Raw genomic sequence first — 55,069 nt, forward strand, 5'->3', positions numbered from 1 at the left:
CGTTTTGTGTTCCTGGCCTTTGTGCTGGCCCTGGCGGTCAGCGGGCTGGTGCGTTCACTCTGGCTGGACGTTTACTACATTCCGTCCGAATCCATGGAACCGCTTCTGCAGGGCGGGGACCGCATCCTCGTCTCGCGCACTGACTTCAACGCCCAACCCATCCGGCGCGGGGACATCGTGGTCTTTGACGGCCGGGGCACCTTCGCGCCGCTCAACAGCGGCAAGGGCGCACTGGTGGATACTGCCGGCGCCATCACCCAGTGGCTTGGCCTCACGGGCAGCGACACCACCTACGTCAAGCGCGTCGTCGGACTCCCGGGGGACACCGTGGTCTGCTGCGACGCCGGCGGGAAAATCACCGTCAACGGCCAGCCGCTGGACGAGCCCTACATCTTTCCCGGCGATCTCCCGAGTACCCAAAAGTTCAGCGCGGAGGTGCCGGAGGGGCGGTTGTGGCTGCTGGGCGACCACCGGTCCGTGTCCGCTGACTCCCGGAGCCTGCTGGGTGCCCCCGGCGGCGGGATGGTGCCGCTGGACAGGGTGACGGGAAGGCCGGTCCAGATCGTCTGGCCGCTTGATAGATTTGCTGCAGTACCTCGGCCGGCAGCGGCAGGGCCAATTACAGAGAACGGACAGTAGATGCCCGAGAACCACCCGCGGACCCCCGAGCCGCGTCCAGACGGCGCCCCGGATTCCCCGGCCAGTGCTGCACCGGAAGCAGCTGCGGGTTCCGAAGCAGCTTCTCCTGCGGCAGGCAGCCGTGCCGAAGCCAAGGCCGCCGAGGAACAGACCGGTGGAAGCCAGGTGCTCGCCTGGTTGAAGGAAATTGCCACCGTTGTGGTCATCGCCGTGGTGCTCTCCTTCCTGATCAAAACCTTCCTGTTCCGGGCCTTCTTCATTCCTTCCGAATCCATGGTCAACACCCTGGACGTTGACGACCGGATTTTTGTTAATCTCCTGGTTCCCGAGCCCTTCTCACTGACCCGTGGGGACGTTGTGGTCTTCCGCGACACGAAGGGCTGGCTGCCGCCTGTGCAGGAAAAATCCGATGGACCGTTCACCTGGGTGCAGGACGGCCTGACCTTTGTTGGCCTCCTGCCGGACAACTCCGAGCAACACCTGGTCAAGAGGGTCATCGGGCTGCCCGGGGACCATGTGGTCTGCTGTGAGGACGGCGGTAAACTGACCATTAACGGGACCGCCATCGACGAAAAGTACATCAACTCCGCTGAGGTCCCGCAGGTCCGCAACTTCGATATCACTGTCCCCGAAGGCAAGGTGTGGGTGATGGGCGACAACCGGAACCACTCCGCCGACTCGCGCGCCCACATGGATGCTGACGGCGGCTTCATCGACATCGCCGACCTCGAAGGCAAGGCCGCCGTCATCGCCTGGCCCCTGAGCCGGATCACCGCCCTGGACAACTACCCGGACGTGTTCCGGAACGTTCCGGCGGCACCCTGAGCATGCCCCCGGTAGTCAAAGCCGGCCCGGCAAAGGCCGGCGCGGCGAAGGCCCGGGCGGGCTCCACGAAGGTGGCCCGTCCCGTGAAGGCGCCCACCCTGCGGCACGAGCGGACGTTCAAGGCACAGGGCGTGCGCCTCGTCGCCGGCGTGGACGAGGTGGGCCGCGGCGCCCTGGCCGGTCCCGTCAGCGTCGGCATCGCCGTGGTGGATGTGGAGCGCCAGCGGCCGCTGGCCGGTGTGCGGGACAGCAAACTCCTCAGCCCCGCTGAACGGGAACGGCTTGACCCGCTGGTCCGCCGGTGGAGTGTTGCATCTGCCGTGGGGCACGCCTCGGCGCAGGAGATTGATTCCCTGGGCATCATAGCGGCGCTGCGCCTGGCCGGAACCCGTGCGTGGCAGGAGATCCTCGCTGCCGGCGTGACCCCGGACATGGTGCTCCTGGATGGCAGCCACAACTGGTTGTCCCCGGCCGAACAGCTGTCCCTCTTCGATGAGCCCGTGCTGGAAGCCGTTTGCGACGCCCCCGTGCACACCAAAATCAAAGCGGATATGCAGTGCCTCAGTGTCGCTGCGGCGAGCGTGATCGCCAAGGTGGAGCGGGACCGGATGATGCGGGAGCTGCACACCGAGTACCCGGACTTCGGCTGGGACATCAACAAGGGCTACGCCACCGTTTCGCACCGGGACGTACTCCGTGCGGCAGGCCCAACCCCGTACCACCGGGTGAGCTGGCGGCTCCTGGGCGGCGAGTTGCTGGAGGGCGTGCAGGACGACGGCGAGGGACCCGGAGTCGAAGACTGAGCACCACGGCGGAGGCCCGGTCATGGCTTGAAAGGCTGCCTCCCATCCAAAGCACGGGCGGCAGCGGCGCCGGACATGGTGCAAGATGGAACCATGAGTGCTGAGGATCTTGAAAACTATGAGACCGACATGGAGCTGCAGCTCTACCGTGAATACCGGGACGTCGTCGGACTGTTCAGCTACGTTGTCGAGACCGAACGGCGCTTCTACCTGGCCAACCATGTGGACCTCCAGGCCCGCAGCGCCGACGGCGAAGTCTACTTCGACCTGACCCTCCAGGACGCCTGGGTGTGGGACGTGTACCGCTCCGCGCGGTTCGTTAAGAGTGTTCGGGTCCTCACGTTCAAGGACGTCAACGTGGAAGAACTTCCGCGCAATGAGGAACTCGCGCTGCCCAAGGACGTTGATATGGGCCAGTAGTGCCCGACGGGGTGCCGGGCACTTATCCTGCACAGCCTCCCCGGGCAGTTGATTTGTACACATACGGGACAAGCTCCCTTACCTCCGCAACCGCGCCGCCGCAGGCTGGTTGCGGAGGTAGAAATGAAATCAAAAGACCTGTTGGGCCGCCGGGGCGAGGACCTCGCCGCCGGCTATCTGGAATCCCTCGGCATGCTGGTGGTGGAGCGCAACTGGCGCTGCACCGAAGGCGAAATCGACATCGTGGCCCTGGACGGCGACGCCCTGGTCATCGCCGAAGTGAAGACCCGCCGATCCCTCGATTACGGCCACCCCTTTGAAGCGGTGGGCCCCGAGAAGCTCGCCCGCCTGCACCGGCTCGGCTCCGCGTGGTGCCGGGACCGGGAGCTGCGGATGCCGCTGCGCCGCGTGGACGTCATCGCTGTCCTGGACGACGGCGGCGGCGAACCATTGGTGGAGCACCTCAAGGGGGTGGGGTGAATGTCCCTGGGCAGAACCTACTCCATCGCCCTGGTGGGGTTGAACGGCTACATCGTGGAGGTCGAGGCCGACATCGGCCAAACCCTGCCGGCTTTTATCCTTCTTGGGTTGCCGGATGCCTCGTTGAATGAAGCCAAGGAGCGGATCCGCTCGGCGGCCAAGAATTCCGGCATTCCCCTGAGCCGCCGGAAGATCACGGCCAACCTCATTCCCGCCTCCCTGCCGAAACGGGGCTCAGGGTTCGATCTGGCAGTGACCATGGCAGTGCTGCGGGCAGCAAACGACATCAAGCCAACGGGGAAAACAGTCTTTATCGCGGAGCTGGGGCTTGACGGCAGGCTGCGCCCGGTCCGCGGCATCCTGCCCGCCGTGATGGCGTCGGTACAGGCGGGCTATCCGGACATCGTGGTGGCCCAGGCCAATCTGGCTGAGGCTGCCCTGGTTCCCGGGGCCCGTGTCAGTGGCTACCGCACCCTCGCCCGGCTGGCCCTCAATTTCGGTGCGGACCCGCAGGAGCTTGCCCTGGATTTTGAACCTGACGATCCGGAGCTTCCAGCCGATGAACAGGAGGAGTACGGAAGTTGCCCGGACATGGCTGATGTTTCGGGGCAGGGCGACGCCAGGCGGGCCCTCGAAGTGGCAGCAGCCGGCGCCCACCACCTTCTCCTGATGGGGCCGCCGGGTGCGGGCAAAACCATGCTCGCGGAGCGCCTTCCAGGACTGTTGCCGGACCTCGCTGACCACGAGGCCATGGAAGTCACCGCCATCCATTCGCTCTGCGGCCTGCCGTCTTCCTCGGCCCAGCTGCTGCGCCGGCCGCCGTTCGAAAGCCCGCACCACTCGGCTACCGCCGCCGCGATCATCGGCGGCGGCTCAGGCCTGCCTCGGCCCGGCGCCGCCTCCCGTGCCCACCGGGGCGTTCTCTTCCTTGATGAGGCCCCCGAGTATGAACGCCGCGTCCTGGACGCGTTGCGCCAGCCTTTGGAGAGCGGTGAGCTGGTGATTCACCGCTCCGCCGGCACCGCTGCCTATCCTGCCCGGTTTCAGCTGGTCCTTGCCGCCAACCCCTGTCCGTGCGGCAAGGCGTCCGGGAAAGGACTGGACTGTACCTGTACGCCCGTGATGCGGCGGCGGTATCTGGCCAGGATGTCCGGGCCGCTCCTGGACCGGGTGGATATCCAGCTCCAGGTGGACAGGGTCTCCCTCGCGGAGTTCGGCCAGGGAGGCGCCGAGGAAGACACGGCGTCTGTTGCCGCCCGGGTCCGCGACGCGCGCGTGCGGCAGCTGGAACGGCTACAGCCCTTCGGACTGGAAACCAATGCCCAGGTACCCGGCCGTGTACTGCGCGGAGAACTCCGGCTTCCACCGGCTTCCACCCGCATCCTTGACCATTCGCTTGAGCGCGGCGTCCTCACCGCCCGCGGCTACGACCGGGTTCTCCGGCTGGCCTGGACCATGGCCGATCTTGGATACCGGGAACGGCCGGACGCGAACGATATCGGGCAGGCCCTGGGGTTGCGCCAGGCCGCGGCGGTGGCCGCGTGAACGCGGCTGGAGCGGATCCGGAAAGGCTGGCCCGTGCCGCCCTTGCCCGGCTGATGGAACCCCAGGATTCTGCGGGTCTGGCACTGGTGCAGATCTGCGGCGCACCGGATGCCTTGCGGATTGCCACCGGGCAGGCTGCTGCCGGAGCCGGACTGGAGCGCGAGATCACCTCACTCCTCACGGACAGCGGGTCCGCAACCAGTTGGTCCGGGATGGCCGCCGCCCTGAAACGCTGGCAGCCACGAATCCCGGATCTGGCCCCGGAGCGTGACCTCGCCACTATGGCCCGCCTCGGCGGCCGGTTGATCATCCCCTCGGACGATTTGTGGCCTCCCCAGCTCGCCGACCTGGGGATCCAGGAACCCATCTGCCTGTGGTGGCGGGGACAAGAGCAACCCCTACCCGAAGCGGAGAAGTGCATCGCGCTGGTCGGGTCGCGGGACAGCACCAGCTACGGTGCATCGGTAACAGGGGATATGGCCTACTCTTTGGCGCAGCGGGGTTTCACCATCGTGTCCGGCGGTGCCTATGGCATTGATGCGCACGCCCACCGCGCCGCGCTTGCCGGTGCTTCGGCAGCGGTACCCACCATCGCCGTGATGGCTGGCGGTGTTGACCGCTTCTACCCGTCGGGCAACGAAGACCTCCTCCGCGCCGTCTGCAACCAGGGCGCCGTCATTGCGGAGGTCCCCCCGGGCTCGGCGCCCACCCGTTACCGTTTCCTGCAACGGAACAGGCTTATCGCCGCCATGTCCGCGGTGACGGTGGTTGTCGAAGCGCGGTGGCGGTCAGGAGCCCTGAACACCGCCCACCACGCCGAGACGCTGGGGCGTGCAGTGGGCGCGGTCCCGGGGTCTGTGCACAGCGCCAACTCGGCCGGCTGCCACCGGCTCCTTCGCGACGGCGGCGCCGTGTGTGTCACTGACGCTGCCGAAATCACCGAGCTGGCATCGCCCAGCGGATCCGGTCTTCCGGAACAACGCCACGGCGGAACTGAAGTCCAGGACGGGCTCACCCTGGAAGACCTGATCCTCCTGGATGCGCTGCCACTGCGGTCCACAACGTCTGTGGAGAAGCTCTGTTCCGTGGCCGGGCTCGGGCCGGAATCGGTGCGGGCCGGGCTCGGCCGGCTGGGGCTGCTCGGGCTGGCCGTGTCGGAACGGGGCGGCTGGAAGCGCGGCACGGCATCCGGCTGAGCGGGGATCGTGTCCGGGCACCCTGTCGGCAGCAACACCTGAGACAGTAGGAGGGTGGAGAACCAGGAATTGCCGCGGGAGCTAAGCCAGGCGCTCAGCGCCTTCGTGAGGTACCTGACGGGGGAGCGGGCCCTGTCACAGCACACGTTGCGCGCGTATGAGGGCGATCTGCGCAGCCTGCTTTCCCATGCGGCCTCCGAGGGTGCGGCCCAGCCGGCGGACCTTGAACTGGGAACTCTGCGCCGGTGGTTGGGAGTTCAGAGCCAGGCGGGCGTTGCGCGCTCAACCCTGGCACGCCGGGCCGCTACTGCACGGGCTTTCACGGCGTGGGCCCTGAGGGAAGAACACATCCCGGCTGACCCTGCCCTCCGGCTCAAGGCACCCAAACGGGAGCACTCCCTGCCCGGCGTTCTGCAGTCCCAGCAACTGTCCCGGCTGCTGGCCAGGCTGGAGGAAGCTGCCGCGGAGGGTAAACCCCTGCCCCTGCGCGACAGGGCGATCGTCGAACTGCTCTATGCTACGGGCGTCCGCGTCGGGGAGCTCACGGGCCTCGACGTCGACGACCTCGACCCGGACCGGCGCACGCTGCGAGTCATCGGCAAAGGCAACAAGGAACGCACCGTCCCCTACGGCGTCCCCGCAGCGCTGGCCCTGGATGACTGGCTTCGGCGGGGCCGCCCGAAGCTCGTCCGCGCTAACAGCGGCCCCGCTCTTTTCCTGGGTGCCCGCGGTGGCCGGATGGACCAGCGGCAGGTCCGGTCGCTGGTAAATGCGCTTTTTGAGGCGCTGGGTGACACGTCAGCTTCGGGCCCGCACGCCCTCCGGCACTCAGCAGCCACACACCTGCTGGACGGAGGCGCGGACCTGCGGGCCGTGCAGGAGATTCTGGGCCACAGCAGCCTTGCCACCACCCAGATCTACACCCACGTCTCCGTAGACCGGCTGCGCAAAAGCTACCAGCAGGCACATCCCAGGGCGTAACCCCGGACTGCGTCGAACAGGCGGGGAATCGCACTGGCGTAATTAGGCAGCGTACGGCACAATAAGAGTCACGTCCGGCAACTTTCAAGTCCCGCTTGAAGCTCCATTGCTTCCAGTGGACCCGCAAGTGGCGGACACTGCTTAATCTGAACAATTGAATATCGAGGCAGGGAACACGGGCCGCAGTGCAGGGCACGGCAGTTCCATCCAGGCAGAGGTCGTTGGGGAAGACGTACCTAGAGCTATGGAGGATGGAATGTCTGTTGCAATGACCCGCGGTGTGCTGTTTGTTCACTCAGCCCCTACTGCTTTGTGCCCTCACGTCGAGTGGGCCATCGGCTCCGTCGTGGACAAGCGGACGGACCTTGAGTGGACCCCTCAGCCTGCTGCGCCCGGAATGTTCCGGGCTGAGCTGTCCTGGACCGGTGCCCCCGGGACAGGATCGAAGCTTGCCTCGTCCCTCCGGGGCTGGGCACACCTCCGCTATGAGGTCACCGAAGAACCGAGCCAGGGTGTGGATGGCGGCCGGTGGTCGCACACCCCCGAGCTCGGCATCTTCCATGCGGTCACCGACGTCCATGGCAACATCATGGTTTCCGAAGACCGGATCCGCTACGCCTACGAATCCGGCGCGGGCGATCCTGCAGCTGTCTACCACGAGCTTTCACTGGCCCTCGGCGAGGCCTGGGATGAGGAACTCGAACCCTTCCGGCACGCCGCCGAAGGCGCGCCCGTCCGCTGGCTCCACCAGGTGGGCTGACCGCCGCGGCCATGCGGCGCGGCCAGGTGCCGCCGTCGTTAAACCTGCAAAACACCCACCAATTTCCATAGCAAAACAGGAGGCCCCGCCAGCTGGCGGGGCCTCCTGTTGGTGCCGGGAGTAAACCCCGGATTGACGCTAGATGCTGCGGACGGCAACCACGGCGTTGTGTCCGCCGAAGCCGAACGAGTTGCTCAGTGCCACGATGTTGCCGGCGGGCAGATCCCTGGCCGAGGTGACCACGTCGAGCGGGATCTCCGGGTCCTGGTTTTCGAGGTTGATTGTCACAGGCGCCTTGCGCTCGTAAACAGCGAGCACCGTGAGTACAGCCTCGACTGCACCGGATGCACCCAAGAGATGGCCCATCTGGGACTTGGTGGCCGATACCGCGACGTTGTCCACGTGGTTGCCCAGGGCGGCACGAAGTGCAGTGTATTCGGGCTTGTCGCCCACGGGGGTGGAGGTGGCATGCGCGTTGACGTGCACCACGTCCTCGGCCTGGATCCTGCCATCGAACATCGCAGCCTTCAGCGCGCGGGTTGCACCAAGGCCTTGGGGATCCGGGGCCGTGATGTGGTAGGCGTCCGCCGTGACGGACGTACCGGCGAGCTCACCGTAGATCCGGGCTCCACGGGCCAGGGCGTGTTCCTCCGCCTCCAGGACCAGGGCGCCGGCGCCCTCGCCCATCACAAAGCCGTCGCGGGCCGTGTCGTACGGGCGTGAGGCGCCCTGGGGGTCGTCATTGCGGCGGGAGAGGGCCTGCATGGAGGCGAAGGCGGCCAGGGGCATCGGGTGGATGGCCGCTTCGGCGCCGCCGCACATTACTACATCTGCCTTGCCGGAGCGGATCAGGTCAAGGCCCAAGTGCAGGGCTTCGGTGCCTGAGGCGCAGGCGGAAACGGGGGTGTGGGCACCGGCGCGGGCGCCAAGGTCCAGGCTGACCGCCGCGGCAACGCCGTTGGGCATCAGCATCGGAACGGTCATAGGGAGAACACGGCGCGGGCCCTTTTCCTTCAGGGTGTCCCAGGCGTCCAGCAGGGTCCAGACCCCGCCGATGCCGGTGGCGAAGGCCACAGCCAGCCGGTCCTTGTCGAATTCGGTGATGCCGGAATCGGCCCAGGCCTCGCGGGCCGCGATAACGCCGAACTGCGTGGAGGGGTCCATCCGCTTTGCCTCAACACGGCTCAGCACGTCCAGGGCAGGGGTGCTGCAGCGGGCTGCGAAGTGGACGGGCAGTTCGTACTTGGCTACCCAGTCGTCTTCCAGGGTGCGGGCACCGGAGACCCCCTTGAGCGCGTTGTTCCACATCGTGGGTACATCGCCGCCGATGGGTGTGGTGGCACCCAGACCGGTAATGACTACTTTGCGTGTCATGGGATCACTCTTTCGTCGGTGGGAATCCGTCTGCCGGAGGGTCCCGCGTTTTGATGGTCGGCACACTTGCACACGCAAGGGGCCGGAAAATGCGGCGGGCTGCCGGTCCGGTCATCCGGACCGGCAGCCCCGCCAAGCCGTAGGACGGCGAAAGCCTGGAATTAGGCCTGTGCTCCAGCGATGAAGCTGACGGCGTCGCCGACGGTCTTGAGGTTCTTGACCTCTTCGTCCGGGATGCGCACTCCGAACTTCTCTTCAGCGTTGACCACGATGGTCATCATGGAGATGGAGTCGATGTCCAGGTCCTCGGTGAAGGACTTGTCCAGCTCCACAGCCTCGGGGGCCAGGCCGGTTTCTTCGTTCACGATTTCAGCCAGGCCGGCCAGGATCTCTTCGTTGCTAGCCATGTGATGGCTCCTTTTCTTGTATTGCCGGCAAGTACTGCCGGAAATGGCTCAGGACGCGGGTTGCGGCCTGTTGGGGGCGCTTCTAGGGAAGGACAATTACCTGGGCTCCGAAGACCAGCCCGGCGCCGAAACCGATCTGCAGGGCCAGCCCGCCGCTCAGTTCAGGCTTCTCCGCCAGGAGGCGGTGGGTAGCCAGCGGAATGGACGCCGCAGAGGTGTTCCCTGCATCGGCAATGTCCCGTGCCACTGTAACGGTCTCCGGCAGCTTCAGCTTCTTCACCATCTCGTCAATGATGCGCATGTTGGCCTGGTGGGGGATAAAAGCCACCAGGTCCTCGGCAGCCACCCCGGCCGCCTCAAGGGCCTGCTGGGCCACCTTCGCCATCTCCCAGACAGCCCAGCGGAACACCGTCTGACCATCCTGGCGCAGCGTGGGGTAAAGCTCCTGGGCCTCTTCAAGCAGGGCGAGGTCGCCGGTGGAGTCCGACTGCCGGGCAGCCATGCCGAGGTCGCGTACGTCCAGCATGGAGCGGGTCATGCCGATGGCGTCCCACTTGCTGCCGTCCGAGCCCCACACGGAGGGCGCGATGCCAGGAGTGTCGGAGGGGCCAATAACGACGGCGCCTGCACCGTCCCCGAGCAGGAACGAGATGGTGCGTTCCCGGTTGTCAATCACGTCGGAAAGCTTTTCGGCACCGACCACGAGCACGTACTTGGCCGTTCCGGAGCGCACCAGCGCGTCACCCTGGGCGATGCCGTAGCAGTAGCCGGCGCAGGCGGCCGAGATGTCGAAGGCGGGGGCAGGGGTGGCGCCCAAGCGGTCCGCCAGGCTGGCAGCAGCCGACGGCGTCGCATACGGGTGGGTGACCGTGGAGACGATGACCGCGCCCAAGTCAGAGCCCGTGATCCCGGCTTTCTCCATCGCCTCGCGGGCAGCGCCCTCGGCCATGTCGATGACGCTGACGTCCGCGGGGGCGCGGTGACGGGTGATGATGCCGGTGCGCTGGCGGATCCATTCGTCCGAGGAGTCGATCCACTGGCAGACGTCTTCGTTGGTGACGATCACGTCAGGGCGGTAGGCGCCGAGGCCCAGGATCCGGGTGTGCTCCTGAAGGGGAGCCTGCTTCAGCGTAGGAACGCTCATGCGTTGCCCTCCAGTTCTGCGAAAAGCGCCAGGGCGGCGGAAAGGTCGTCGGGTGTCTTGACCGCAACGGTTTTGACGCCCGGCATGCCGCGCTTGGCGAGGCCGGCAAGGGTGCCGGCGGGCGCCAGCTCGATGACGCCGGTGACGCCGCGCTGGACAAGGGCGTCCATGCAGAGGTCCCAGCGGACGGGGCGGGACACCTGGGCGATCAGGCTTTCGACGGCGGCGCCTCCGTCGGTGACCTCTCCGCCGTCGTAATTCGACAGAAGGGGTACCTTCGGTGCCTGCGGCTTCAGCTGCGGCTCCAGGGCCTTGAGGGTGCTGACGGCCGGTGACATGTGGCTGGTGTGGAAAGCGCCGGCCACCTTCAGCGGAATGACGCGCGCCTTGGCCGGCGGGTTGTCCGCGAGGGCCTTGAGCTGCTCGAAGGTTCCGGCCGCTACGGTCTGGCCCGCGCCGTTGACGTTTGCGGGGGTGGCGCCTGCTGCTTCGATGGCGGCCAGGACCTCTGCCGGGTCCCCGCCCACCACGGCGCTCATGCCGGTGGGAGTGACGGACGCGGCGGCGGCCATGCTGTTGGCACGCTCGCGGACGAAGGTCATGGCTTCCTGCTCGGTGAGGACTCCGGCAAGGGCCGATGCCGTGATTTCACCAACGGAGTGTCCGGCCAGGATGACCGGCAGGGAGTTCAGTTCGACGTCGAAGAGGGACGCGGCGGCGACGAGGCCGGCGGCAACAATCAGGGGCTGCGCCACGGCAGTGTCCTTGATGGTTTCCTCATCCGAGGTGGTCCCGTGCGCGATCAGGTCAATGCCTGCGATGTCGCTCAGGGCGGCCAGCTGGCCTGCCACCGGAGGCAGTTCCAGCCAGGGGGCCAGAAAACCCGGGGTTTGCGAGCCCTGTCCAGGGCAGACTATTGCAAGCACGTAACCAGCTTTCCAAATTACTGTGTGATTGAGCGGTGTTTGTCCGCACCAAGCTCAGAGGGTCAGGTTGTAGGAAGTCTACAACGCCTCAGGGCTGGTTCCGGGACGGATGGCGCTCCGCGGCTGCTTTGGGCGGGGCGGAAAGACGGCCCACCACAAGGGCCGCCTGGAGGACAAACGCCTCGCGCGGCAGGAGCGGATCCCAGCCGGTGACGTCACAAACCCGCTTCAGCCGGTACCTGACCGTATTGGCGTGGACGAAGAGTTCCCGGGCCGTTGCCTCCAGGGAATGGCCCAGTTCCAGGTAGGTTCCGAGGGTTTCCACCAGCCCGTTGGACGCTGCCAAAAGCGGCCGGTAAATGTTTTTGACCAGTGAGCGGCGGGCAGCGTCGTCACCGGAAATGACCCGCTCGGGAAGGAGGTCATCGGCGGCAACGGGCCGCGGGGCGGCCGGCCAGGCACGGGCAGCCGTGAGTCCAGCGAACGCGGACTGGGCTGAACCGCTGGCCTCCAGCAGGGAACCGGCTTCCGGGCCGTACACCACCGGTCCGGGAGCGAACATGTCGCTGAGCTTCACGTAGGCGGTTTCCCGGTCCTGCACCCCGCCGAGGATGAGTATCAGCCGGTCGCCCTGGATACCTACCAGCGCGTCCTCCGCGTACCGGCCTGCCATCCGGCGCAGTTCGCTGACGTAACTGGCGCTTGGCTCTGAGGGGGAATTGCCTACCATCACGGTGAAGCGTTCCTGGGCTTTCCAGCCCAGCGCGGCGATCCTGGAGCGCAGGGCGTCAGTGTTTTCGCCGCGCAGTATGGCGTCCACGATCAGGGCTTCCAGCCGGGTGTCCCAGGAACCGCGGGATTCAGCCGCCCGCGCATAGACGTCAGCGGCGGCGAAGGCCACCTCGCGGGAGTAGCGGAGCACCGCCTCGCGCAGGGACGGCTGGTCAGCCTCGGGGGCGATCACGGGGACCTGGTCTTCGACGACTTCCACCACGATCCGGATCAGCTGCAGTGCTTTCTGCAGGCTGATGGACCGGGTCAATTCTGTGGGCGCGGTGCCAAAGACGTCGGTGAGGATCCACGAGGGTGAACTCGGGCGCTCATACCAGGTCACAAATGCTGCAATTCCGTTCTGCGCGACCATGCCGAGGGCGGAGCGCTCGTCTGAGCTGAGCCGGCTGTACCAGGGAAGCGATTTTTCCAGCTCCCGCATGGTGGTGGTGGACAGCTGGCCCACGTTTGCGCGCAGTTTCTTCAGGGTTTCGGACTTCTCCGGAGTGACCCCGGGCAGGGACGGTTTGCGCTTCGCGGACGGTGTGGCAGGTGCTGGCATTCTTTGAGCATACGGCCACTGCCCTGCAAGCTCCATTTGTGCGAAGGCTACAATTCGGATAGTTGCGCGCCACAGCACGTTCCCCGCAGAACAGACGACGGCGGCCCCCGCCTTCTGGTGGGAGCCGCCGTCGTTCTATGCTTGCCTGAACGTTTTTGGACAGTTCCGGGGCTATAAGTCCCCGTATCTGTCCAAAAACCCGGCAGTAAGGCTAGGCCTCGCCGCCGGCATTGCCGGTGGTACCGGCGTTTACGTTGTGCAGCCGGTACTTGTCGATCGCCTTGGCCGGAGCCTGGGGATCAACTTCACCGCGGCGCGCCAGCATCTCCAGCGACCGCACCACGATGGAGTGGATGTCGATCTTGAAAAAGCGGCGGGCGGCGGCGCGGGTGTCGGAGAAGCCGAAGCCGTCGGCGCCGAGGGTCGCGAATTCGTTGGGCACGAACTGGCGGATCTGGTCCGGGACGGCCTTCATGTAGTCGGACACTGCGACGACCGGGCCGGTGGCGCCTTCGAGCTGTTTGGTGACGAAGGGGACGCGGGCGGGCTGGCCGGGGTTGAGGAAGGCTTCCTCTTCGGCGGCGAGGCCGTCGCGGCGCAGTTCGTTCCAGGAGGTTACGGACCACACGTCCGCGGAAACGCCCCAGTCGTCGGCCAGGAGCTGCTGTGCCTCCAAAGCCCACGGCACCGACACACCCGAGGCCAGGATCTGGGTCCGGGGACCGTCGATCTTTGCCGGGGCGAGCAGGTAGATGCCCTTGATGACGCCTTCGACGTCCAGCTCTTCGGGTTCGGCGGGCTGGGTGATGGGCTCGTTGTACACCGTGAGGTAGTACATCACGTTGTTATCCGGCACTGTTGCGGTTCCTTTGCCGCTTGCGGCGGGCCCGTACATGCGTTCGAGGCCGTCGCGGATGATGTGGCCCATTTCGTAGCCGTAGGCGGGGTCGTAGGTGACTACCGCGGGGTTGGTGGAGGCCAGGAGCGGGGAGTGGCCGTCGGCGTGCTGGAGGCCTTCGCCGGTGAGGGTGGTCCGTCCTGCGGTGGCGCCGATGATGAAGCCGCGGGCCATTTGGTCTGCTGCTGCCCAGAAGGCGTCGCCGGTGCGCTGGAAGCCGAACATGGAGTAGAACACGTAGACCGGGACCAGGGGGACGCCGTGGGTGGCGTAGGCGGTGCCGGCGGCGGTGAAGGCTGCCACGGCACCGGCTTCGTTGATGCCGGGGTGGATCAGCTGGCCCTGGGCGGATTCCTTGTAGGCCAGGACCAGGTCCCGGTCCACGGACAGATAGTTCTGCCCCTTGGGGTTGTAGATCTTCGCCGTCGGGAAGAAGGCGTCCATGCCGAAGGTGCGTGCCTCATCCGGGATGATCGGGGCAATGTGCTTGCCGAACTCCTTGTCCCGCATCAGGTCCTTGAGGAGCCGGACGAAGGCCATGGTGGTGGCGGCCTGCTGCTTGCCGGAGCCGCGTTTGGCGACCTCGTAGGACTTGGCTTCCGGCAGGGTGATCTGGGCGTGCTTGCTGCGGCGCTCGGGGACCGATCCGCCCAGCGCGGCGCGGCGTTCCAGCATGTACTGGATTTCCGGAGCGTCCGTACCGGGGTGGTAGTACGGCGGCTGGTACGGGTCTTTTTCAAGCTGCTCATCCGTGACGGGGATCCGCAGGTGGTCGCGGAACTTCTTGAGGTCGTCGAGGGTGAGTTTTTTCATCTGGTGGGTCGCGTTGCGGCCCTCGAAGTGGGGTCCGAGTCCGTAGCCCTTGACGGTTTTGGCCAGGATGACGGTGGGTTTGCCCTTGAATTCGGTGGCGGCCTTGTAGGCGGCGTAGACCTTGCGGTAGTCGTGGCCGCCGCGTTTAAGGTTCCAGATCTGGTCATCGGTGAGGTCCGCGACGAGGTCTTTGGTGCGGGGGTCCTTGCCGAAGAAGTGTTCGCGGACGAACCCGCCGGACTCGGCCTTGTAGGTCTGGTAGTCCCCGTCGGGGGTTTCGTTCATGATCTTCACCAGTGACCCGTCGGTGTCGCGGGCCAGCAGGTCATCCCATTCCCGGCCCCAGACGACCTTGATGACGTTCCAGCCCGCGCCGCGGAAGAACGCTTCGAGTTCCTGCATGATCTTGCCGTTGCCGCGTACCGGCCCGTCCAGGCGCTGGAGGTTGCAGTTGATCACGAAGTTCAGGTTGTCCAGGTTCTCGTTCGCAGCGAGCTGGAGCAGGCCGCGGGATTCGGGCTCGTCCATTTCGCCGTCGCCCAGGAACGCCCAGACCTGCTGGTCCGAGGTGTCTTTCAGGCCCCGGTTGTGCAGGTACCGGTTGGACTGGGCCTGGTAGATCGCGTTCATCGGCCCGATGCCCATGGACACGGTGGGGAATTCCCAGAACTGCGGCATCAGGCGCGGGTGCGGGTAGGAGGACAGTGCGTGGCCGGCGCGGGATTTTTCCTGCCGGAACCCGTCCAGGTCCTCCTCGGAAAGCCGGCCTTCCATAAACGCCCTCGCGTACATGCCGGGGGAGGCGTGGCCCTGGAAGAAGACCTGGTCCCCGCCGCCGGGGTGGTCCTTGCCGCGGAAGAAGTGGTTGAAGCCCACCTCGTACAGGGTCGCGGCACCGGCGTAGGTGGAGATGTGCCCGCCCACCCCGATGTTGGGCCGCTGGGACCGGTGGACCATCACCGCGGCGTTCCACCGCATGTACGCCCGGTACCGGCGCTCGTATTCCTCGTTGCCCGGGAACTGCGCTTCCTGGTCCGCCGGGATCGTGTTCACGTAATCGGTGGTGGTCACCATCGGCACGCCCACGCTCTGCGCACCCGCGCGCTGCAGCAGGCTCCGCATGATGTATTGGGCACGCTCGGTGCCCTGTTCCCTGATCAACGAATCCAGGGACTCAACCCACTCGGCGGTCTCTTCCGGATCACGATCAGGCAGCTGGTTAGTCAACCCGCTGAGGATATGGGAGGTATCTTCTCCTGCAGCCACGTCCAACCTCTCTTTGCGCGCATTGAGGCGCACTCAGGCCGGGCAGGGTGACCGCCCGGCGTACATACGCCGTGTGCGACGTAACGGTTACAACAGCCCGGTCATGTGTGCCGGGCAGGGTCCTAGCTTCCTACGTCTGCAATGGAGTTACAGGGTTGTTGCCCCGCAGGCATAGTTGTCACCTGCCACTCTAACTCTCACCTCAGCGCGATGCGTAGCCGCGGCTTGGGCGGCTCTGTTGTATTTCGCCGTCATACTGGTTGTGTGACGAAAAGCCGCTGCGACGTGTGCTGCCCGTCCCGGTGTGACGCAGAATATGCCGAGCTCAGGGGGCTGCAGCTTGAAGCGCAGGCACAAAGGGTGTTGGCTTGGGAGTAATGGAAATCACTATGCGCACAGCATGCATGAGGCATTGGAGGAACACGTGAGCGAGGCCGACGCCGCCACTTCGGTAAATGTGGCGGAAAAATTGGGTTTCAAGAACGGGGATCTGATTCAGGAGTTCGGTTACGACGACGACGTCGATCTCGACTTGCGTGACGATATTGAGGACCTCACAGGTTCCGAGTTGCTGGATGAAGACGATCACGAAGTGGCGGACGCCGTCATCTTCTGGTGGCGCGACGGTGACGGGGACCTGGTGGACAGCCTGATGGATTCGCTGACCACCCTGGGTGAAAACGGTGTGGTCTGGGTCCTCACCCCGAAGTCCGGACGGGACGGGTATGTCTCGCCGGCAGACATCCAGGAAGCTGCCCCGACAGCCGGCCTGCACGTCACAACCTCGGCAGGCGTTTCAAAGGACTGGAGCGCCGTCCGCCTGGTCAGCAGGAAAAACAAGTGACGGCAGCGCTTGGCGCTGCCCCAGTAGCTGTGCCCGCCCTTGGCGGGCAGGCGCCCGACTTCGAGCTCGCCAACCAATACGGTGAGCCCGTCCGGCTGTCATCCTTCCGCGGCGGGAACGTGGTCCTGGTTTTCTATCCGTTTGCGTTTTCGGGCATCTGCACCGGCGAACTCTGCGAGCTACGGGACAACCTGGCGCTGTTCGAGGCCACGGACGCCACGGTCCTGGCTGTCTCCGTTGACAGCAAGTTCAGCCTGCGTGCTTATGCCGCCCAGGAGGGCTACACCTTCGACCTGCTGGCGGATTTCTGGCCCCACGGCGGGGTGGCACGCGCCTACGGAGTCTTTGACGCGGACAGCGGCATGGCCCAACGAGGAACGTTCATCATCGATGCGGCCGGAGTGATCCGCTATTCGGTAGTGAACCCGCGCGGCCAGGCGCGGGACCTCCAGGAATACCGTGCCGCGCTGGCAGGCCTGGGGCGGGATTGAGCTTCCATGGCGCAGCATCGGGCGGGGGTAGGGCTGACAGGCTTTGCCAGTATGCCGCCGGTGGCTGCAGCCAGTCCCTCTGACGGGGAGCGCGAGATCCTGCTCCGGATCCGGGACGTCCTGGCCGGCAGGCAGTTTGTGCTGCTCACCGGGGCGGGATTGAGCACGGACTCGGGAATCCCGGACTACCGGGGGGCGGGGTCGCCGCCCCGTACTCCCATGACCTACCAGGAGTTCGTCAAGGACGCGGCCAACCGCCGGCGCTACTGGGCCCGGAACCACATCGGCTGGTCCCATCTGCGCCATGCCGATCCGAACCAGGGCCACTATGCTGCTGCCGAACTCGAGCGGCGCGGCTACCTCACCGGGCTGATTACCCAGAACGTTGACCGGCTGCACGAGGACGCGGGCAGCGTGAACGTGGTGGACCTGCATGGCAGGTATGACCAAGTGGTATGCCTGGCGTGCCGCCGCACCTACTCCAGGCGCCTCCTGGCAGGAGTGCTGGAGGAGCTCAACCCGGATTTCCTGTCCCGCGCGGAGGAGACAGGCCTGGTGGAGATGGCCCCGGACGCGGATGCCACCGTCGAAGACCAGGAACTGATCAGCAGCTTTGTTGTTGCGGTCTGCCCTGCCTGCGGCGGAACCCTCAAACCCGACTTTGTCTACTTTGGCGAGAACGTACCCAAGGACCGGGTTGAACGGTCATACCGGATGGTCGACGAAGCGGACGCCCTGGTAGCCGCAGGTTCGTCGCTGACGGTGATGAGCGGGCTGCGTTTCGTCCGGCACGCCGCCAAGGATGGAAAGCCCGTCATCATCATCAACCGTGGGGACACCCGGGGTGACGACAAGGCCACCATCAAACTGGATGCGGGCGTCAGCGAGTCCCTGGCCTGGCTTGCAGCCGGGCTTCCGCCCCTCTAGGGCGGGACCGGAGCGCCCGAATGCAGTGCCGATTCGCGTTTGGAGGCATGGGTCGGGTAGAGTCTATGTTCGTTGGTTGCGGCGCTGAAGCGCCGGATTCAACAGTTTCGGGTCTTTAGCTCAGCTGGTAGAGCGCCACGTTTACACCGTGGATGTCATCGGTTCGATCCCGGTAGGACCCACTTGGAAACCCTGTTGTTTCCGCCCCCGCGGCGGAAGCAGCAGGGTTTTTTCGTTCCCGCTGACCCGCCGGAAAATGTCGGTGCCCGGACATAGCTTTCAGGTATGGAACATGTGATGGTGCGGACGGAAAACAACGGCATGCCGACGGCGGTCATCTGCAACGGGAGGGAATGGGCCGTGGGTGCCGAACCAGTGCGCTGGTTCGAGCGCGTTAACTGGTGGGAAGTCAACCGGAGGATGCCCAAAGGCCTAAGCCGCGTGGACGTGGAGGTCTTACAGGTCCAGGTAAGGCTCGGAGGCAACAGCGGCTCTGACCTGACAACCATGCTGCTGGAGCGTGACGGCCTCGGCGGCGGATGGCGGCTGCGGGAGTCCGTCGCGGACGCCGCTTGAGGGCGGTACTGGCCCTCCGGCCTGCGGCTGCAAGTGCCGGCGGGCAGGCTCCTGCCGGGCCCGGGTATTGGAAAACCCTCCACCGCGACTATTGGGGGATGCCGCGGTGGAGGGTCTGAGATGAATATACCGTGAACTGCCGGAAACACGAAGCTGTCCGGAAAGTGTGTCGAAGCATCGCAGAGAGGCGGCGGGAGGGCCGCGGCTTGCTGGGACATGCACCATTATGATGGTTAGTGTTCAGTCGAATGAACAGCCCGCGCAGGCGCCTATATAAGGAGAATCATGGCCGATTCCCGCAACTCCCGATCCTCTGACGGCCTGGGAAGCGCCTCACCGGCGCCCGCCGTCACCCGTGCAGCCGCCGTGCTGGACGCCCTGGCCGCATCGGCAAGCGGGAGGCTGACCCTCAGTGATCTCGCCCGCGAGCTGGGGATCCCCAAATCCTCCACGTCCAACCTCCTGCTGGCGCTCGAAGAAGCCCGCCTCATCAGCAGGCAGGGTGCCGAGTTCACCCTGGGCCGCAAGCTCGTGGAACTCGGTGCGGCCTACCTGAGCCGGCTGGATGAGGTGCAGGAGTTCTACCGGTACTGCGAACAGGCTCCCACCCTGTCCAGGGAAACCGTCCGGATCGCCATGCTGGATGGGACGAACGTCATTTACCTTGCCCGCTACGAGGGCCACCCCGCTGTGAGGCTCACTTCCAACATCGGGGACAAGATGCCGGTCTCGCTGTGCGCAGTGGGCAAGGCCTTGATCGCCCGGCTGCGTGACCACGACATCGACACCATGTTCCCTGACGACGCCGAGCTGCCTGTTATGACGCCGAAGTCCCTTCGGACCGGGGCGGAACTCAAGTCCCAGCTGCGGACCATCCGCGAGCAGGGCTACGCCTTCGAGGATGAGGAATCCACCACGGGTGTGGTGTGCCTTGCGGTGTCGGTGCCCACCAGGGGTGCCCACGGTCCCAGCCTGGGCCTTTCCGTAACAGCGTTGAAGGCAACTTACACGGAAGAGCAGGGGTCCCAGATGGTCAAGGAACTCCGGGAGCTGGCGCGGTCCCTCGGCAATCCCATGGGCTGAGTGCCGGGGGGCCTGCACAAAAGAATAATCTGCCCGCTGCATTTGCCCGTTGTTCAACTTACTGTACTCTGTTCAACATAGTGACCGACACAACATGTGCCGTCGCTGACCCACCAGGCCAACGGGGGCCTGGAGTGTGATGAGGGAGTTCTTGTGACAACTCGTACTAAAGCACCGCAGGCCGCGGACGGCGCCGTCGTCGAACCGGACCAGCTTCGTAGGGCAACTCTTGCCAGTTCCGTCGGTTCCGCGCTGGAGTACTACGACTTCTACATTTACGGCCTGGCCTCCGCGCTGATCTTCGGGCCGCTGTTTTTTGCCCCGCTGGGCGAGAGCGGGGCGGTTATCGCCTCCTTTGCCACCTATGGTGTGGGCTTCGCCGCCCGGCCGTTTGGCGGCGTGGTCTTCGGTTACATCGGTGACAGGTTCGGACGGAAGATGGTCCTGATCCTCACGATTGGCCTCATGGGCATGGCCAGTTTCGCCATCGGGCTGCTGCCCACCTTTGAGCAGGCGGGCATGCTGGGCGCCGTCCTCCTGGTGACCTTGCGCATCATCCAGGGCCTCGGGGCCGGCGCGGAGCAGGCCGGTGCCACCACGCTGATCTCCGAAGTCGCCCCGCGCCGGCGCCGCGGGTTCTTCGCTTCCCTGCCGTTCGTCGGCATCCAGCTGGGCACGCTCCTGGGGGCCGGCACCTTTGCCCTGATGGCCCTGGCGGACAAGTCCGTCCTGCAGGGCTGGCTGTGGCGGGTGCCCTTCCTGGCGAGCTTCATCCTGATTGTGATCGCCGTCTTTATCCGCCTCCGCCTCAAGGAGACGCCGGTCTTCCAGGAGCTGGAGAAGCATAAGGCCGTGGTGAAGAACCCGGTGGGCCAGATCTGGAAGCACTCCAAAAAGAACGTCCTGGTGGGCATTGGCCTGCGGATGGGCGAGAACGGTAACTCCTCCATCTACTCCGCCCTCCTGGTCTCGTTCATCAGCATGCCTGCCGGCGTCTTCGCAGGCGACAAGTTCATCGGCCCCACCGGCCTGCTGATCGCTGCCGCTTTTGCCGCGGTTATGGTGGTGACGTTCGGCGCCCTCTCAGACCGTTTTGGCCGCGTCCCCGTTTACAGGTACGGCGCCCTGTTCCAGGCCGTTATCGCCCTTCCTGCGTTCTACCTGGTGACGTTGGGCAACGTCACCCTCGTCTGGGTGGTGATGGTGGTGGGCATTGCCCTGGGCGTGCAGTCAATGCTCGGCCCCCAGTGCGCCCTGCTGCCGGAACTGTTCGGCTCCCAGCACCGGTTCACCGGCGTTGCGCTGAGCCGGGAACTCTCCGCCGTGCTGGCCGGAGGTTTTGCCCCCATGATCGGTGTGGCGCTGCTGGCCGCCACCAACCACTCATGGCTGGTTCCCGCCATCTATTCCCTGGTGCTGGCGTCGATCTCCTTTGTGGCCACATTCTTCACTCCCGAAACCGTGGGCCGCGACCTGGTGCTGGTGGAGGACGCCAGCTAGTCAAGGCTTTCCACGAAACAGGGCGGCTTCCCGGGTGGGGAAGCCGCCCTGTTTCGTGCGTCCGGCCAGCTTTAGTAGAAGTGCACCGTGTCCACGAGGTGGGGCAGTTCGGCACCCTCGAGGAAGAGGCGGAGGTTGCCGCGGAAGCGTTCGGTGATCAGGCGGTTTTCCGCTGCGCTGAGGGCGGATGTGTGCGGCGAGACCAGCACGTTGGGGTGGCTCCAGAGCGGGCTGTCCTGGGGGAGCGGCTCCACTGCGAAGACGTCCAGGCAGGCGTAGGAGACCTGGCCGTTGTCCAGTGCTTCGAGCAGGGCTTCCTCGTCCACCACGGTTCCCCGGCCCACGTTGACGAAAACGGTGCCAGGCTTCATGGCGGCGAACATGCCGCGGTCAAAGAGTTTTTCCGTGTAGGGCGTCCCCGGCAGCGTGTTGACCACGGCATCTGCCGTGGCCAGGAGGGCCGGGAGGCTGTCATTGGTGGCAACCTCGGCGATGCCCTCCAGCGGTTCCACCGTGCGTTTGGTGCCGCTGACTTTCATGCCGAGGGCCCGGGCAAGGCGGGCCGTTTCCATGCCGATCTCGCCGAGGCCGGCGACTACAAGCGTGGAGCCACTCACCAGCCGGGTGGGGGTGCGCAGGTCAGGCCAGAGTTTGGCTCCCTGGTCGCGGACCAGCTCCGCCGTGCGCTTGAAGCCGTTGAGGATTCCCATGGTGGCGAATTCGGCCAGCGGAAGGGCATGGACTCCGGCGGAGGTGGTCACCTTGAACTTTTGGAGCGTTTCCTGATCGAGGCCGGAGGCCTTGACTGCCCCGCCGGCTCCCGCCGCCATGGCGTGCACCCACTGGAGGTGCGGGTTTTCGCGTGCAACGCGGGCAAGGCCCGCGGGGCTTTCGTTGGGCATGCCGTACAGGACCTGTGCCTGGTTGACCATGGCCCAATAGCGTTCCTCCTGCTCCGGCGACCGCTGGAAAGCAGGATCGCCGGCGTGGTCGGCGGGGTACCGCTCCGGCGGCAGCAGATCGGGCTCGTACAGCACGGTAACGGATGGGTCGACGGCGCGGATGCGGTCCACCAGCTCAGCTTCGAGCGGGACGGCAATGGCCACAGTAAGGGGAGAGGTCATCTGTTCATCATACTGAATAGAGGCAAGGATAGTGGACAACTTTGAACCCAATCCCGTCCCGCAGTGTCAGCGCCGCACGGGGATAAAAACCCGCGGCTGCTCCGTCCACGTATCCGACATCTGGGACATGGTCCGGCGCATGATCCGGTCGGAGGCGTCCCGTGCCGCCGCACTGTCCCCCCGTGAAATAGCTTCTGCCACATCCACATGCCACTGCAGGGCAGCCTCGTGCGGGTGGTCGGGCATGAGGCCATGGACGGTGCGCCCCGTCAGCGTCTCGGCCACCTGGCCCATCAGGTTGGCGAACATTTCATTGCCGGAGCCGGAGAGCAGCAGGGAATGGAACTGGATGTCCAGCTCCAGGAAGCGTGGCACCTCACCGTTGTGCCCGGCGTCGCGCATTGCGTAGGCAACGTCCACCAGCTCGAGCCGCAACGGCGCCGGCGCGTTCTGGGCGGCGAGCTCTGCGGCAGCGGGTTCGACGGCGGCGCGCAGCTCCGCCAGTGAACGCAGCTGGGCCCCGCGGGCGTCACTGGCCAAACGCCATCGGATGACCTGCGGGTCAAAAGGATTCCAGCGGCTGGGCGGCAAGACCCTGATGCCTACCCGCTTGGTGGTTTCCACCAGGCCCAGGGACTGCAGGACGCGCACCGCCTCACGGATAACCGACCGCGAAACCTTCAGTTCAACCTCGAGCTGCTCGGCCAGCATCACATGTCCGGCGGGCAGGTTGCCCGAGACAATACGGGTGCCAAGATTCTCGATGGCACGGTGGTGCAGGCTGGTGGTCATGGAATCAAGACTAGTGGGACTGCCCACCCGGACTGCTTTTACGATGGACGGCCGAAGACACAAAGGGTTCCAATAGGTGGGCGTTACTTTTTTGTGACCGCGCGAATATATATGCTTTATTCAGACCCCCGGTCTGCAACTGTGCTTCCGCCAAGGGAGCCCCTGCACATCCATCGCACAGTATGAATTGGAGTTTTGATGTCTGCACACATCGGTGTCACCGGCCTTGCGGTCATGGGTGCCAACCTGGCCCGCAACCTCGCACGGAACGGCTTCACGGTCGCACTGCACAACCGGTCCGTGGAGAAAACAGACGCCCTGCTCGAACGGTACGGCTCCGAGGGCGACTTCGTCCGGACCGAAAGCCTGCAGGAGCTCGTGGACTCGCTGGAGAAGCCCCGCCGTGTGCTGATCATGGTCAAGGCCGGCAAGCCCGTTGACTCCGTCATCGAACAGCTGGAGCCGCTGCTGGAAGCCGGTGACATCATCATCGACGCCGGCAACTCCCACTACGAGGACACCCGCCGCCGCGAAGCCGCGCTGGCCAAGAAGGACCTGCACTTCGTAGGCGTCGGCGTATCCGGCGGCGAGGAAGGCGCCCTGAACGGCCCGTCGATCATGCCCGGCGGTTCCAAGGAGTCCTACAAGGCCCTCGGCCCGCTGCTGGAAAAGATCTCCGCCAAAGTGGACGGCGAACCGTGCTGCGCCTGGGTGGGAACCGACGGCGCCGGCCACTTCGTCAAGATGGTGCACAACGGCATCGAATACGCCGACATGCAGGTCATCGGCGAAGCCTTCGACCTGCTGCGCTCCGGTGCAGGCATCGAGCCGGCTGAGCAGTCCAAGATCTTCTCCGAGTGGAACAAGGGCGAACTGTCCTCCTTCCTGATAGAAATCTCCGCCGAGGTCCTGGGCCACGTTGACGCCAAGACCGGCAAGCCCTTCGTCGACGTCGTGGTGGACGCCGCGGGCCAGAAGGGAACCGGCCGGTGGACGGTCATCTCCGCACTGGAACTGGGCTCTCCTGTCTCCGGCATCGCCGAATCCGTGTTCGCCCGCGCCCTGTCTTCCCAGGCGGGCCAGCGCAAGCTCGGCCAGGAACTGCTGGCCGGCAACGAAGCATCCGTGGAAATCCCGGAGACCTTCGTGGAAGACGTCCGGCAGGCACTGTACGCCTCCAAGCTGGTCTCCTACGCCCAGGGCCTGGACATGCTCACCTCCGCCGCAAAGGAATACGGCTGGGACCTGAAGCTGGACGAGATCGCTTCCCTGTGGCGCGCCGGCTGCATCATCCGCGCCGAACTGCTCAAGGACATCACCAAGGCCTACGCTGCTGACGAGAAGCCCGCGAACCTGCTGTTCGCCCCGGCCTTCACCAAGGCCATCGCCGACGCACTGCCCGCCTGGCGCCGTGTTGTTGCCACCGCCGTCCAGCTGGGCATTCCCGTTCCGGTGTTCTCCTCGTCGCTGGCCTACTACGACGGCCTGCGCCGCAAGCGCGTTGCCGCCGCCCTGATCCAGGGCCAGCGCGACCTGTTCGGCGCCCACACCTACGGCCGCGTTGACGCCGAGGGCACGTTCCACACCCTTTGGGGCGAGGACAAGTCCGAAATCGAAGCAGTGGACACACACTAACGTCCAGCCGCATCAGCGAACGGCCGGCAGTTCCCGGGATTCTTTCGGGAACTGCCGGCCGTTTTCTCTGCGCGTGTACGCAAAAGGCCCGGGACCGCTGCCGCATTGGCAGCAGTCCCGGGCCTTTTACCGGGTAGACCGGGTTAGGCCTAGATGCGGTACTCGATGTCGTACTCCGCCGGGTCCACCGCGGGCTTGGTTTCCCGCTGTGCGTCCCGGTGGCGCCACTTGGCAGGGATACCGGTCACGATCGATTCGGGCGGCGCGTCCTTGACCACCACGGCGTTGGCGCCCACTGCACTGTCGCGGCCGATCGTGATCGGGCCCAGGATCTTGGCACCGGCACCGATGGTCACCCGGTCCTCGATGGTGGGGTGCCGTTTGATCTTGGCCAGCGAACGGCCTCCCAGCGTGACGCCGTGGTAGATCATCACGTCCTCGCCGATCTCCGCAGTCTCACCGATCACCACACCCATGCCGTGGTCGATAAAGAACCTGCGGCCGATGGTGGCACCTGGATGGATCTCAATACCGGTCCAGGAGCGGCCCAGCTGGGACAGGAGGCGGGCCGGGAACCGGAGGGACGGATTCTGCCACAGGCGGTGCGTCAGCCGGTGGATCCAGATGGCATGGAGGCCGGAATAAGCGAAAAAGTTCTCAAAAGAACCTCGCGCCGCCGGGTCGTGGGACCGGGCGGCGTCGAGGTCTTCCTTCAGTCTTGCGAAAAAGCCCACGAAGTTCTTTCTACAGGAAACGGGCGGTGGGCGGCTCTAATCAGCCGCGGATGTCGTCATACAGCACCGTGGAGATGTAACGCTCGCCAAAGTCGCAGACCACTGCAACGATCAGCTTGCCGGCGTTCTCGGGGCGCTTGGCCAGTTCCAGGGCGCCCCAGACGATGGCGCCGGAGGAGATGCCGCCCAGGATGCCTTCCTTGACGCCGAGCTCGCGGGCGACGCGGACCGAGTCCTCGAGGGTGGCGTCCAGGACTTCGTCGTAGACGTTGGTGTCCAGGATTTCGGGCACAAAGTTGGCGCCGATGCCCTGGATCTTGTGCGGGCCGGGAGCGCCGCCGTTGAGGATGGCGGAGTCCTTGGGTTCGATCGCAACGATCTGCACGCCGGGCTTGCGTTCCTTCAGGACCTGGCCGACGCCGGTGACGGTTCCGCCGGTGCCGATGCCCGCGACGAAGATGTCCACCTGGCCTTCGGTGTCGGCCCAGATTTCCTCGGCCGTGGTGGTGCGGTGGATTTCCGGGTTGGCCTCGTTGGCGAACTGCTGGGCCCAGATGGAGTTCTCGGTGTTGGCCACAATTTCCTGGGCCTTATCGACGGCGCCGCGCATGCCCTCGGAACCCGGGGTCAGCACAATCTCTGCACCAAAGGCACGCAGCATGACACGGCGCTCTGTGGACATGGTCTCCGGCATGGTGAGGATGACCTTGTAGCCGCGGGCAGCGCCAACCATGGCCAGGGCGATGCCCGTGTTTCCGGAGGTGCCTTCCACGATGGTGCCGCCGGGCTTCAGGGCGCCGGACTTCTCCGCCGCGTCCACGATGGCCACACCGATGCGGTCCTTCACGCTGTTAGCCGGGTTGTAGAACTCGAGCTTGACGGCAACGGTGGCATCCAGCCCTTCGCTGAGCCGGTTGAGCTTGACCAGCGGGGTGCCGCCGACGAGCTGCGTCACGTCGTCATAAATCCGTGCCATGTAGATACGCCTATCTGGTTAGGGGTGAATACTGAGGTCAGCCTAACGAGGCCGCGTAACACCCGCTAAGCGTTAAGCCATGCAGAGTAATATTTCCTTGCCTTCGCCAGCTTGGGGTTGATGATCACCTGGCAGTATCCCTGCTCAGGATGTTTGGCGTAGTAGTTCTGGTGGAACTCCTCGGCAACGTAAAACCGGGAGAGCCGGCTGACCTCAGTGACGATGGGATTCGCCCACAAAGCCTGATTCCGGTCGATGGCTTCCTCGAACAGGATCTTCTCTTCCGTGGTTTCGTAGAACATGGACGAACGGTACTGCGTCCCCACGTCGTACCCCTGGCGGTTGAGGGTGGTGGGGTCATGCAGGGCGAAGAACATGTCCAGGATCACCTCCGCTGGAATGATGTCCTCGTCGAACGTCACTGCCACCACTTCGGCATGTCCGGTGGTGCCGTTGCAGACCGAGTAGTAGTCCGGGTTCGGATCGTGGCCCCCCGTGTAGCCGGATACGACGGAGCTGACGCCCCTGGTCTTCTGGTAGACGGCGTCAAGGCACCAGAAGCAGCCTCCGCCTAGAACAAAAGTTTTCATGACCTCTTCAATGGTTGGCGGCACCGGATGATTCCCCGGCCATCCCGCAGGTATGCGTCAAAGGCGGAGCCCGGACGGTGTGATGGGGTAAAACTAAGACTATGGAACCTGTGGACACTGACGTTACCGGCCAGGAGAAACGCGACGGCGAAAAGCACGACGGCGGCGCCCCTTCCGGCGGGGAGGCAGTGGTTGAGCAGCCCCAGGCTCCCACCTTGGCTGAACTGCTCCTGGCAGTGGAGGAATTGTGGCCGGAGTCCCTGGCGGAAAACTGGGACGAGGTGGGCCTGGTGGCAGGGCACCCCGCCGCGCCGGTCACGCGCGTCATGTTTGCCGTGGATCCCACCCTGGAAGTCATCGACGAGGCCGTGGCATGGGGTGCAGAGCTCCTGATCACCCACCATCCGCTGCTGCTGAAGGGTGTCACCACGGTGGCCGCCACCACCCCCAAAGGCCGCGCCGTCCACCGGCTCATCGAGTCCGGCACCGCACTGCTGACCATCCACACCAACGGTGATTCCGCCGTCGGGGGTGTTTCCGATGTCCTCGCCGACGCCTTGGGCCTGCAGAACGTGGCCCCGCTCACCGTTGCCGCCAACGGCCTGCCGGAGGAAGGGATCGGCCGTGTGGGGGACCTGGCGGATGCCATGACCCTGGGTGATTTCGCGGCCCGGGTCTTTGGGATCCTGCCCTCGGTGGCCGGGGGAGTGCGCGTTTCAGGTGACAAGGACGGCCTGGTGCGGCGGATTGCCGTGTGCGGCGGTGCCGGGGATTCATTGTTCAACGAGGTGCGCGCCAGCAATGCGGACGTTTACGTCACCGCTGACCTGCGCCACCACCCGGCGTCGGAGGCCCGCGAGGCTGCACTGAACGGCAGGCCCTATCTGGTGGACGTCTCGCATTTCGCCAGCGAGTGGCTGTGGCTGCCGGCCGCGGCGGCAGCCCTGGGCAACGTGCTCGCTGACCAGGGACATGAGGTGGAGATCCAGGTCAGCACCACCAACAGTGATCCCTGGGACTTCATCCTGACTCCCGGCTGAGCATGGACCGGGTGAGCGGCGCGGGCGGTGCGGGCCAGGCGCTAGAGTCTAGGAAGCGCCGGTACGGTGCCCGGCTCCGGCCGGAAGGGATCAATCGGAGGTAACAGTGGCGAAGGCAGCACCGGCGGAACAGTTGAAGTTGCTTGAGCTGCAGGCGCTGGACGCCCGGCTCAAGTCGCTTTCAAACCGCCGCCGCACACTGGAGAACGATCCCCGGATCAAGGATCTCGAAGCCGCCCTTTCCGTGGCCAACGGTGAGCTGGGCGCCGCCAAGGTGGCTGTGCACGACGCCGAGGCCGAACTGAAGCGCGCCGAGGCGGACGTGGAACAGGTTGCCTCCCGCATCGAAAGGGACGAGGCCAGGCTGAACAGCGGCACGGGCCTGTCCAAGGACCTCGTTGCCCTGCAGAAGGACATTGCCTCCCTCAACAAACGCCGCTCGGACCTTGAGGACGTGGAACTCGAAGTCCTCGAGCGGCTCGACTCTCTGCGCGCCAAGCAGGCGGCACAGCAGGCAATCGTGGACGACATCCAGGGGTCGTTCGGCGGCATCCGGGCTGAACTCGATGCCGAGCTGGCTGAGGTGGAGGCGGAAGCTGCCGGCCTGCGCACCCGTCGGGCCGAATTCGCGGCCGGGATCGACGCGGGAATGCTCGCCGTTTACGAAAAGACCCTGGCCAAGCGTGGTGTTGGCGCGGCCCGTCTCTTCCACGGCACGTCCGAGGCTTCGGGAATGAAGCTGAGCCCCGGTGATCTCGCCGAGATCAAGGCCGCGGCTTCCGACGACATTGTGTTCTGCCCGGACTCCGGCGCCATCCTGGTCCGTTCGGAGGAGTGGGCCTGACCCAACTGATTAGCGGGGGAGTCAGCCCGGCAGGATGATGTTCAGCGCGTGTGGTTTCCGTGCCGAACCCTCCACCAGTTCGGCCTCCCACTTTTCGCGGGCTGCCTTCAGGAGGTCCGACGGCGTCGCGGGCGCCTTGCCCCGCCGCACCAGCAGGTGCCGGGCCAGTTCGCCCCGGGTGTGCTTGGCGAAGTGGCTGACCACCTTCCGGACTCCGCCGACCTCGGTGAAGACATTGACCATGACCGTCTGTGCCGCCGGGGGAGCCCACGCCGCTGCATAGGTACTGGACCGGCAGTCCACCAGCAGTTGTCCGGCGGCGGACTCCGCCAGCGCCTCGGAGAGCTGCGGTTTCCAGAACGAGGCGAGGCGGCCGACGTCGGGCAGGGCGGTGCCCATGGACAGGCGGTAGGCGGGCACACTGTCGCCAAAGCGGATGGCGCCCCACAATGCGGAAATCACCAGTACCGCTTCGTCGGCCTTGCGCCGCTGCGCCGCAGTGAGTGTTTTGTAGCCCAGGGCGTCGTACAGCACACCGGAGTAGATGCGGTGGGCGGGAGCCGCCGGTTCCGCGTGGAGCCGGGTGTTGCGCTCGACGTCGTCCTTCAATGACGCTCCGACACCCAGCAAGGCGAGGGCGTCATCATGTGCGCTCACCGTACCGAGCGCGTCCAGCACTTTGGCGCGGTAAGTGTTCAGTTGCGGGAAGCTGAGGGAAGGCCAGTCGACGGCGGATCCGCGGACCGCCGGTGTCTTGCCTTCGGAAGGGGGAAGCAGAATCAGCACCGTCCGATCCTACCGGCGCAGGGAAAGCACCCCGTCGCCGGTAGACTGGAACCGGATGGGTTGACCAGGCGGCCGCGCGTCACGAAAGTGGCTCGAGGAACGTCCGGGCTCCATAGAGCAGGGTGGTGGGTAACGCCCACTCGGGGTAACCCGCAGGCCAGTGCCACAGAAAACAGACCGCCTGGGTCGCGCCGGTTTGAAAGCGGCACGAAACAGGTAAGGGTGAAACGGTGGTGTAAGAGACCACCAGCTTCCCGGGTGACCGGGAAGGCTAGGTAAACCCCACCCGGAGCAAGGCCAGACAGGGCACGTTCGAGGGCTGCTCGCCCGAGTGTCCGGGTAGGCCGCTGGAGGGCGCCGGCAACGGCGTTCGTAGATGGATGGCCGCTACTCCCGCACCGGCAACGGAGCGGGAGCACAGAACCCGGCGTATCGGTCAACCCATCCACTTAGTCCGGTTTGACCTTGGAAGCTGTGTTGGGGATGCTGAACCGTGCCCGCGAATACTGATGGACAATACGCCTCCGGAGCCACCGGACGGCCCGGCCCTTCAACCGGCAGGCAAGTGCTGGCGCTGGCCGGGTTCCTGGCACTCTCCTTTGCTGTCTGCATGCTCGCTTCCGTCCCGATCATCCTGCACTCCAACGGCTGGTTCGCCAGTTCAACGAAGGCGCCATGGATGCCTGCCGGATGGATGTTCCGTACTGTGTGGATCGGACTGTATGCCTTCATCGCCCTGTCCGGATGGCTGGTGTGGCGCAAGGGAGCCCTGGCCGGCCGCCTCCGGCGGTCCTATGGACTGCAGTTGCTGCTGAACCTGGCCTGGCCGTTTATGTTCTTCGCCATGTACCCCATGCTCGGTTCCGCTGCCCTGTGGCTCGCCTTCGCCGTCATCTGTGCCCTGGCATGTGTCCTGGCACTGCTGGTTGTGGATGCCGGCCCGGTCCAGACCTGGGCGGGGCTGCTGGTGCTGCCTTACCTGTCGTGGGTCGTTTTCTCCGCAAGCCTCAACCTTTATTCGGCCCTCCACAACTAAGCGGGACACCTCGAGTCCTGTGTGAGTGATTTCACGCGGCTCGAGCCGCCCGCGGGCAGTCTGCCAAATTAGAATGAATACCGGACGCAGGAGTTCTTCCGCCGAAAGTTGCGTTTGCAGCCGGCGGTTTTCTTTTGCACATGATCCAGGCACCTGGGGAACAACCCGCAGGTGCCGGCGCCCCTGGACACCATCAGGTGGCCGACATCCGTGTACGAGGACGTACGCGGCTGAACCGAGGAAGGTATTTCTGTGAGCCAGACGTCAGATTCTTGTCTTGATACGTGGATGGGCCGCGAGGCCCTCGCCGAGGCCATGATTCCGGTGATCGGCCGGCTGTACCGCGAAAACAACGTGGTCACCAGCATCCACGGCCGCAGCCTGATCAATAAGTCCACCATGAACATCCTCAAGGCGCACCGCTTCGCGCGCAGGATGAGCAAGGACGAGCTGCGGCTGGAGGAAACCGCTCCGCTCCTGAACACCCTGGCGGGGCTGGAGCTCGGTGCGGCGGCGATCGACATCGCCCGGCTGAACCAGAAGTTCAAGGAAGAGGGCGGCGACGCCACCCTGGAGGAGTTCCTCCGCGAAGAGCTGGCTGAGATTGTGGGCAAGCGCGGCGGCGACGACCGCACCAGCACCGACGTTGTGCTCTATGGCTTCGGCCGCATCGGACGCCTCCTGGCCCGCCTCCTGATCGAAAAGGCGGGCGGCGGCCACGGCCTGCGGCTGCGCGCCATCGTGGTTCGCAGGGGCTCGGACAACGACCTGTCCAAGCGCGCCAGCCTGCTGCGCCGCGACTCGGTCCACGGCTCCTTCGAAGGCACCATCCGCGTGGACGAAGCAGCCAACACCATCACCGCCAACGGCGTCCAGGTCCAGGTCATCTACTCTGACAACCCCGCCACCATCGACTACACCGCCTACGGCATCAACAACGCGCTCGTGGTGGACAACACCGGCCGCTGGCGCGACGCCGAAGGCCTGTCCCAGCACCTGCAGAGCAAGGGTGTGGCGCGGGTGCTGCTGACCGCCCCGGGCAAGGGCGAACTGAAGAACATCGTCCACGGCATCAACCACCGCACCATCGAGGACACGGACCAGATTGTGTCCGCAGCCTCCTGCACCACGAATGCCATCACCCCGGTCCTGAAGGCCATCAACGACAAGTTCGGCGTGGTCCACGGCCATGTCGAGACCGTCCACTCCTTCACCAACGACCAGAACCTGATCGACAACTTCCACAAGGGCGACCGGCGCGGACGCTCGGCCGCGCTGAACATGGTGATCACCGAGACCGGCGCAGCCAAGGCCGTGGCCAAAGCCCTGCCCGAACTGCTGGGCAAGCTCACCGGCAGCTCCATCCGCGTCCCCACCCCGGACGTTTCGCTGGCCATCCTGAACCTGAGCCTGGAAAACGGAACCACCAAGGACGAGGTCAACGAATACCTGCGGGAGATGTCGCTGCACTCGGACCTGCGCAAGCAGATCGACTACATCGACTCGCCCGAGGTTGTTTCCACGGACTTCGTCGGTTCCCGCCGCGCCGGAATCGTGGATGGACTGGCCACCATCTCGAACGAGAAGAACCTCGTGCTCTACGTCTGGTACGACAACGAGTTCGGCTACAGCTGCCAGGTGGTCCGCGTGATGGAGGAGATGGCCGGGGTCAACCCGCCCTCCTTCCCCGCCAAGGAAACGGCCTCAGCCCTGGCGGCAATCGCCGTCTAGGCACAGCTGCCCGGGCCGCCAGGGATTTCCCGGCTGATTCGCTGGAATCAGCCGGGAAACCCCAGGGATTTCCCGGCTGATTCGCTGGAATCAGCCGGGAAACGGGACCACACTGGTGCCATGGATAAAGAATCGACGCTTGAGCACGAAACCACCCTGGAACACGCCCTGGACGTGGCCAAGGCCAACCACAAGGAAGCCGTACGGCTGCTGGAGGGGGCCCGCGCCGGGCATGCCACGGGCGACGTCAGCGCGGACCGGGTGCGGCAGCTTGAGGGTCTCCTGGCCATTGCCGAGGAGGACCTCCGGCGGGTGATGCGGGAGCAGTAACCGGCGGGTCTGAACCTGCACCCGTCCTCCACAGTGTGGATATCTGCAGGGACGGCCGGCGGGTGTCCTAGGCTCTTCTGGTGCATGAGAGTACCGGAGGGGCAGAATCCCCATGACCGTGAGCTGGTTCGCCTACCGGCGTGCGCGCCGTCGTTCCCGGCAGGCCTGGGCAGTCCTCGCCCTGGCCGCGGTCTCAGCCCTCGCAGCCCTGCTCTGGTTCTTTACCGCCGGCCAGTTCGCCGTAGCGGAGCCGGCCGCGTCCGGGCCCACCGAGGCGCCGGTCTTTGATCCGGCCTGGATGAAGCCGGTAGTGCCGGTACATGCCGTTCCCGAAGGTACTGCACTCTCGGCGCTGGACGGCCTTGCTGTCAAAGGGCGCGCCGCCAAGGACACGTACAACCGTGAAGCGTTCGGCCAGGCCTGGCAGGACGTTGACCGGAACGGCTGCGATACCCGCAATGACATCCTGCGGCGCGACCTGGCAGCCGTGGTCTTCGTTGACGGCTCCATGTGCCGGGTGGCGGCAGGCTCCTTCCAGGAACCCTACACAGGGCAGTTCGTGGACTTCCGGCGCGGCTCCGGGAGCAGCCGTGCGGTCCAGATTGACCACGTGGTCGCTTTGGGGGACGCGTGGCAAAAGGGCGCCCAAGGGCTGACGGCCGCCCAGCGGCAGAGCCTGGCCAACGATCCGCTGAACCTCATCGCCGCCGACGGCCCGGCGAACCAGCAGAAGAGCGCAGGCGACGCCGCCACCTGGCTGCCGAAAAACAGCTCGATCCGCTGCCATTATGTGGCACGCCAGATCTCCGTCAAGGCAGCCTACAGGCTCTGGGTCACGGAAGCGGAGAAGGAAGCAATGAAACGCGTCCTCGGATCCTGCCCCGGGCAGCGGACAGTGTCAGCCCGCTAGGCCCGGGCAGCATTCCTGACCGTCCCCCAGGGTGGGCAAAGGCAGCAAGGCGGCCTCCCGCCGTCGTGCCTAGTGCCCGAAGGGGTCCGGGTCCACACCCGGCATCCACGTGAGGCCGGGAACTCCCCAGCCGCTCTTCTTGGCTTGCTTCAGCGCCTTGCGCGCATAGCGGTCTATGAGGCGGTTGACGTACAGCTTCCCGTCCAGGTGGTCATACTCGTGCTGGATGACCCGGGCGAACCAGCCCGTGGCCTCAAATTTCACCGGCTGGCCGAAGCCGTCAAAACCCTCAACGCGCGCCCATTCGGCCCGCTTGAGCGGGTACACCGGGCCGGGGAAGGACAGGCAGCCTTCTTCTTCCTCGTCCGGATCAGGGACGGCGCCGGAGATCTTCGACAACGTCAGGACAGGGTTCACCAGCACACCGGTGGGGGGCGCGCCGTCGTCATTGGCGTACTTGTACACGAAGATCCTCTTGCCGACGCCCACCTGCGGGGCGGCAAGGCCCACGCCGTTGGCGGCGTCATTGGTTTCGAACATGTCCGCAATCAGGGTCCGCAGTTCGTCGTCGAAGACTTCAACTTCGGCTGCCCTGCGGTGAAGTACGGGCTCTCCCCAGACGGTGATTGGCAGAACAGTCATCTCGCGGTCCTCCGGCGGTTCCAGTGCAGAAGCAATTGATGCAAAACAAAGGAGGCCGCACCGGATATCCGGTACGGCCTCCTTACTGTGAGGGTGAGCTACGGGGGTTGAACCCGCGACCTCCTGGACCACAACCAGGCGCTCTGCCAACTGAGCTAAGCCCACCATGTGCCCTGCAGATTTACCGGCCAACCGGCTCTCTGGAAAGGCAACTCAAATAGCTTACCTGCTCTTCAGGGGTGCTTCGTCCACTTTTGCCCATTTCACCGAAATTTCCGGCAAACGTGGCGCAGATTACGCTTCTTCATGCTGCCCGCCCGCGGAACCGGTGATGCGCTTGGCAATCCGCTGGGCGGTGGCGCTGTCCGGACCGGGTGTTGGCACAAAGACCGCTTCGCGGTAGTAGCGCAGTTCGTCAATGGAATCCTTGATGTCCCCCAGGGCACGGTGGCCGCCCTTTTTGGCCGGCGACTGGAAGTAGGCCCTGGCGAACCAGCGGCGGGACAGTTCCTTGATGGTGCTGACGTCGATCACGCGGTAGTGCAGGTGCTCCACCACGGCCGGCATATCGCGGGACAGGAAGACGCGGTCCGTTCCCACCGAGTTGCCGCCCAGCGGCGCCTTGCGGGGATCCGGCACCCATTTGGAGATGTATTCCATCACCGCATCCTCGGCTTCCGCCATGGTGATGCCGTGGGGCAGTTCCTTGAGCAGGCCGGATTTGGTGTGCATGTCCCGGACGAAGTCGTTCATCTGGGCCAGGGCGGCATCATCCGGTTTGATCACGACGTCCACGCCGTCGCCGAGGATGTTCAGTTCCGAGTCGGTGACCAGTGCGGCAACCTCGATCAGGGCATCGTTTTTGATGTCCAGGCCGGTCATTTCGCAGTCGATCCAGACGATTCGTTCGTTAGATATAGGCACCGGACCAGCCTACCGTTACACCTCCCCAGTGCCTGCCGGTGCTAGGATTTCGGTACGCGGCGGGACCACTTGCTGTCGTTGTAACCCGCCTGTGCCGGCCATGCAGCCCGCCGGGCAGAATCGCGCAAACGCAAAAGATTGGACCATCCTGAGATGACGGCGCCTGTGCCTGCAGCGGGGGAGCTGGCGGCCGCGGAATCTGCTGCGGCGGACGGGGCCGACGTCGATAATCCCCGCTCTCCGCTCCTCGCCGGATTCGTGGGCTCGCTGTTCATGATGATCGGGTCGCTGGGAGTGGGCTGGCTGGCCCCCGTTTCCGAACTCCGCAGGATGCCGCTGTTCATCTGGATGCGGGCCGAAGCCGCCGGTGTTGCGCTGTCCATCGTCCTGCTGGCGGTGGGCGGAATGCTCCTGGTCCGGGCGTGGCTGCGGCTTGGCCAGCGCATCCGGGTCTGGGGCAACCAGGCGCGGGAGGCGACACTGATGGCTGTGGTGGCCTGGGGGCTTCCCATGATGTTCAGCGTCCCGCTGTTCAGCAGGGACGTGTACGCCTATATCGGGCAGGGTCGCCTGATGGTGGAGGGCTTCAACCCCTACGAGAACGGCATCTCGGCCCTTTCCAACTACTTCCAGCTGGGCGCGGACAAAATGTGGACCGAAGCCCCGGTTCCCTACGGCCAGCTGTTCCTGTGGATTGAACAGTTTGTGGTCTGGTCTACCAACGTCCAGCCTGAAGCCAGCGTGATGCTGTTCAGGTTGGTTGCGCTGGCCGGCGTGGTGCTGTGCGTGATCTATGTACCCAAACTCGCTGAGCTGCACGGAGTAAACCCGAACCGCGCCCTGTGGCTGACGGCGGCCAACCCGCTGTTCCTGACGAATTTCATCGCCAGCGTCCACAACGATGCCCTGATGATCGGGCTGGCCCTGGCCGGCCTCTACTATTCCGCCACACGCCGCGTGGTCCGCGGCATTGTCCTGGTGACGCTGTCCATCGCCGTCAAGCCCATCACCATCGTTTTCCTGCCGTTCATCGGACTCCTGTGGGCGGGCAAAAATGCAGGCTGGCTGCGGAAGTTCGCCTTCTGGGGGCTGACGGCAGGCCTGAGCCTGGGGATCCTGGTGCTGATGAGCCTGGTGAACGGGTTCGGCTTTGGCTGGATCAACGGCCTGTCCGCCCCGGGCAGCATCTACATCTGGTATGCGCCGGTGGGACTGATCGGGATGGTGGTGGCCTCGCTGGCCAATGCGTTCGGGCTGGACGGGCTGGTCCTCGCGGACTGGGTGTTCGACGCCGGGAAGCTGCTGGCGGTGGGCGTGGTCGCCTGGCAGATTTTCCGGGGAGAGCACGACCGCCTGATCCGGCGCCTCACCCTTGCGTTTGCCGCGATCGTGGTGCTCGCACCCATGATCCAGTCCTGGTACGTGGTGTGGCTTATTCCGCTGTTCGCCGTCACCGGCATCCGGAACGACTGGCAGGTCAAGGCCCTCTACTTTGTGGTCTCGTTCTTTATGATCTACGCCATTTCCGACCAGCTGGAAGTCTTCCCCTACCTTCAGACGGCGGACCTCGGGCTGGCGCTTGCCCTGGCCCGGGTTGCCGCTGCCGTCACCGGGCTGCTGTTCGGCCTCTACCTCATCTTCTGGGATCCCCGCACCCGGACCCTCTTCCGGAAGACCGGCGATCCGGTTCTCGAACGGCCGGTCATTTAGCCAGGTTCTTCAGCGCCTCACGCCGGGACAGCGGGCTGAGGCTTCCCTCGTGTCCGGCCACAAAGTCCGCCACCCACTCCGGTGCGGTCTTGGCGTATTCCCGCAGCGCCCAGCCGATCGCCTTCCGGATGAAAAATTCAGGGTCCGCCAGGTTCGCTTCGATAACGCGACGGAGGAGTTCGGGATCGGTACCGGCCTTGGCTTTGAGCTGCGCTGTGAGGGAGGCGCGCCTGATCCAGAAGTCGGGATCTGTGCTCCAGCCCAGAATAACGGCCGTCATTTCCGGCCGGTGGGCCTGCAACAGGGCACAGATCCGGCCGGCCACGCCGTCCGCAAAATCCCACCACGCGCCCTGGCGGATGATTTCCTCGTAGACCGGGAGCATCTGCAGATCCGCGGCCACCAGCCTGCCCGCGGTCAGGTCGATGGCGGCATACCGCTCCTCCCGGAATCCGGCGCTTCGCCACAATTCCAGGACCGTTGCCCGGAGCTGGTCCGCGGAAGCGAGCGGGTAGTGGCGAGCAGCCGCAGCGGTCAGCCGGCGCACGTCCGGCACGCGGACACCGAGCGAGGGCATGGCGGATTTCATGTATGCCTGCGCGCCGGCGGCGCGTACGGGATCAGCCTGGCCGCGGAGTTCGCTGCGGATGAGGTCAACGAGCTCGCGGTTCACCATCCTGCAACTCTAGCCACGGCGCCGTTCCGGATGAGGCGGGTTAGGACGCTGTCCAGCCTGCGCGGTCCAGCCAGCCGGCGCAGAGGGCGGGCCACTGGTCCGCTCCGGGTTGCTCGTCCGCCAGGCCCAGTCCGTGGCGGCCCTCGGGGAAGACGTGCAGTTCGGCGGGCACCCCGGCGTTGAGCAGGGCCGCGGTGTAGCCCAGGCTATGGCTGACGGGCACAGCAGCATCATCTGCTGTGTGCCAGACGAACGCGCTCGGGGTTTCGGTGGTGACCTGCAGCTCGGCGGACAGTTCGGTGAGGAGGTCTGCCGGCGGCGACTCGCCCAGGAGGTTGTCCACGGAGCCCTGGTGCACAGCGTGGGTATAGGACACCACCGGATAGCAGAGCACCGTCAGGTCCGGGACTGCCGCCGGGACGTCCAGTTCGGCGCTGCCGGTGGCTACTGCGGTGGACAGCGTCGCCGCGAGGTGCCCGCCGGCGGAAAACCCGAGCACGCCCACCCGCCGGGGGTCTACCGGCAGCCCGTGGGAACCGCTCCTGATCCGGAGCATTGCCTGCTTGGCATCCTCGAGCGGCGCCGGATGCCGGTCCGGGGCAACGCGGTAACGCAGGACGAAGGCGTGGATGCCCAGCCCTGCAAGCCATTCGGCTACCGGCTCCGCCTCGTGGTCTGCCTGGCGGCCGTAGCCGCCGCCTGGGAGGACCAGGACGGCCGGCCGGTCTCCGGATCCGCCCGCCCGGGCGGCCATCGCAGTCAGCTGCAGGGCCACGGTCACGCGGCCGTTTCCGTGCTGCGCCGGAGCGTGACTTCGCCGGTGATCGGCTGCTGCTCCCCGCCGTCGTGCCCTGAGTGTCCGGAACCGGCACCGTCCTCGCCGGTACTGTCCTCACGGGGACCGGCCGCGCCGGAAGCCGTGGCCCGGGTGGCCTGGCGTCCGATCTCTTCCAGGGGCAGGCGCACGGTGGACAGCGCGGGACGGAAATCGCGGAGGGTCTCGATGTCGTCAAAGCCGGCGATGGTGGCATCACGCGGGATCCGGAGTCCCTGCGAACGGAGGGCGGCCGTGGCGCCGATGGCCATCACGTCATTCACGGCAAAGATGCAGATCTTGCTGCCGGCAGCTCCATCGCCGGGCTGTGCCTGCCGGGCCTTAATCCTGTCAGCCAGCTTGAGGCCGGCTTCGTAGCCGCCGGCACGGTTGAAGGCAGTGCGGAAGATTTCCGCCGGTTTGCGGCCGGCGGCTGCCAGGCCTTCCTGGAAACCGCGGATCCGGTCGTCGGAGGTGAAGAGTCCCTCCGGTCCGCCGATGATCACAAAATCACCGTCCCAGCCCGAGGCGAGCTTGCCCGCCAGCGCTGCTGCGAGCTCCTGGTTCGGTACGGCCAGCACGTGGTAGCCCTCCGGTGCTGTCGCGCCCACCACCGGATGGCCCACCACCGCTACCCGGCCGCCGTTCCGGCAGTACCGGTCCAGTTCAGCCGCCAGTTCTGCGTTGCCTTCCTGGTTTTCCGGCTGCGAGGAGCGGGAGCCTGCAATCACGATTGAGTCAGCACGGCGCGCGGCGAAAGCCGCAACTGCTTCCTTCTCCTCAGCCGGGGCTCCGCCCGTGGTGGCGAGCAGCACCATCTTCCGCTGCTCACGCGCGGCCTCCTGGACGCCGCGGGCGATGGCGGCGAAGTAGGGGTCGGCGATGTCGTGGACGATCAGTCCGATCAGCCCGGAGCTGGACTTGGCAAGGCCCTGGGCCTGCGCGTTGGGAATGTATCCCAGCGAGTCCGCAGCCTGGCGGACCCGGTCCGCAATGTCCTGCCCGGGCTTTCGCGCGGAACCATTGAGGACCCGGCTGGCGGTGGCCGGAGACACCCCGGCCAGCCGCGCCACCTCGGTAAGGGTACTTGCAGCCACAGCGTCTCCTGATCGGCTTTGTTGGGTCGATAAGCGTCACCACATTATGGCAGTTTTAAGGCCACGCTGGAAAGCGCTTGCCAATATGTCCCGGGAGGTGCATCATTGACGTAGTGGGAATGCGCTTTCCCGATCAGCTTGAGTACAACTGCTCACTCACCGTGGAGGACTTATGGGCTTCGAAACAAAAACAATCCGCATCGCCATGAATGGCATCACCGGCCGGATGGGTTACCGCCAGCACCTGCTGCGCTCCATCCTCCCCATCCGGGACGCCGGCGGTTTCACCCTGGAGGACGGCACCCGCATCCAGGTTGAGCCCATCCTGGTGGGCCGCAACGAAGCCAAGATCCGGGAACTGGCCGAAAAGCACAAGGTCTCGGAGTGGAGCACCGACCTGGACGCCGTCATCAACGACCCCACGGTCGACGTCGTTTTCGACGCCTCCATGACCAGCCTCCGCGCCGCCACCCTCAAGAAGGCCATGCAGGCGGGCAAGCACATCTTCACCGAAAAGCCCACGGCCGAAACCCTCGAGGAAGCCATTGAGCTGGCCCGGATCGGCAAGGAAGCCGGCGTCACCGCCGGTGTTGTCCACGACAAGCTGTACCTGCCCGGCCTGGTCAAGCTCCGCCGCCTGGTGGACGAAGGCTTCTTCGGCCGCATGCTCTCCATCCGCGGCGAATTCGGCTACTGGGTCTTCGAAGGCGACATCCAGGCCGCCCAGCGCCCGTCCTGGAACTACCGCAAGGAAGACGGCGGCGGAATGACCACGGACATGTTCTGCCATTGGAACTACGTCCTCGAAGGCATTATCGGCAAGGTCAAGAGCGTCAACGCCAAGACCGCCACCCACATCCCCGCCCGCTGGGACGAGGCCGGCAAGGAGTACAAGGCCACGGCCGACGACGCCTCCTACGGTATCTTCGAGCTTGAGACCCCCGGCGGCGACGACGTCATCGGCCAGATCAACTCGTCGTGGGCCGTCCGTGTCTACCGTGATGAGCTCGTGGAATTCCAGGTGGACGGCACGCATGGCTCGGCGGTCGCCGGCCTGAACAAGTGCGTCGCCCAGCAGCGCGCCCACACCCCGAAGCCGGTCTGGAACCCGGACCTTCCGGTCACCGAGTCCTTCCGCGACCAGTGGCAGGAAGTGCCGGCCAACGCTGAGCTGGATAACGGCTTCAAGCTGCAGTGGGAAGAGTTCCTCCGCGACGTCGTGGCCGGCCGCGAACACCGCTTCGGCCTGCTGTCCGCAGCCCGCGGCGTCCAGCTTGCCGAGCTCGGCCTGCAGTCCAACGACGAACGCCGCACCATCGACATCCCGGAGATCACCCTCTAATGACCTCACTCATCCTTCCCTCCCACGACGGCGGCACCAGGGAGTACCGCCTGCAGGGCGGCACCACCTGGGCGCGCCCCGCCGCCCCGCTGACTGCCCGCCGCGCTTACGCCGCAGCCCACGTGATCCCCGAGGTCCTGGCGGACAACACCCCCGGCGCCCCCGCCCGCCTCGACTGGGATGCCACCATGGCCTACCGCCACGAGCTGTGGTCCTACGGACTGGGCGTTGCCGACGCCATGGATACCGCCCAGCGCGGCATGGGCCTTGACTGGGCAGCCACCCAGCAGCTCATCAAGCGCACCGGAGTAGAGGCCGCCTCAGTGGTTTCGTCCGGCAACGCAGCCACGGCCGGCAAGTCGGTCCGCGACCTCGTATCCTGCGGCGCCGGCACGGACCAGCTGGACATCGACTCCCTGCCCGTCGGCGAAGCCGGCCTCAAAGCCGTCCTCGAGGCATACCGTGAGCAGATCGCCGTCATCACCGAAGCCGGCCCCAAGGTCATCATCATGGCCTCGCGCGCCCTGGCCAAGGTTGCCCGCGGCCCGGAAGACTACCTGAACGTGTACTCCACCCTGCTGCAGGAGGTGGAGCAGCCGGTGATCCTGCACTGGCTGGGCACCATGTTCGATCCCGCCCTGGCCGGCTACTGGGGCTCGGACCACGTGGCAACTGCCACGGACACCTTCCTTGGCCTCATCAAGGACAACGCGGCCAAGGTGGACGGCGTCAAAGTCTCGCTGCTCGACGCCAGCCACGAGGTGGCCCTCCGCGCCGCCCTCCCCGAAGGCGTCCGCCTCTACACCGGCGACGACTTCAACTACCCCGAACTGATCGACGGCGACGGCAACCACCACTCCGACGCCCTGCTCGGCATCTTCGCGGCGATCTACCCCGCCGCGTCGGTGGCCCTGCAGAACTACGACGCCGGCAACGCCGTCAAGGCCCGCGAGATCCTCGACTCCACCCGCGAACTGGGCAAGCACATCTTCAGCGCCCCCACGTTCTACTACAAGACCGGGATTGCGTTTATGTCCTGGCTCAACGGCAAGCAGCCCGGCTTCCAGATGGTGGGCGGCCTGCACTCCGGCCGTTCGGTCTGCCACCTGGCCAAGACCTTCGAACTGGCGGACCAGGCCGGGCTCCTGCGGGACCCGGCACTGGCTGCCTTCCGGATGTCCGATTACCTGCGGATCAACGGGGTGGGCGTGTGACAATGAACTCAGAATCCTCCACTTTCTCACGTCTCTCCATCAACAGCGCCACCACCAAGAAGTGGACCCTCGCCCAGGTTGTTGAGGGCTGCGTCAACGCCGGCATTCCCTCGATCGGTCCCTGGCGGGACCGGGTGGAGGAAGCCGGCCTGGACAAGGCCGCGCGCCTGATCAAGGATGCCGGACTCCGGGTTTCCTCCTTGTGCCGCGGCGGGTTCCTCACCGCACCCGACGCCGAGGGGCAGGCGGCTGCCCTGGCCGACAACCGGGCCGCCATCCTCGAAGCCGTTGCGCTGGACACCAGGGAACTGTTCCTGGTGGTGGGAGGCCTCGCGCCGGGGGAGAAGGACGTGGTGGCAGCACGCCAGCGCGTGGCAGACCGCCTCGCGGACCTCGTTCCCTTCGCCGAGGAACACGGCGTCCGCCTGGTCCTGGAGCCGCTGCACCCGATGTACGCGGCGGACCGTGCCCTGATCTCCACCCTGGGGCAGGCGCTGGACCTTGCAGCGCCGTTCGACGCCTCCACCGTGGGCGTTGCCGTGGACACCTTCCATGTCTGGTGGGATCCCGAGCTGAAGGCACAGATCGAGCGCGCGGGCCGGGAAAACCGCATCGCCTCCTACCAGGTATGCGACTTCAATATGCCCATCGCCGCCGATCCGCTGCTGTCCCGCGGGTACATGGGCGACGGCGTGGTGGACTTCGCCACCATCGGCACTTGGGTGCGTGATGCCGGATACACCGGGGACATCGAAGTCGAAATCTTCAATCAGGGCATCTGGGACACGGACGGCAACACCGTTCTGGCCACAGTCAAGGAGCGCTACGCGGAGCTTGTCCTCCCGTTCGCCTGACCTGAAAATAGACCGCGGGCTCCTGCCATGCCTTCCCAACATGGCTGGCAGGAGCCTGCGCCCCACCGCAAAAGACCCGGACCGCGCTCGCGGTCCGGGTCTTTTCGTTTCCAGTTGTCTGCAGGTACTAGGCGGACATGCCGGCGTACCGGCGGTAACGCGCCAGCACCCCGCCGTCGTCCTTCCCGGCAGGAACGTCGACGGCGTCCAGCTCCCACTGCGGAAACTGTCCGGTGAGTGCCGCCGCGGCCTGGCGGGCTGCGCCGTCGGCCACGTATTCGCCGGGGCGGGGAACGGTGATGCTGATTCCCAGCAGCCGGGCCGCCGCCGACTGGACGGCGGAGGACTGGGCCCCGCCGCCCACGAGGATGATCCGCCGGGCCTCCACGCCTTGCTGCTGCAGGGCGGCCAGCCCGTCCGCGAGGGAGCAGACCACACCCTCGACGGCAGCAAGCGCCAGGTTCGCAGGCATGTAGTTGGCGCGGGTTATGCCATGCAGGGAACCGGTGGCGTCCGGCAGGTTCGGCGTGCGTTCGCCGTCGAAATAGGGCACGAGGGTCAGGCCCCCGGCACCGGCTTCCGCGGACAGCGCCAGCTCGTTGAACCCGGCGAGGCTGACGCCAAGCAGGGCTGCGGTGGCGTCAAAGACCCGTGTGGCATTGAGGGTGCATACCAGCGGCAGGTAATGTCCGGAAGCATCGGCAAACCCTGCCACCAGCCCAGACTGGTCGGCAGCTGGGGTGTCCGAGACGGCAAAGACCGTTCCCGACGTCCCCAGGGACATCACCACGTCCCCGACGCCGGCGCCCACACCCAGCGCCGCCGCGGCGTTGTCCCCGGCGCCGGCTGCCAGGAGGGCGCCGTCCGGAGTCTTGCCGGCAACGTCCACCGGACCAAGCACCTCGGGCAGCAGCGGAACGTGCCCGAGCGAAGACTCCAGGACGTCCGGCAGGTAAGTGCCTGCAGCCGTTGAATAGTAGCCGGTGCCGGACGCGTCGGAACGGTCGGTGGCCAGGGCCTCAAGATTGCCCGGCCCGCTCCCGGGGCCGTGTCCCGTCAGCCGCCACGTCAGCCAGTCATGCGGCAGGCACACTGCCGCCACTTTCGCCGCGTTCTCCGGCTCGTTGGCCGCGAGCCAGCGGAGCTTGGTCAGCGTCAGTGATGCCACCGGGACGGTGCCCGTGGCACCGGCCCAGTAGCGGGCACCGGCAGCAGTGTCGCCGTCGCCCGCGGACCTGATCAGGTCTTCGGCCGCGCCGGCACTTCGTGTGTCGTTCCACAGCAGGGCCGGCCGGATGACGCGGCCGTCCCGGTCCAGGCAGACCATGCCGTGCTGCTGCCCGCCCACGGAAACCGCGGCCACGTCGGACAGCCCGCCCGCCTGCTCTATCGCTTCCTGCAGAGCGGTCCACCAGTGGTCCGGGTGGACTTCAGTGCCATCCGGATGGCTGGCCCTGCCCTGGCGGACCAGTGCTCCCGTATCCGCATCGCGGATGACCACTTTGCAGGACTGGGTGGAGCTGTCGATTCCTGCTACCAGCGCCATGTCAGCGGGCGTTGAGGAGGTGTTCGATGGCGAGCTGGTTGAGGTGGACGAACGCGAAGGAGCGTTCGGCGGCCTTGTCGGCGTCGAAGTCTTCGAAGGCTGCGGCGTCGTTGAGCAGGTCGGCGGTGGTTTCGCCGGCGGCGAGGGTGGGTTCTGCGAGTTCGCCGACGCCGGAGGCGGCGAGGGCGGCCTGGACTTCGGGGTCCGCGCGGAAGGCCAAGGCGCGTTCCTTCAGGAGCAGGTAGGTGGCCATGTTGGCTTTGGCTGATTCCCAGACCCCGTCGTAGCCGTCGGTGCGGGAGGGCTTGTAGTCGAAGTGGCGCGGGCCTTCGTAGCGGGGGCCGCCGTTGGGGAAGCCGTTTTCGAGCAGGTCCACGGTGAAGAACGCGCTGGTCAAATCGCCGTGGCCAAAGACGAGGTCCTGGTCGTACTTGATACCGCGCTGGCCGTTGAGGTCGATGTGGAACAGCTTGCCGGCCCAGAGGGCCTGGGCGATGCCGTGGGTGAAGTTCAGCCCGGCCATCTGCTCGTGCCCGGTCTCGGGGTTCAGTCCCACGATGTCGCCGTGTTCGAGCTGGGCGATGAACGCCAGGCCGTGCCCGACGGTGGGCAGGAAGATATCGCCGCGGGGTTCGTTCGGCTTGGGCTCGAGGGCGATCCGCAGGTTGTAGCCCTTGTCCTTGATGTACGCCGCGGCGGTGTCCACGCCTTCCTTCATCCGGTCCAGGGCGGCGGCGAGGTCCTTGGAGCCGTCGTATTCGCTGCCCTCACGCCCGCCCCACATCACAAACGTCTCGGCGCCGAACTCGGCGGCCGAATCGATGTTGCGCAGCACCTTGGACAGGGCGAAACGGCGGATGGAACGGTCGTTGGAAGTGAAGCCACCGTCCTTGAACACCGGGTGGCTGAACAGGTTGGTGGTCACCATCGGCACCTTCAGGCCGGTCTCGGCCAGGGCAGCCTTGAAGTTCTTCAGGATCAGCTCCCGCTCCGAGGCGGTGGCATCAAACGGGACCAGGTCGTTGTCATGGAAGGTGATGCCGTACGCGCCAAGCTCAGCCAGCCGGTGCACCGCCTCCACCGGATCCAGGGCGGCCCGGGTCGCGACACCAAACGGGTCAGCACCGGTCCAGCCAACAGTCCACAAACCAAACGTGAACTTATCAGCGGGTGTGGGGGAAAGAGTCATCATGCGTCCTTGCAGTCAGGCGTGGCGCGGTCTTTTTCCGGCCACTTAGTTTATCGCTTGAACTATATAGGCGGCATTAGGCTAGGGTCAATAGCAGCGGGCAGGTTCGAAGGCCCGGTTTTATCCGAGGAGGCGGGCCATGGCGAACACGGCACCAGCACCTGCCCTGTCCGAGGCCGGGGCGCCCGGAAATATGGGCGACGTGCGCAGGAGCAACCTGGCCCTGGTCCTGGGCAGGGTGGCGCAGTCGCCCTCCGGCTCGCACCTGACCCGGGCGCAGATAGCGGCGTCTACGGGCCTGACCAAGGCTTCCGTGTCAAGCATTGTCCTGGACCTTCTCGACGCCGGCATCCTGCGGGAAATCGGGCTCAACCCGCAGGGGGAGCGCGGCCGGCCGGGAGTGGGGCTGGAGCTGAATCCGGCCCGCGGCGTCATCGGCTTGGAAATTAACGTGGACTACATTGCGGCGGGCGTGACCGATCTGTCCGGTGCCGTGCTGGTGCAGCAGATCCGGGAGCGCGACAACCGCGACAGTGACAGCGAGCCGGTAATGGCTGCGCTTGCTCACCTTGCCGCCGAGGTGCGGACTGCGGCAATGGAAAAGGGCGTGGAGCTCCTCGGCGGGGGACTTGCCGTTCCAGGCCTTGTCGATGCCGGCAACTCCACTGTCATCGCGGCCCCCAACCTGGGCTGGCAGGACATCAAACTGGATCTTGGCCGGCTGATTCCCCATCTGCCCCTCGGGATCACCCTCTTCAACGAAGCCAACGCTGCCGCCCTCGCCGAACTGGCACGTGGCCCCGCCGGAAGGCATGACTTCCTCTACGTGTCGGGTGAAGTGGGTGTGGGTGGCGGACTGGTCATCAGGTCGGAGCTTTTTACCGGCCCGGAAGGCCATGCCGGAGAAGTGGGCCATATTGTGGTCGACCCCGGCGGCAGCCCCTGCTCATGTGGCGGAACGGGCTGCCTGGAAACCGTCGCCGGGCAGGATGCCATCTTCTCGGCCGCTGGTATCGCAGGCAAAGCCGGAACGAGGTCGGAGAGCATGTCCGCGCTGGTAGCAGCCCTCGCCGGGGAAGAGCCCGATGCGTTACGGGCCGTAGAACGTGCAGGACGGGCGCTCGCGGTGGCAGTCGCTTCCACAGCACGGGTGGTGAACATCGGGGCAGTAGTGCTCGGGGGCCACTTCGCCGTCCTGGAACCATGGCTGCGGCCGTCGCTGGTGGAAAGCCTGGCTAAATACGCACCCGGAAAGATACAGCCGGAACACATCACCACGGCAGCCGTGGGGGAGGGTGCGGCGCTTCTGGGTGCCGCCGGAAGTGTGGTGCGTTCGCTCGTGGAAGCGCCCCATCAACTGCAGTCGTAGAGAGCGCATGCGGTGTCTGGGGAGCCGCAGCTTTCAAACCCTTCTGGGCGCTGCATCCCAACCTGGGCGCTGCATCCCAACGCCCCATCAGCTCCTGCGGTTTTTCCGCATCCCGTCATCAGTTCCTCAATGAAGTCCGACGGCGGCGCCTGAGTGGGTGCCGGGGCAAAGAAAAACACCCCGGTCCGAAGACCGGGGTGTTCCGATGCCCCGACTCATCCATGAAGGATGGCTCCAGCCATCACGACGGTGCCCCAGGAGGGAATCGAACCCCCGACCGGCGGATTAGAAGGCCGCTGCTCTATCCCCTGAGCTACTGAGGCAGTTCCGGAGGTGAATTCCGGCGCATCAAAAAGTTTACATTGCCCGCCGTCCCGGCGCCGTCATTGCTGTACGTGGCACCCCACTGATCCTCCACAGGCAGCCGCAGGCGGCGGTTTTGCACATAGGCGGACTCCTGCCTCCCCGGCAGATTGCGCCAGGGCCATGCTGGTTTTGCCTGCTAGGGCAGAACTATCGAAGACAGGACGTAGAGATGAACGACACCATAACCATCAAGGGCTTTGTTGCCACCGAGATCACCAGCGGCACAACGCCGGGGGGAGTGGCCACCGCCGAATTCCGGATCGCTTCCAACTCGCGTCGGCGTGACAAGGACGGACAGTGGGTGGATGGCCACACCAACTGGTTCACGGTCCAGGGTTACCGCCATCTGGCCGGCAACATGGGCTGCAGCATCCGGAAAGGCCAGCCCGTCATTGTGGTGGGCACGCTGAGGATCCGCAGCTGGGAGAGGGACGGCAGGGTTTATTACTCGCACACCATCGATGCTGACGCCGTGGGGCATGACCTCACGTTGGGGACGGCCAACTTCACCCGGTCCTCCAGGAAACCGCTCCTCTCGCTCGTGGAACCGGAGCCACCCCTTGACGCCAGCCGCCAGGCCGGGCCGGAAGGCCCTTTCGACGAACCCGAAGACAGTGACGATGACACCGGTGACGGCGGAGATCCGGCTGCCGCCTATGTCGAGGACGCCAACGGCGACCTGCTCGCCCTCGACCTGAAAACGGGGGAGCTCGCCGACTCCCCGGTTTGAGGATGCCACTGTCAACACCCGCGGCTCGCCAAGCTCCTTGGCGGACAGGGCCGCAGCACCCCCCGGCTGCACCCCTGTCCGCCAAGGTCATGAAACCCAGGGCGGAAAGCTGCCCCGTGGAGGCGTGGCAGAATGGCACCATGCGGCTTACCCCTGACCACCGGCAGAAGACTACAGCCGGTGCAGCTGCCCATCGCAAAGCTCTTTGGCCCACCGCCGCACACTGTTTGTCCACTGCAACGGCCGCCGCGGCGCTGGTGGCGGGTTTAGCGGGCTGTGTTGGCGGAACGCCGCAAGTCCAGCCGGAAGCACCGGAGCAGGCCACCGCGGCAGCATCCACGGCGTCGGCATCAGCCGGTGCAGGCCCGGCAGCAACTGAAGGCCCAGCCGCGGAGCCGGCAGCTTCCGGGGCACCCACCACCGCAGGAGCGGAAGCCGCCGCTACCGAAACGGTGACAAAGACCGTGACCGATGCGCTGGGGCGGCTGGCTGCGGGCTCACCAAAACCGGCCACGGCCCAGGTGACGGACGCCCTTACCGGGGCGGGAATCGCGCCGGCGGCGTTGCAGGTATCGCAAAGCCGTACCCCCACCGGCCTCGAAGCCGATGCCATCGAAGCGGCCGTCCTTCAAGGAAAGGACTGCGTCATTGGCCAGGTCCGGGACGGCGCAGTCACGGTAACGGTCCTGCCGGTACTGGCCAGCGGCAAGTGCTTTGTAGGCTCCTGACCGTTGCTGCACCGAATGTGAGATATGCCCCCTGACCCACTAGATTTGGAACCATGGCGGAATTTATCTACACAATGACCAAGGCCCGAAAAGCCGTTGGCGAAAAACTCATTCTTGACGACGTAAGCATGTCCTTCTTTCCCGGCGCCAAGATCGGTGTTGTGGGCCCCAACGGTGCCGGTAAGTCCACCATCCTGAAGATCATGGCCGGACTGGACACCCCCTCCAACGGTGAGGCCCGGCTCAGCCCCGGCTACTCGGTGGGCATCCTGCTCCAGGAGCCACCCCTGAACGAAGAAAAAACCGTCCTGGGCAACGTCCAGGAAGGCGTGGGCGAGATCTACGGCAAGATCCAGCGCTTCAACGAAATCTCCGAGGAAATGGCCAGCCCCGATGCTGACTACGACACCCTCCTCGAGGAAATGGGCCAGCTGCAGGAAGCCATCGATGCTGCCGACGCCTGGGACCTGGACTCCCAGCTGGAACAGGCCATGGACGCGCTCCGCTGCCCGCCGGCCGACGCCGACGTCACCAACCTCTCCGGTGGTGAGCGCCGCCGCGTAGCCCTGTGCAAGCTGCTCCTGCAGAAGCCGGACCTGCTGCTCCTGGACGAGCCCACCAACCACCTGGACGCCGAAAGCGTGCTCTGGCTCGAACAGCACCTTTCCTCCTACGCCGGCGCCGTCCTGGCTGTCACCCACGACCGCTACTTCCTGGACCACGTGGCCGAATGGATCGCCGAGGTGGACCGCGGCCACCTCTACCCTTATGAGGGCAACTACTCCACGTACCTCGAAAAGAAGCGCGCCCGCCTGGAGATCCAGGGCAAGAAGGACGCCAAGCAGGCCAAGCGCCTTGCCGAGGAACTCGAGTGGGTACGGTCCAACGCGAAGGGCCGCCAGACCAAGTCCAAGGCCCGCCTGGCACGCTACGAGGAAATGGCTGCCGAGGCGGACCGGACCCGCAAGCTGGACTTCGAAGAGATCCAGATCCCGCCGGGACCCCGTCTGGGCGGACTGGTGCTCGAAGCCAAGAACCTGCAGAAGGGCTTCGAGGACAGGACCCTGATCGACGGCCTGTCCTTCAGCCTGCCCCGCAACGGCATCGTGGGCGTCATCGGCCCCAACGGTGTCGGCAAGACCACGCTTTTCAAGACCATCGTGGGACTGGAACCGCTCGACGGCGGAGACCTGAAGATCGGCGATTCGGTCAAGATCTCCTACGCTGACCAGAGCCGTGGGGGCATCGACCCCAACAAGACGCTGTGGGAAGTTGTGTCGGACGGCCTGGACTTCATCCAGGTAGGCCACGTCGAAATGCCGTCCCGTGCCTACGTTGCCGCTTTTGGCTTCAAGGGCCCGGACCAGCAGAAGAAGGCCGGCGTGCTCTCCGGCGGTGAGCGCAACCGCCTGAACCTCGCCCTCACCCTCAAGCAGGGCGGCAACCTGCTCCTCCTTGACGAGCCCACCAACGACCTCGACGTCGAAACCCTCAGCAGCCTTGAAAACGCGCTGCTGGAGTTCCCGGGCTGCGCCGTGGTGGTCTCGCACGACCGGTGGTTCCTGGACCGGGTGGCCACCCACATCCTCGCGTACGAAGGTGACGAGGAGAACCCCTCCAAGTGGTACTGGTTCGAGGGCAACTTCGAATCCTACGAGGAGAACAAAGTGGAGCGGCTTGGCCCGGATGCGGCCAAACCGCACCGCGTCACGCACCGCCGCCTCACCCGCGACTAGTAAGCCGCGGCACAGCGAAAAACAACAGGCCGGACCCTCAAAGGGTGCCGGCCTGTTGGCGTCCCACCTACAGGAGCAGGCGGAAGCAAGCCAGGAGCTACTCCTTGGCCGCCTTGCGGATCTGGTGCTCCATGACTTTGGACTGGAAGGCGCCAACCACTTTGTTCTTCAGGTCGGTGGGCACGCGGACCATCCCTTCCTGGGCCACCGACGCCACGTGCTGGCCCGCCTGGTTGAAGATCTTGCCGGTGGCGAGCCCCCGGGCACCCTGCGCGCTGGGGGATTCCTGCACATACAGCAGCCATTCGTCCACCCGCGCCGGGCGGTGCCACCACATGGCGTGGTCGAGGCTGGCGACATTCATCCCCGGGGTAATCCAGCTCAGGCCGTGCCGCCGCAGGATGGACTCCAGCAGGGTGTAGTCGCTGGCGTAGGCCAGCGCCGCGCGGTGCAGGTTGGGGTTGTCCGGCATGGGGCCGAAGGTCTTCATCCACACCGCGTTGCGTGCTTCCCGCTCGCCCTTTGCCGACACATACAGCGGCGGATCAACGTGCCGGATGTCGAAGGGCCGTTCATAGGACCAGTGCCGCGCCACGGGGTGATCGAACTTGCCCAGCAGGTCAGCTGTGCGAGGCAGCGACTCCGGATCAGGAATCCCGCTGGGCATGACGGATTCGTGCTCAATACCTTCGTCCTCGCCCTGGAAGGAAGCAATCATCGACAGGATGGGCACGCCTTCCTGGTAGGCGTGCACACGGCGGGCCGAGAAGGACCTGCCGTCCCGGAGGCGCTGGACACCGAAGGTAATTGGCTTGTTCGCATCCCCGGGGCGCAGGAAGTAGCCGTGCATCGAATGCACAAAACGGTCCGCGGCCACGGTCCTGATGGCGGCAATGAGCGACTGTGCCAGCACCTGCCCGCCGAACACCCGGTGGTGCGGTTGCTGCTGGGACGGGCCCAGGAAGATGTCCTCATCCGTGCGGGCACCCTCGAGCACTCCAAGGTCGAGCAGGGAAATGAGCGAAAGGGTGGGGTCTTCGCTGGGGAGCGCGAGGAGTCCGGCGTCTGCTTCAGTCATGGTTTGACTCTAGACGGCACCCCGGCACCGCTCAACAAAGCTCCAGCCGGTAGTGTTCTTGGTGTGTCTGATCTACTCACCTCGTCCTTCCGTTTCGCCGACCCCCGCGACCTCGCTGATTTGAAGACCTTCGCCACGCGGGCAAAAGCAATCGACGACGGCGCCATCCGGCTTCAGGCGGCAGGTTCCGTTCTCGCCGCATACGTTTGCGTGCTGCGGCCGCGCGTGCTCGGTGAAGCGACTCCCACCATCCTGGGGCTGCGCACCATGGCATTGGCGCAGCCGTCCGGCACGGACGTTACCGTTCCCCTGGCCGCAGTGCTGGACCGCCTTGCCAGGGCGGGGGAGGACGACGTCGAGCTGCCGGTTCCGCCGTCCACCGTCACCGAATCCTGGACCGGGGTGGGTGCTCCCAGGAGCGGGTGGGAGCTGATGGGGCCGCGCAGCGACGCCGCCCTGCGCAAGGCCGCTGAGGCAGGCATCGCGGAAGTGGCTGGAATTGTGCCGGACAAACCCGGTGCGCTGATCGTCAACAACGCCCGGGCCGCGGTCTGGGGCAGGGAACTTGATGAAACCGGACTGCCGGCAGGGGCTGCTTTCGCGGCCCTGGCCCTTGGTTTCCTTGGCGACGGAGACCAGAAGCTCTACCGCACGGGGCGCTGGTTCCGGCTGAGCGGTCCGCGCGGGCATGTCCTGGCACGGACGGGAAGCGGACTGCTCTAAGAGCAGAACTCTTTCAGCAGCCGCGGTTCACTGCCCGGCCGGGCTGTTCACCATCGACAGGGCGGCACGCTCCATGTAGTCCCACAGGGTTCCTTCATACAGCGGCGGCAGTTCGAGTGCGTCCACGGCTGCGCGCATGTGGAACAGCCAGCGGTCCTTGGCTTCGGGAGTCACCTGGAACGGCATGTGGCGCATGCGCAGCCTGGGATGGCCGCGCTCTTCCCCGTACGTGGTGGGACCGCCCCAGTACTGCTCAAGAAACATCAGGAACCGGCGCTTGGCCGGTGCCAGGTCCTCTTCCGGGTACATGGGCCGCAGCAGCGGATCCGTGGCCACGCCGTCGTAAAAGACGTCGATCAGCTTCACAAACGTTTCGTGGCCGCCCACGGCGTCGTAGAAGTTATCGGTGTAACCGGGCTGGCTGAAGGGGTCGTTCTGCATCAGCTGGCGCGGCCGCTGCGGTTCGATGGGGATGCTCATCGCTAGTCTCCGGCTTTCTGATCAGTCTTTTTGGTCTCGACGGCGCCGTGGTCGCTGCCTTGGTCCGTGGTCCCGTCCGGTGACTCGTGCAAGGGCACGTAGTTGCCCTGGGACCGGTTGCCCACGCGGAGGATCTCCCCGTTGCGGAGGTACCAGATGGCGCCGTCGTCGGAGCGTACCCGGGTGATGCGCAGGCCCATGGACTCCACCACACCAACAACCTCACTGGTTTCAATCACGTCGCCGATGCCGTACTGGTCTTCAATGGTAATAAAAATTCCGGCCAGGAAATCGCGGATCAGCTGCTGGGCGCCGAAGCCGATGGCCACACCCAGGATGCCCACGCTGGTGAGGAGCGGTGCGATGTTGATGTCCAGGTTCTGGAGCACGTACATGCCGGTAATGATCACTACCAGCACACCCACCACGCTGTTCAGCAGGGATCCGATGGTTTCGGCGCGCTGTACCCGCCGTTCGTGGTCCAGGGCGCGCAGCGCCGGAGCCACCCATTTGAAGGTGGGCTTCTTGAAGAGGCTGCTGCCGGAAGCCACTTGCCGGGTGATGCGGGAAATGACGAAGGTGGCAACCAGCCATACCGTGACGCCCACGCCGAGGCTGATCACGATGCCGGTGATGTTGATACCGTCCGGATCACTGGCGGCGGGGGGAAGGATCGACAACGTGCTGACCATAAGGGGGAAATACTCCTGAGGGTTCCCCGGCTGCAGCCGGGATCGGATGACGCGCACCGGTTAAGCCCGGCGCGGAAGGCTCTGTTCTCCTTCAACCCTAGCGCCGTACCGTGGCGGCATGCGCATTCTTGTCCTCGGCGGAACCGCCTTCCTGTCCGCAGAAATTACCCGCCAGGCTGCGGCCGCCGGGCATGATGTGACATGCCTCGCCCGCGGATCCGTGGCCGTGCCGCCCCGCGGAGCGGCCTGGTTGAAAGCCGACCGTTCAACGGGCGGGCAGGCGTATGCCGGAGCCACAGGCGACTGGGACGCGGTGATCGACGTCGCCCGGGACCCGGTGCCGGCCTCGGAGGCCCTGGAGGCCCTCGCCCAGGGGGCGGCGCACTGGACATTCGTCTCCAGCTGCTCCGTCTACGCTGATGCGTCCGTTCCCGGCGCGGGGGAGGATTCCGCCCTGCTTCCCGCGCTTGGCCGGGGTACGCCTTCCACAGCCGAAAATTATGGCGAGTCAAAGGTTGCGATCGAGGAGGCAACGCTTCGGGCCGCCGGCGGCAAAGCCCATCTTTGCCGGGCCGGCCTGATTGGCGGCCCCGGGGACGGTTCGGACCGCTACGGCTACTGGCCGGCGCGTTTTGCCAGGGACGGGAACCCCGTCCTTGTGCCGGCAATCGACAGCGCCCCGACGCAGGTGATCGACGTCCGGGACCTCGCCGTCTGGATCCTGCTGGCTGCGGAGCGGGGCATCACCGGCGCAATGAATGCGCTGGGGGACCAGGTTCAGTTCGGCCAGTACCTCGACCACGCCCGCCAGGCAGCGGGTCACACCGGCGATGTGGTGCCCGCCCCGGTGGACTGGCTGGCGGACCAGGGCGTGGGCTACTGGGCGGGCCCGGATTCCCTGCCGCTCTGGCTCCCGCCGGGGCAGGAGGGGTTTATGGCACGCAGCAACCAGGCGGCGGTTGACGCCGGCATGCGGCTCCGGCCCTGGCAGGAGACATTGGCGGACACGTTGGCCGACGAACGAGAACGCGGACTGGACAGGCCCCGGAAGGCCGGGCTGTCACCGGAAACGGAGGGGCGCCTGCTCGCCGCCCTGCAGGAGGCCGCCTAGGCGAGTAGAGCGCCTAAGCGGGGGAGGCCGCCTAAGCGGGCAGGCCGCCCGGGTCAGCCAACCACCGTCTCGGGCGCATGTTCCACCGGGAAGTTCACGCTGCGGGCGATGAAGCAGACCTGGTTCGCGTCGTGGTGCAGCCGGGCGGCGAGGTCGGCCTGGCTTCCGTCCGCAACCGTCACGCGTGGGCGCAGCGTGACACTTTCGAACTGGCCGCTGCCGTCCCGGTTCAGGCGCAGCAAACCGGAAGCGTCGTCGCGGTAGCCAGTCACCACCACGCCGTGCTTCA

Annotated in this window: 55 protein-coding genes, 3 tRNA genes and 1 other RNA gene (1 of these 59 cut by a window edge); 34 read left to right on the plus strand and 25 right to left on the minus strand. The window is 65.7% G+C overall.

Translation table 11 applies throughout. The features are described 5' to 3' along the window. The 9 genes from lepB (ARTSIC4J27_RS08315) to ARTSIC4J27_RS08355 all read left to right on the plus strand — a co-directional run. Positions 1–639, plus strand: a 639-nt coding sequence (gene lepB / locus ARTSIC4J27_RS08315; RefSeq protein WP_235436610.1) for a signal peptidase I, incomplete at its 5' end; no start/stop codon positions are given. After that, a complete protein-coding gene (gene lepB / locus ARTSIC4J27_RS08320) occupies positions 640–1,464 on the plus strand; it encodes a signal peptidase I (protein ID WP_050054743.1) in 825 nt (274 codons plus the stop codon). A gap of 2 nt (positions 1,465–1,466) precedes the next feature. Then, a complete protein-coding gene (locus ARTSIC4J27_RS08325; RefSeq protein ID WP_050054744.1) occupies positions 1,467–2,267 on the plus strand; it encodes a ribonuclease HII in 801 nt (266 codons plus the stop codon). A 93-nt stretch (positions 2,268–2,360) separates the two neighbouring features. Next, positions 2,361–2,687, plus strand: coding sequence for a DUF2469 domain-containing protein (locus ARTSIC4J27_RS08330; protein ID WP_050054745.1), 327 nt, complete (start codon positions 2,361–2,363; stop codon positions 2,685–2,687). A gap of 123 nt (positions 2,688–2,810) precedes the next feature. After that, positions 2,811–3,167 (plus strand): YraN family protein, encoded by a 357-nt coding sequence (locus tag ARTSIC4J27_RS08335; RefSeq protein WP_050054746.1) that lies wholly within the window; start codon positions 2,811–2,813, stop codon positions 3,165–3,167. Further along, positions 3,168–4,712 carry a YifB family Mg chelatase-like AAA ATPase gene (locus tag ARTSIC4J27_RS08340; RefSeq protein ID WP_050054747.1) on the plus strand — a complete coding sequence of 515 codons (1,545 nt, stop codon included), beginning with the start codon at positions 3,168–3,170 and terminating at the stop codon, positions 4,710–4,712. It abuts the gene before it with no gap. 53 nt (positions 4,713–4,765) lie between these two features. After that, complete coding sequence (gene dprA, locus ARTSIC4J27_RS08345) at positions 4,766–5,908, plus strand: DNA-processing protein DprA (RefSeq protein WP_083435382.1); 1,143 nt, start codon at positions 4,766–4,768, stop codon at positions 5,906–5,908. Positions 5,909–5,962: 54 nt separating this feature from the next. Then, positions 5,963–6,889 (plus strand): tyrosine recombinase XerC, encoded by a 927-nt coding sequence (locus tag ARTSIC4J27_RS08350; RefSeq protein WP_050054749.1) that lies wholly within the window; start codon positions 5,963–5,965, stop codon positions 6,887–6,889. A 256-nt stretch (positions 6,890–7,145) separates the two neighbouring features. Continuing rightward, positions 7,146–7,649, plus strand: a complete 504-nt coding sequence (locus tag ARTSIC4J27_RS08355) for a DUF3145 domain-containing protein (protein WP_041652118.1) — start codon at positions 7,146–7,148, stop codon at positions 7,647–7,649. Positions 7,650–7,787: 138 nt separating this feature from the next. Here the strand turns inward: ARTSIC4J27_RS08355 and ARTSIC4J27_RS08360 are convergent, their stop codons facing one another. The 6 genes from ARTSIC4J27_RS08360 to aceE form a co-directional block, all read right to left on the minus strand. Further along, the gene (locus ARTSIC4J27_RS08360) at positions 7,788–9,023 is read right to left on the minus strand and encodes a beta-ketoacyl-[acyl-carrier-protein] synthase family protein (protein ID WP_050054750.1); all 1,236 of its coding nucleotides are present in this window, start codon (positions 9,021–9,023) and stop codon (positions 7,788–7,790) included. Between the two features lie 161 nt (positions 9,024–9,184). Then, the gene (locus tag ARTSIC4J27_RS08365; protein ID WP_009359314.1) at positions 9,185–9,430 is read right to left on the minus strand and encodes an acyl carrier protein; all 246 of its coding nucleotides are present in this window, start codon (positions 9,428–9,430) and stop codon (positions 9,185–9,187) included. 82 nt (positions 9,431–9,512) lie between these two features. After that, the gene (locus ARTSIC4J27_RS08370; RefSeq protein ID WP_050054751.1) at positions 9,513–10,574 is read right to left on the minus strand and encodes a beta-ketoacyl-ACP synthase III; all 1,062 of its coding nucleotides are present in this window, start codon (positions 10,572–10,574) and stop codon (positions 9,513–9,515) included. Then, positions 10,571–11,500 carry an ACP S-malonyltransferase gene (locus ARTSIC4J27_RS08375; RefSeq protein WP_050054752.1) on the minus strand — a complete coding sequence of 310 codons (930 nt, stop codon included), beginning with the start codon at positions 11,498–11,500 and terminating at the stop codon, positions 10,571–10,573. The genes ARTSIC4J27_RS08370 and ARTSIC4J27_RS08375 overlap by 4 nt, the downstream gene beginning before the upstream one ends. Positions 11,501–11,588: 88 nt before the next feature. Beyond that, positions 11,589–12,833 (minus strand): PucR family transcriptional regulator, encoded by a 1,245-nt coding sequence (locus ARTSIC4J27_RS08380; protein WP_050054753.1) that lies wholly within the window; start codon positions 12,831–12,833, stop codon positions 11,589–11,591. A 211-nt stretch (positions 12,834–13,044) separates the two neighbouring features. Continuing rightward, positions 13,045–15,810 carry a pyruvate dehydrogenase (acetyl-transferring), homodimeric type gene (gene aceE, locus ARTSIC4J27_RS08385; RefSeq protein ID WP_050054822.1) on the minus strand — a complete coding sequence of 922 codons (2,766 nt, stop codon included), beginning with the start codon at positions 15,808–15,810 and terminating at the stop codon, positions 13,045–13,047. A gap of 424 nt (positions 15,811–16,234) precedes the next feature. Here aceE and ARTSIC4J27_RS08390 point away from each other — a divergent pair, with 424 nt between their 5' ends. The 7 genes from ARTSIC4J27_RS08390 (at position 16,235) to ARTSIC4J27_RS08420 (ending at position 21,231) form a co-directional block, all read left to right on the plus strand. After that, entirely contained in the window at positions 16,235–16,654 is a 420-nt protein-coding gene (locus ARTSIC4J27_RS08390) for a DUF3052 domain-containing protein (protein ID WP_050054823.1), read from the plus strand. Beyond that, complete coding sequence (locus tag ARTSIC4J27_RS08395) at positions 16,651–17,145, plus strand: peroxiredoxin (RefSeq protein ID WP_050054754.1); 495 nt, start codon at positions 16,651–16,653, stop codon at positions 17,143–17,145. The genes ARTSIC4J27_RS08390 and ARTSIC4J27_RS08395 overlap by 4 nt, the downstream gene beginning before the upstream one ends. A gap of 6 nt (positions 17,146–17,151) precedes the next feature. Then, entirely contained in the window at positions 17,152–18,072 is a 921-nt protein-coding gene (locus ARTSIC4J27_RS08400) for an NAD-dependent protein deacetylase (RefSeq protein ID WP_050054755.1), read from the plus strand. Between the two features lie 109 nt (positions 18,073–18,181). Then, positions 18,182–18,254: transfer RNA gene (locus ARTSIC4J27_RS08405), tRNA-Val, on the plus strand. Between the two features lie 103 nt (positions 18,255–18,357). Beyond that, positions 18,358–18,648: a hypothetical protein gene (locus tag ARTSIC4J27_RS08410; protein ID WP_050054756.1), complete on the plus strand. Its 291-nt coding sequence runs from the start codon at positions 18,358–18,360 to the stop codon at positions 18,646–18,648. Between the two features lie 285 nt (positions 18,649–18,933). After that, positions 18,934–19,731, plus strand: a complete 798-nt coding sequence (locus ARTSIC4J27_RS08415) for an IclR family transcriptional regulator (RefSeq protein ID WP_050054757.1) — start codon at positions 18,934–18,936, stop codon at positions 19,729–19,731. Positions 19,732–19,884: 153 nt separating this feature from the next. Further along, on the plus strand, positions 19,885–21,231 hold the full coding sequence (locus ARTSIC4J27_RS08420; protein WP_152683813.1) for an MFS transporter: 1,347 nt from the start codon (positions 19,885–19,887) through the stop codon (positions 21,229–21,231). A 71-nt stretch (positions 21,232–21,302) separates the two neighbouring features. Here ARTSIC4J27_RS08420 and ARTSIC4J27_RS08425 read toward each other — a convergent pair whose 3' ends face one another. After that, entirely contained in the window at positions 21,303–22,355 is a 1,053-nt protein-coding gene (locus ARTSIC4J27_RS08425; RefSeq protein ID WP_050054758.1) for a D-2-hydroxyacid dehydrogenase, read from the minus strand. A gap of 66 nt (positions 22,356–22,421) precedes the next feature. Continuing rightward, positions 22,422–23,147: a FadR/GntR family transcriptional regulator gene (locus ARTSIC4J27_RS08430; protein WP_050054759.1), complete on the minus strand. Its 726-nt coding sequence runs from the start codon at positions 23,145–23,147 to the stop codon at positions 22,422–22,424. A 198-nt stretch (positions 23,148–23,345) separates the two neighbouring features. On the opposite strand from ARTSIC4J27_RS08430, the gene gndA reads away from it, so the two are divergent. Next, complete coding sequence (gene gndA, locus ARTSIC4J27_RS08435) at positions 23,346–24,782, plus strand: NADP-dependent phosphogluconate dehydrogenase (RefSeq protein ID WP_050054760.1); 1,437 nt, start codon at positions 23,346–23,348, stop codon at positions 24,780–24,782. A 149-nt stretch (positions 24,783–24,931) separates the two neighbouring features. Here gndA and epsC read toward each other — a convergent pair whose 3' ends face one another. The 3 genes from epsC to msrA form a co-directional block, all read right to left on the minus strand. Then, entirely contained in the window at positions 24,932–25,516 is a 585-nt protein-coding gene (epsC, locus tag ARTSIC4J27_RS08440; protein WP_050054761.1) for a serine O-acetyltransferase EpsC, read from the minus strand. Positions 25,517–25,556: 40 nt separating this feature from the next. Beyond that, on the minus strand, positions 25,557–26,492 hold the full coding sequence (cysK, locus tag ARTSIC4J27_RS08445) for a cysteine synthase A (protein WP_050054762.1): 936 nt from the start codon (positions 26,490–26,492) through the stop codon (positions 25,557–25,559). A 65-nt stretch (positions 26,493–26,557) separates the two neighbouring features. Next, on the minus strand, positions 26,558–27,082 hold the full coding sequence (gene msrA / locus ARTSIC4J27_RS08450; protein ID WP_050054763.1) for a peptide-methionine (S)-S-oxide reductase MsrA: 525 nt from the start codon (positions 27,080–27,082) through the stop codon (positions 26,558–26,560). Between the two features lie 110 nt (positions 27,083–27,192). On the opposite strand from msrA, the gene ARTSIC4J27_RS08455 reads away from it, so the two are divergent. After that, positions 27,193–28,122, plus strand: a complete 930-nt coding sequence (locus ARTSIC4J27_RS08455) for a Nif3-like dinuclear metal center hexameric protein (protein ID WP_050054764.1) — start codon at positions 27,193–27,195, stop codon at positions 28,120–28,122. Between the two features lie 106 nt (positions 28,123–28,228). Next, on the plus strand, positions 28,229–28,966 hold the full coding sequence (locus ARTSIC4J27_RS08460) for a zinc ribbon domain-containing protein (RefSeq protein WP_050054765.1): 738 nt from the start codon (positions 28,229–28,231) through the stop codon (positions 28,964–28,966). 21 nt (positions 28,967–28,987) lie between these two features. Here the strand turns inward: ARTSIC4J27_RS08460 and ARTSIC4J27_RS08465 are convergent, their stop codons facing one another. After that, positions 28,988–29,752 carry a YaaA family protein gene (locus ARTSIC4J27_RS08465; protein ID WP_050054766.1) on the minus strand — a complete coding sequence of 255 codons (765 nt, stop codon included), beginning with the start codon at positions 29,750–29,752 and terminating at the stop codon, positions 28,988–28,990. Positions 29,753–29,808: 56 nt separating this feature from the next. On the opposite strand from ARTSIC4J27_RS08465, the gene rnpB reads away from it, so the two are divergent. The 5 genes from rnpB (at position 29,809) to ARTSIC4J27_RS08485 (ending at position 33,759) form a co-directional block, all read left to right on the plus strand. Continuing rightward, an RNA gene (gene rnpB, locus ARTSIC4J27_RS08800) (RNase P RNA component class A) lies at positions 29,809–30,200 on the plus strand. A gap of 45 nt (positions 30,201–30,245) precedes the next feature. Continuing rightward, complete coding sequence (locus ARTSIC4J27_RS08470) at positions 30,246–30,788, plus strand: TspO/MBR family protein (RefSeq protein ID WP_050054767.1); 543 nt, start codon at positions 30,246–30,248, stop codon at positions 30,786–30,788. Between the two features lie 252 nt (positions 30,789–31,040). Then, positions 31,041–32,519: a glyceraldehyde-3-phosphate dehydrogenase gene (locus ARTSIC4J27_RS08475; protein ID WP_083435377.1), complete on the plus strand. Its 1,479-nt coding sequence runs from the start codon at positions 31,041–31,043 to the stop codon at positions 32,517–32,519. A gap of 120 nt (positions 32,520–32,639) precedes the next feature. After that, positions 32,640–32,849, plus strand: coding sequence for a hypothetical protein (locus ARTSIC4J27_RS08480; RefSeq protein ID WP_050054769.1), 210 nt, complete (start codon positions 32,640–32,642; stop codon positions 32,847–32,849). A gap of 112 nt (positions 32,850–32,961) precedes the next feature. Next, a complete protein-coding gene (locus ARTSIC4J27_RS08485; RefSeq protein ID WP_050054770.1) occupies positions 32,962–33,759 on the plus strand; it encodes an HNH endonuclease family protein in 798 nt (265 codons plus the stop codon). 69 nt (positions 33,760–33,828) lie between these two features. Here ARTSIC4J27_RS08485 and def read toward each other — a convergent pair whose 3' ends face one another. The 3 genes from def to orn form a co-directional block, all read right to left on the minus strand. Next, positions 33,829–34,401 carry a peptide deformylase gene (gene def / locus ARTSIC4J27_RS08490; RefSeq protein WP_050054771.1) on the minus strand — a complete coding sequence of 191 codons (573 nt, stop codon included), beginning with the start codon at positions 34,399–34,401 and terminating at the stop codon, positions 33,829–33,831. Between the two features lie 92 nt (positions 34,402–34,493). After that, positions 34,494–34,566 (minus strand) — tRNA-His (locus tag ARTSIC4J27_RS08495). A gap of 129 nt (positions 34,567–34,695) precedes the next feature. Next, positions 34,696–35,325: an oligoribonuclease gene (orn, locus tag ARTSIC4J27_RS08500; RefSeq protein WP_083435378.1), complete on the minus strand. Its 630-nt coding sequence runs from the start codon at positions 35,323–35,325 to the stop codon at positions 34,696–34,698. Positions 35,326–35,478: 153 nt separating this feature from the next. Here orn and mptB point away from each other — a divergent pair, with 153 nt between their 5' ends. After that, positions 35,479–37,035, plus strand: a complete 1,557-nt coding sequence (gene mptB / locus ARTSIC4J27_RS08505; RefSeq protein ID WP_200900772.1) for a polyprenol phosphomannose-dependent alpha 1,6 mannosyltransferase MptB — start codon at positions 35,479–35,481, stop codon at positions 37,033–37,035. Here mptB and ARTSIC4J27_RS08510 read toward each other — a convergent pair. The 3 genes from ARTSIC4J27_RS08510 to ARTSIC4J27_RS08520 are packed head-to-tail and all read right to left on the minus strand — an operon-like array spanning position 37,028 to position 39,622. Then, positions 37,028–37,711 (minus strand): DNA alkylation repair protein, encoded by a 684-nt coding sequence (locus tag ARTSIC4J27_RS08510; RefSeq protein ID WP_050054773.1) that lies wholly within the window; start codon positions 37,709–37,711, stop codon positions 37,028–37,030. The two genes, mptB and ARTSIC4J27_RS08510, sit on opposite strands and share 8 nt — an antisense overlap. Positions 37,712–37,751: 40 nt before the next feature. Next, complete coding sequence (locus ARTSIC4J27_RS08515; protein ID WP_050054826.1) at positions 37,752–38,465, minus strand: alpha/beta hydrolase; 714 nt, start codon at positions 38,463–38,465, stop codon at positions 37,752–37,754. A gap of 23 nt (positions 38,466–38,488) precedes the next feature. After that, entirely contained in the window at positions 38,489–39,622 is a 1,134-nt protein-coding gene (locus ARTSIC4J27_RS08520) for a LacI family DNA-binding transcriptional regulator (protein WP_050054774.1), read from the minus strand. Positions 39,623–39,794: 172 nt separating this feature from the next. Between ARTSIC4J27_RS08520 and ARTSIC4J27_RS08525 the strand changes: the two genes are divergently transcribed. The 3 genes from ARTSIC4J27_RS08525 to ARTSIC4J27_RS08535 are packed head-to-tail and all read left to right on the plus strand — an operon-like array spanning position 39,795 to position 43,032. Next, entirely contained in the window at positions 39,795–40,964 is a 1,170-nt protein-coding gene (locus ARTSIC4J27_RS08525) for a Gfo/Idh/MocA family protein (protein WP_050054775.1), read from the plus strand. After that, positions 40,964–42,178, plus strand: coding sequence for a dihydrodipicolinate synthase family protein (locus ARTSIC4J27_RS08530; protein ID WP_050054776.1), 1,215 nt, complete (start codon positions 40,964–40,966; stop codon positions 42,176–42,178). Before ARTSIC4J27_RS08525 ends, ARTSIC4J27_RS08530 begins: the two co-directional genes overlap by 1 nt. Before the next feature lie 2 nt (positions 42,179–42,180). Then, complete coding sequence (locus tag ARTSIC4J27_RS08535; protein ID WP_050054777.1) at positions 42,181–43,032, plus strand: sugar phosphate isomerase/epimerase family protein; 852 nt, start codon at positions 42,181–42,183, stop codon at positions 43,030–43,032. 127 nt (positions 43,033–43,159) lie between these two features. Here ARTSIC4J27_RS08535 and xylB read toward each other — a convergent pair whose 3' ends face one another. Both xylB and xylA read right to left on the minus strand, forming a co-directional pair. Continuing rightward, positions 43,160–44,578: a xylulokinase gene (gene xylB / locus ARTSIC4J27_RS08540; RefSeq protein WP_050054778.1), complete on the minus strand. Its 1,419-nt coding sequence runs from the start codon at positions 44,576–44,578 to the stop codon at positions 43,160–43,162. Position 44,579: 1 nt separating this feature from the next. Further along, entirely contained in the window at positions 44,580–45,767 is a 1,188-nt protein-coding gene (xylA, locus tag ARTSIC4J27_RS08545) for a xylose isomerase (RefSeq protein ID WP_050054779.1), read from the minus strand. 139 nt (positions 45,768–45,906) lie between these two features. Between xylA and ARTSIC4J27_RS08550 the strand changes: the two genes are divergently transcribed. Next, entirely contained in the window at positions 45,907–47,136 is a 1,230-nt protein-coding gene (locus ARTSIC4J27_RS08550) for an ROK family protein (protein ID WP_050054780.1), read from the plus strand. A gap of 250 nt (positions 47,137–47,386) precedes the next feature. Here the strand turns inward: ARTSIC4J27_RS08550 and ARTSIC4J27_RS08555 are convergent. Next, a tRNA-Arg gene (locus tag ARTSIC4J27_RS08555) sits at positions 47,387–47,459 on the minus strand. Positions 47,460–47,671: 212 nt separating this feature from the next. Here ARTSIC4J27_RS08555 and ARTSIC4J27_RS08560 point away from each other — a divergent pair. The 3 genes from ARTSIC4J27_RS08560 to ettA all read left to right on the plus strand — a co-directional run bounded on the left by ARTSIC4J27_RS08560 (position 47,672) and on the right by ettA (position 50,696). After that, on the plus strand, positions 47,672–48,232 hold the full coding sequence (locus tag ARTSIC4J27_RS08560; protein ID WP_050054781.1) for a single-stranded DNA-binding protein: 561 nt from the start codon (positions 47,672–47,674) through the stop codon (positions 48,230–48,232). Between the two features lie 140 nt (positions 48,233–48,372). Then, on the plus strand, positions 48,373–48,960 hold the full coding sequence (locus tag ARTSIC4J27_RS08565) for a DUF6993 domain-containing protein (protein WP_050054827.1): 588 nt from the start codon (positions 48,373–48,375) through the stop codon (positions 48,958–48,960). A 53-nt stretch (positions 48,961–49,013) separates the two neighbouring features. After that, on the plus strand, positions 49,014–50,696 hold the full coding sequence (gene ettA, locus ARTSIC4J27_RS08570; RefSeq protein ID WP_050054782.1) for an energy-dependent translational throttle protein EttA: 1,683 nt from the start codon (positions 49,014–49,016) through the stop codon (positions 50,694–50,696). A 97-nt stretch (positions 50,697–50,793) separates the two neighbouring features. Here ettA and ARTSIC4J27_RS08575 read toward each other — a convergent pair whose 3' ends face one another. After that, positions 50,794–51,774: an acyl-CoA thioesterase gene (locus tag ARTSIC4J27_RS08575; protein WP_050054783.1), complete on the minus strand. Its 981-nt coding sequence runs from the start codon at positions 51,772–51,774 to the stop codon at positions 50,794–50,796. Between the two features lie 63 nt (positions 51,775–51,837). Here ARTSIC4J27_RS08575 and ARTSIC4J27_RS08580 point away from each other — a divergent pair, with 63 nt between their 5' ends. Beyond that, entirely contained in the window at positions 51,838–52,497 is a 660-nt protein-coding gene (locus ARTSIC4J27_RS08580; RefSeq protein ID WP_050054784.1) for a hypothetical protein, read from the plus strand. Positions 52,498–52,524: 27 nt separating this feature from the next. On the opposite strand, the gene ARTSIC4J27_RS08585 is transcribed toward ARTSIC4J27_RS08580, so the two are convergent. Together ARTSIC4J27_RS08585 and ARTSIC4J27_RS08590 are read right to left on the minus strand one after the other, a co-directional pair. Beyond that, entirely contained in the window at positions 52,525–52,977 is a 453-nt protein-coding gene (locus ARTSIC4J27_RS08585) for a globin (protein ID WP_050054785.1), read from the minus strand. A gap of 2 nt (positions 52,978–52,979) precedes the next feature. Then, positions 52,980–53,669, minus strand: coding sequence for a mechanosensitive ion channel family protein (locus ARTSIC4J27_RS08590; RefSeq protein WP_050054786.1), 690 nt, complete (start codon positions 53,667–53,669; stop codon positions 52,980–52,982). Positions 53,670–53,787: 118 nt separating this feature from the next. Between ARTSIC4J27_RS08590 and ARTSIC4J27_RS08595 the strand changes: the two genes are divergently transcribed. Beyond that, a complete protein-coding gene (locus ARTSIC4J27_RS08595; RefSeq protein ID WP_050054787.1) occupies positions 53,788–54,780 on the plus strand; it encodes a Rossmann-fold NAD(P)-binding domain-containing protein in 993 nt (330 codons plus the stop codon). A gap of 53 nt (positions 54,781–54,833) precedes the next feature. Here the strand turns inward: ARTSIC4J27_RS08595 and ARTSIC4J27_RS08600 are convergent, their stop codons facing one another. Next, positions 54,834–55,069: the 3' portion of an OsmC family protein gene (locus tag ARTSIC4J27_RS08600; protein WP_050054788.1), read on the minus strand. The gene runs 238 nt beyond the window's last position; only the last 236 of its 474 coding nucleotides appear in the window; its start codon lies off the right edge, out of view; its stop codon occupies positions 54,834–54,836.

This window comes from Pseudarthrobacter siccitolerans (assembly GCF_001046895.1).
Taxonomy (GTDB): Bacteria; Actinomycetota; Actinomycetes; order Actinomycetales; family Micrococcaceae; genus Arthrobacter; species Arthrobacter siccitolerans.

Excerpts from the sequence above, each read along its gene's own strand:
- ARTSIC4J27_RS08415 (WP_050054757.1), top strand. The coding sequence starts at position 18,934 with ATGGCCGATTCCCGCAACTCCCGATCCTCTGACGGCCTGGGAAGCGCC.
- dprA (WP_083435382.1), top strand. The coding sequence starts at position 4,766 with ATGGAACCCCAGGATTCTGCGGGTCTGGCACTGGTGCAGATCTGCGGC.
- ARTSIC4J27_RS08365 (WP_009359314.1), bottom strand. The coding sequence starts at position 9,430 with ATGGCTAGCAACGAAGAGATCCTGGCCGGCCTGGCTGAAATCGTGAAC.
- ARTSIC4J27_RS08360 (WP_050054750.1), bottom strand. The coding sequence starts at position 9,023 with ATGACACGCAAAGTAGTCATTACCGGTCTGGGTGCCACCACACCCATC.
- ARTSIC4J27_RS08370 (WP_050054751.1), bottom strand. The coding sequence starts at position 10,574 with ATGAGCGTTCCTACGCTGAAGCAGGCTCCCCTTCAGGAGCACACCCGG.
- ARTSIC4J27_RS08510 (WP_050054773.1), bottom strand. The coding sequence starts at position 37,711 with ATGGTGAACCGCGAGCTCGTTGACCTCATCCGCAGCGAACTCCGCGGC.
- ARTSIC4J27_RS08335 (WP_050054746.1), top strand. The coding sequence starts at position 2,811 with ATGAAATCAAAAGACCTGTTGGGCCGCCGGGGCGAGGACCTCGCCGCC.
- ARTSIC4J27_RS08430 (WP_050054759.1), bottom strand. The coding sequence starts at position 23,147 with ATGACCACCAGCCTGCACCACCGTGCCATCGAGAATCTTGGCACCCGT.
- ARTSIC4J27_RS08380 (WP_050054753.1), bottom strand. The coding sequence starts at position 12,833 with ATGCCAGCACCTGCCACACCGTCCGCGAAGCGCAAACCGTCCCTGCCC.
- msrA (WP_050054763.1), bottom strand. The coding sequence starts at position 27,082 with ATGAAAACTTTTGTTCTAGGCGGAGGCTGCTTCTGGTGCCTTGACGCC.
- ARTSIC4J27_RS08355 (WP_041652118.1), top strand. The coding sequence starts at position 7,146 with ATGTCTGTTGCAATGACCCGCGGTGTGCTGTTTGTTCACTCAGCCCCT.
- xylA (WP_050054779.1), bottom strand. The coding sequence starts at position 45,767 with ATGACTCTTTCCCCCACACCCGCTGATAAGTTCACGTTTGGTTTGTGG.
- gndA (WP_050054760.1), top strand. The coding sequence starts at position 23,346 with ATGTCTGCACACATCGGTGTCACCGGCCTTGCGGTCATGGGTGCCAAC.
- ARTSIC4J27_RS08535 (WP_050054777.1), top strand. The coding sequence starts at position 42,181 with ATGAACTCAGAATCCTCCACTTTCTCACGTCTCTCCATCAACAGCGCC.
- ARTSIC4J27_RS08515 (WP_050054826.1), bottom strand. The coding sequence starts at position 38,465 with ATGGCCGCCCGGGCGGGCGGATCCGGAGACCGGCCGGCCGTCCTGGTC.
- xylB (WP_050054778.1), bottom strand. The coding sequence starts at position 44,578 with ATGGCGCTGGTAGCAGGAATCGACAGCTCCACCCAGTCCTGCAAAGTG.
- ARTSIC4J27_RS08330 (WP_050054745.1), top strand. The coding sequence starts at position 2,361 with ATGAGTGCTGAGGATCTTGAAAACTATGAGACCGACATGGAGCTGCAG.
- ARTSIC4J27_RS08560 (WP_050054781.1), top strand. The coding sequence starts at position 47,672 with ATGAACGACACCATAACCATCAAGGGCTTTGTTGCCACCGAGATCACC.
- ARTSIC4J27_RS08400 (WP_050054755.1), top strand. The coding sequence starts at position 17,152 with ATGGCGCAGCATCGGGCGGGGGTAGGGCTGACAGGCTTTGCCAGTATG.
- ARTSIC4J27_RS08425 (WP_050054758.1), bottom strand. The coding sequence starts at position 22,355 with ATGACCTCTCCCCTTACTGTGGCCATTGCCGTCCCGCTCGAAGCTGAG.
- ARTSIC4J27_RS08565 (WP_050054827.1), top strand. The coding sequence starts at position 48,373 with ATGCGGCTTACCCCTGACCACCGGCAGAAGACTACAGCCGGTGCAGCT.
- ARTSIC4J27_RS08480 (WP_050054769.1), top strand. The coding sequence starts at position 32,640 with ATGGATAAAGAATCGACGCTTGAGCACGAAACCACCCTGGAACACGCC.
- ARTSIC4J27_RS08530 (WP_050054776.1), top strand. The coding sequence starts at position 40,964 with ATGACCTCACTCATCCTTCCCTCCCACGACGGCGGCACCAGGGAGTAC.
- lepB (WP_050054743.1), top strand. The coding sequence starts at position 640 with ATGCCCGAGAACCACCCGCGGACCCCCGAGCCGCGTCCAGACGGCGCC.
- ARTSIC4J27_RS08595 (WP_050054787.1), top strand. The coding sequence starts at position 53,788 with ATGCGCATTCTTGTCCTCGGCGGAACCGCCTTCCTGTCCGCAGAAATT.
- ARTSIC4J27_RS08525 (WP_050054775.1), top strand. The coding sequence starts at position 39,795 with ATGGGCTTCGAAACAAAAACAATCCGCATCGCCATGAATGGCATCACC.
- cysK (WP_050054762.1), bottom strand. The coding sequence starts at position 26,492 with ATGGCACGGATTTATGACGACGTGACGCAGCTCGTCGGCGGCACCCCG.
- ARTSIC4J27_RS08340 (WP_050054747.1), top strand. The coding sequence starts at position 3,168 with ATGTCCCTGGGCAGAACCTACTCCATCGCCCTGGTGGGGTTGAACGGC.
- ARTSIC4J27_RS08575 (WP_050054783.1), bottom strand. The coding sequence starts at position 51,774 with ATGACTGAAGCAGACGCCGGACTCCTCGCGCTCCCCAGCGAAGACCCC.
- ARTSIC4J27_RS08550 (WP_050054780.1), top strand. The coding sequence starts at position 45,907 with ATGGCGAACACGGCACCAGCACCTGCCCTGTCCGAGGCCGGGGCGCCC.
- mptB (WP_200900772.1), top strand. The coding sequence starts at position 35,479 with ATGACGGCGCCTGTGCCTGCAGCGGGGGAGCTGGCGGCCGCGGAATCT.
- ARTSIC4J27_RS08590 (WP_050054786.1), bottom strand. The coding sequence starts at position 53,669 with ATGGTCAGCACGTTGTCGATCCTTCCCCCCGCCGCCAGTGATCCGGAC.
- ARTSIC4J27_RS08485 (WP_050054770.1), top strand. The coding sequence starts at position 32,962 with ATGACCGTGAGCTGGTTCGCCTACCGGCGTGCGCGCCGTCGTTCCCGG.
- ARTSIC4J27_RS08325 (WP_050054744.1), top strand. The coding sequence starts at position 1,467 with ATGCCCCCGGTAGTCAAAGCCGGCCCGGCAAAGGCCGGCGCGGCGAAG.
- ARTSIC4J27_RS08585 (WP_050054785.1), bottom strand. The coding sequence starts at position 52,977 with ATGAGCATCCCCATCGAACCGCAGCGGCCGCGCCAGCTGATGCAGAAC.
- ARTSIC4J27_RS08410 (WP_050054756.1), top strand. The coding sequence starts at position 18,358 with ATGGAACATGTGATGGTGCGGACGGAAAACAACGGCATGCCGACGGCG.
- ettA (WP_050054782.1), top strand. The coding sequence starts at position 49,014 with ATGGCGGAATTTATCTACACAATGACCAAGGCCCGAAAAGCCGTTGGC.
- def (WP_050054771.1), bottom strand. The coding sequence starts at position 34,401 with ATGACTGTTCTGCCAATCACCGTCTGGGGAGAGCCCGTACTTCACCGC.